The organism is Nonomuraea sp. NPDC049637, assembly GCF_040675235.1.
Taxonomy (GTDB): domain Bacteria; phylum Actinomycetota; class Actinomycetes; order Streptosporangiales; family Streptosporangiaceae; genus Nonomuraea.
Map to the genome: position 1 here is coordinate 281326 of NZ_JBFAOM010000004.1, position 56915 is coordinate 338240.

Consider the following 56915-nt stretch of genomic DNA (forward strand, 5'->3'; position numbering starts at 1 on the left):
CCGCATCGACGTGCCCACCACGCTCGCGTCGTTGGCGTGATGTGCCAGCAGCGACACGTCGACCAGGGCCCGCCGCCCGTCCGGGTACAGCAGCAGCCCGCCGGCCTCGGCGTCGACCCCGCTGGGCGCCAGCGAGCCCGCCATGCGCAGCTCCGCGGGCATGCCGAGCAGCAGCTGGGCCAGCCCGAACGGGTAGATCCCCAGGTCGAGCAGGGCCCCGCCGCCCAGCTCCGGCGCCCACAGCCGGTGGGCGGGGTCGTAGGGCAGCGCGAAGCCGAACGAGGCCCGCACCGACCGGATCTCACCGAAGCGCGGGTCGGCCGCCACCTGCTGGATGAGCGGGTTGAAGCGCATCCACATGGCCTCCATGAGGAAGACCCCGGCCGCGCGGGCCAGCGCCACCATGCGCTCGGCGTCGGCCACGTCGGCCGCCAGCGGCTTCTCGCACAGCACCGACTTGCCCGCCGCGATGGCCGCCTCGGCCACCTCCAGGTGCTGGGCGTGCGGCGTGGCGACGTAGATCGCGTCTACGGCCGGATCGGCGCACAGGGCCTCGTAGGAGCCGTAGGCCGACTCCGCGCCCAGCTCGTCGGCCAGCGCCCGCGCCCTGAGCGGGCTCCGCGAGCCGACGGCGCCCACCCGCATGCCGGGCTCGGCCACGATGGCCGCCCCCACGGTACGCGCGATGCCGCCGGTCGCCGCTATTCCCCAGGTGAAATCTCGCACGACCGAGATCGTAGAGCGCTCAGGTCAGGTTGAACGAGTCGGGGTCGGGCCCGATCCGCCGCCCCGCGTTCATCGCCCCGATGGCCGCCATGTCCTCGGTGTCGAGGATGAAGTCGAACACGTCGATGTTCTCCTCGATCCGCGACGGCGTGACCGACTTGGGGATCACCACGTTGCCGAGCTGCAGGTGCCAGCGGAGCACGATCTGGGCGGGCGTCTTGCCGTACTTCTCCGACAGCACGCGCAGCGCCGGGTCGGCCAGCAGCCCCTTGCCCTGCCCGAGCGGGCTCCACGCCTCGGTCAGGATGCCGTTGGCCTCGTGGAAGGCCCGCATCTCGCGCTGCTGGAAGTACGGGTGGAGCTCGATCTGGTTGATCGACGGCGTGATGTCGGTCTCCTCCATCAGCCGGGTCAGCGTGGCGACCGTGAAGTTGGAGACCCCGATGGCCTTGGCCCGGCCGTCCCGGTAGATCTTCTCCAGCGCCCGCCAGGCCTGCATGTACCTGTCCTGCTGCGGGACCGGCCAGTGGATCAGGAAAAGATCTACGTAGTCGAGGCCCAGGCGGGCCAGGCTCTCGTCGAAGGCCTGCTCGGCGCGCTCGTGGTCGCCGTTCCACAGCTTGGTGGTGACGAACACCTTCTCCCGTGGCACCCCGGCGGCGCGCACGGCCCGGCCGACGCCCTCCTCGTTCTCGTAGGCGGCGGCGGTGTCGACGTGCCGGTATCCGGCGCGCAGCGCGGTCGTCACCGCGTGCTCGGCGTCGTCGGCAGAGACCTGCCAGACGCCGAAGCCGAGCTGTGGTATCTGCACACCGTCGGTGTTGAGCATCAGCGAGTTCATACCCTCCATTGTTCACGTGTCGTTTCTTGCGGCTTAAGCAGGCCGGGCTACCTTGAGGCGGGTCGTGCAAGGCCATCCACCGGCTGGGGGAAACAGAGTGGTCAGACAGGCGTCGGCCTGGGTGGAGTCTCCGCTCCAGATGCTGTGCGCCGTCGAGGCCCACCACGCCGGGCTGCTCGGCCCGGACACCGTGGTCGTGCCGCGCGCCGGCCTGCGCCCGCTGCGCGCCACCCGCAAGGAGCTGCGCCGCCTCGACCTGCCCGCCGGCCTGCTGCTGGACGAGCCGCGCGAGCGCATGCCGCGCCGCGTCCAGGCCGTGGGCGACGCGTTCTCCGGCAAGGTCCAGATGCGCTGGCTGACCTCCGACCCCGGCCGCATCGTCGTCGTGGACGACGGCCTGGCCACGCTCAGGCTGCTCGAACTGCTGGCCGCCGGGCCGTTCCGGCCGCTGCTGCGGGCGCGGGCGACCCCCTCGCGGGCGCGCGCCCTGCTGGGCCTGGCCGCCGCGCTGCGGCTGCGGATGAGCCGGGTGTCGGTCTTCACCGCCCTGCCCGTCCCCGACGAGCTGGCCGCGGCCGTCCGGGAGGCGGGCGTCGACCTCGTCCGCCACGACTTCGCCTGGCTGCGCGCCCAGCCGCCGAGCGCCCAGGGGCCCGCCGAGCGCACGGTCGTCCTCGGCACCTCCCTGGTCCGCAACGGCCTGGTCCACCGCGACCACTACCTGCGCTGGCTGACCGACCTGGCCGGGCGCGAGCCGCTGGCCTACTACCCGCACCGCCGCGAGGACCCCGTGGACCTGGCGCTGATCGGCGAACGTCCCGGCATCACCGTGCACGACGCGGGCGTGCCGGCCGAGCTGACGCTGCGCGGCCTCGACGCCGGCCAGCGGGTGCTCAGCCTGCCCTCGACCGCGATCACCTCGCTGCGGGTGCTGCTCGGCCCGCGCGGCGTCGAGGTCGAGCCGGTGGACGTTCCCGACGACTGGTGGACGAGCAGGGCGGCCCCCGGCCTGCGATCGCATTTGACAGGAGCTTCCAGGTGAGGGTGCTGGCGGTAGCCGACTCCGACTCGTATCTGAAGTGGGCGGCCTGCCTGCTCTCCGACCTGCCCGCGGGCTGCGAGAGCGAGCTGGTGGTGGTGCGCACCCCGATCGCGCCCTCGCCGGAGCAGATCGCGGCGGCGGTGGGCGGGCGCGCGGCGCCGCCGGTGTTGTCGGCGCGTTCGCTGCGCCGCCTGGCCGAGCGCACCCGCCCCGACGCGATCCTGGTGGGCTGCACGGGCCCGGTGGTGGACGTCCTGGTGGCCGACGTGCTGGCCGGGCTGCGGCCGGCGGGCCGGGCACGGCCGGTGTTCGTCAGCGGGCTGCCCGGCATCTCGGTCCCGGCCACGGAGAAGGCGTGGCTGTTCCGCAGCGGCTGCGACCTGTTCGTGGTGCACAGCGAGCGCGAGGTGGCCGAGTTCTCCGGGATCGCCGGCCGGCTCGGCGGGGGAGGGGCGGTCGGGCTGGCCCGGCTGCCGTTCCTGCGGCCCGGCGCGGCGTCCGGCGGCGGCGATCGGGTCGTGTTCGCCACCCAGGCCAAGGTGCCGCGGGCGCGCGAGGAGCGCGAGCGGGTGCTGCTGGCGCTGGCCGAGCTGGCCGGACGCCGCCCCGGCCTGGAGGTCGTGGTCAAGCTGCGCGCCCTGGAGCACGAACGCCAGACCCACAACGAACGCCACCACTACCAGCGGCTGTGGCGTGAGATGGGCGAGCCGGGCAGGCTGACGTTCGCGGCCGGGTCGATGCACGAGCAGTTGTCGCGGGCGGCCGGGTTCGTCACGGTCAGCTCGACGGCCGCGCTGGAGGCCGTCGCCATGGGCGTGCCGTCGCTGGTGCTGAGCGACTTCGGGGTCAGCGCCGAGATGATCAACCTGGTGTTCGAGGGCAGCGGCCTGCTCGGCACGCTCGACGACCTGGCCCTGGGCGACTTCCGCACGGCCGAGCCGCGCTGGTGCGAGGCCAACTACTTCCACCCGGCCGGCCGTGACGACTGGGCGGCCCTGCTGACCGGCCTGGCCGCGGACGGGGCGCGCCCGCCCGCCCGCTCGCTGCTGGACGGCCCCGAGCACGCCGCGGCCCGCCGCCGGGCCAGGTTGCGGGTGGAGGTGCCACCCACGATGTTGCGGGCGGGCTACCGGGCCAAGCGGCGGGTGCGCCGCTACCTCAGATCGCTGACCTGATCTTCCTGCGCAGCCTGGACAGCGCCGAGGGCGGCTCGGCCAGCCCCAGCGTCTCCAGGCGCTTGCGCTTGAAGTAGCGCCCGTCGAACGTGACGCCCGACGGGCGCAGCTCGGGATAGGCGTCGGCCTGCATGCAGTAGCCCACCGCGCGCACCAGCGCGGGCAGGTCCGTGCGCGGCGGCTCGTCGATCACGCCGTCGGCGTTCAACCGTGGCAGCAGCGCGTCCACGATCGTGGCCGGCACCCTGTTGCTGTTCTCGTACGGCGTGAGCCGGTCCAGCACCAGGCCGGTGCCGAAGGAGGCGACCGGCAGGCCGAAGTAGCGCCGGGCGGTCACCAGGCCGGTGGAGAAGCAGCCCACGACCAGCTCGGGGCGCTGCGCGGCGAAGCACACCTCGGCCGGCACGCTCTCCCCGGCCACGGTCAGCCGCACCCCCAGCGGCCCGGCCGCCGCGCGCAGCAGTTGCGCGTGCCGGCGGCCGGCGGCCGGGTGCGGCTTGAACACCACGTCGGTGCAGCCGCGGGCGGCCAGCGCGCGCAGCATCGAGGCGTGCAGCCCGGCCTCCTCCTCCGGCGTGACGATCTCCAGCGCCGACAGGTACTGGCCCAGGACGACCGCCTGCCCACCGGGCATGTCCGGCGCGGTGGCGGCCACCTCGTCCACGACCGCGAGGAAACGCTTCTCGGGCAGCATGACGGACGGCACGCCGTACTCGCTGAGCAGCAGCGGGGTCAGGCCGGGCACCAGGTCGAGGTGGAGCAGCCGCTCGATGCGGCGGGAGATCTCCGCGGGCAGCGGGTCGCGGGTCGGCCCGTAGCTCATCAGGCCGTCGGAGTAGACGGTGATCGGGCAGTCGCGCACCAGGCCGGCGATCGTGCGCGCGGGCGGCACCGCGATCGACTCCAGCACCAGCTCCTCGACGTCGTCCAGCGCCAGGTGGGAGCGGATCAGCCGCTCGAACATCGGCACCTCGATGACCCGCGCCCGCCAGTCGGAGGGGTGCAGCGGGGCGATCAGCTCGTTCCAGGAGTGCACCTCATCGAAGCGCGAGCGCAGGGCGGCGAAGCCGGGCGTGGCGTCGAGCGGCACCGACACCTCGGGGATCGCCGCGTTGTTCGACACGATCAGCACGCGCCGGCCCGCGCCGAAGCGGCCGTCGTCGATGGCCGCGGCCAGCGACATCGCGCCGAACAGCGTCGAGGCGTAGAAGACCTTCATCAGGAATCCTCCCGATCCCGGCGGATCCGGACGTGGGGGCTGGGGGCAATGTCGGGAACCAGGGCGCGCAGCACGGCCTCCCGCTCGACGGCCATCCGCGACACGGCGTCGGCCACCAGGTCGGGCGGCAGGCCGCGGACCATCTGCGCGCCCCGCTCCTCGAACCGGGCGCGCAACGCCGGCGTGAACCGGCCCGCGAGCTCCAGGTGGTGGGCCAGCAGCGCGCAGAAGTTGCGCGCCGCCTTGGGCAGGAACTCCGGCTCCAGGTCCTTGAGGACCAGCTCGAAGGCGTCGAAGAAGTGCAGCTGCCGCTCGTCGCCGACCTGCGTCAGCGACCCGGACACCAGCCGCCGGTAGAAGACCCCGGCCATCGGCACCACCGCGAACGTGGCCGCCTCCCGGTGCAGCCGCCAGATCCACGGCCGGTCCTCGGCGGTGTGCAGCGAGCCGGGGAAGTGCAGCAGGTCCCGCAGCGAACGCCGGTAGACGCCGGCCCACGCGTACGGGTAGTCCACCATGGTCCGCTCCCCGGCCGGCAGGATCGCCGAGCGGGGGTCGAGCACCACGCCGCGGCGCGACAGCGGGGCCCGGTGCACCACCCGCCTGCGCCCCTCCACCTGGACGTGGTCGACGCGCACGAAGTCGCAGCCGAGCCCGTCGATGGCCGCCACCAGCCCGGCCAGGTAGCCGGGCGCCAGCCAGTCGTCGCCGTCCATGAACGTGACGAACCGCCCCGAGGCGGCCGACAGCCCGGTGTTGCGGGCGTCGGCCAGCCCCACGGGGGCGGGGTTGCGCAGCACGGCCAGGCCGGGCAGGTCGCGGGCGAAGTCGGCGATGATGTCCGGGGTGGCGTCCACGGAGCCGTCGTCCACGACGATGAACTCGAAGTCGGGCCGGGCGTTGCGGGCGAGCGAGGTGAGCGCGTCGGCGATGAAGCGCTCACCGTCACGCACCGGCACGACGACGGAGAGAGTGGTCGGCGTCATGACTCAGACGGTCACCCGGCGCAGCCGGGCCTTGGGCGCCTCCTCGCCGGGGAAGACGCGCTTGACGCCGTCGCCCATGGCCTGCTCGATGATGCGGATGTCGCGGACGAGGTGCTCCAGCCCCGACGGCTCCAGCGAGGCGGCGTGGTCGGAGCCCCACATGGTGCGGTCGAGCGTGATGTGCCGCTCGACGCAGACCGCGCCCAAGGTGACCGCGGCCAGGGAGATCTGCAGGCCGCGCTCGTGCCCGGAGTAGCCGACCGGCACGCCGTAGCGCTCCTTGAGCGTGGTGATCGTGCGCAGGTTGGCCTCCTCCGGCGGCAGCGGGTACGTGGAGGTGGCGTGCATCATGATCAGCCGGTCGGTGCCGAGGATCTCGACCGCCTGGTCGATCTCCGGCAGCGTGGACATGCCGGTGGACAGGATGAGCGGCTTGCCGGTGGCGGCCAGGGCGCGCAGCAGCTCGTGGTCGGCGACGCTGGCCGAGGCGATCTTGTGCGTCAGCACGTCCATGTCTTCCAGGAACTCCACGGACGGCACGTCCCACGGCGAGGCGAACCAGTGCAGGCCGCGCTCGTCGCAGTACTTCGCGATCTGCCGGTACTCGTCGTGGCCGAACTCGGTGCGCTCCTTGTACTCCAGGTACGTCATCTCGCCCCACGGCGTCTGCCTGATCTGGCCCTTCTGCTCCTCGGGCACGCAGATCGCGGGGGTGCGCTTCTGGAACTTGACCGCCTGGCAGCCCGCGTCGGCCGCCACGTCGATGAGCCGGCGGGCGAGGTCGAGGTCGCCGTTGTGGTTGATGCCGATCTCGCCGATCACGTACACCGGCTCGCCGTCGCCGACCAGCACGTCACCGATCGCGACCGGGCCGAGCCGCGGCCGGGCCTTGGCCTCGGCGACGGGCGGCTCGGGCCGGGCGGCCACCACCAGGTCGCACAGCTCGCGCACCGCGCCGGAGCCGCCGGGCCTGGTGAGCACCACGCGGGCGGCGGCGCGCACGCGCGGGTGCGCGTCGGGGGTGGCGATCGGCCAGCCCACCTCGGCCATCGGGCCCAGGTCGTTGACGTCGTTGCCGACGTAGGCCACCCGCGCCGGGTCCAGGCCCTCGATGGCCAGCCAGTCGCGCAGCACGATGCGCTTCTCGGCCAGGCCCTGCAGCACGGGCACGCCCAGCTTGCGGGCGCGGGCGGCCACGACCGGGTTCTGCTCGGTGGACATCACCAGCACCTTGACCCCGGAGCGGCGCAGCAGCGCGACGCCCATCCCGTCCGAGCGGCTGACCAGGACCATCTCCCGGCCGTCGGAGTCGATGTAGGCGCGGTCGTCGGTGTGCACGCCGTCGAAGTCGGTGATGACCGCGTCCACGTCGATCGGCTCGGGCTTGTCGATGAACGGCGCCAGGGCGCGCACCAGCTCCAGGTCCTCGGGGTCGTCGACCTCGATGGCGTGCTGCGGCGGCACCGGCTGCACGGCGACCTCGCCGAAGAAGCGGTGGCCGTGCTCGCGCAGGCCGGCGGTGCGCATGACGTAGAAGGCGCCGTTCTCGCGGAACTGCGGCTCGCGGTCCTGCCTGCGCTGCCGTACGGCGGGGTCGTGGTTGACGCCCGCGCCCGCGGCCGTCCACAGGAACTCGTGCGTCGGCAGCCCGGACACGACCGAGTCGGCCTCGCCGTCCAGGACCTTGCGCACGGCCGCCGACAGGTCCTCGGGGTCGATGAACGCGCTGGTGCACTGCACCAGGACGACCACGTCCGGGTCCGCGCCGAGCGCGTCCAGGGCGTGCAGCACGGCCGACTCGCTGGAGGCGGTCGCGCCGCTCAGCTCCGCGGGCCGCTCCACCACGGTCGCCCCCGCCGCGCGGGCGGTCTCGGCGATCTGCGGGTGGTCGGTGCTGACCACGACCTGGTCGACGAGCTCGGCCCGCAGGCACGCCCGTACCGCGCGGGTGACCAGCGGGACGCCCCCGACCAGGGCGAGGTTCTTCAGGGGAACGCCCGCCGAACCTCCGCGGGCGGGAACAACGGCCAGGACTCGCAAGTGACTTCTCCTCAGTGCATCGGATCGCACCCAGAAGCTAAGGGCCCGGATTGAACGGGCAGCGTCACCGCCATTAACTTTCCATGGGGATCCGGTAGAGCAACTCTGGCCGGCCCACCCCGCCGTACTGCGGCACGCGCACCGCCGTCCCCAGCTCGACCAGGTGTTCCAGGTAGCGGCGGGCGGTCACCCGCGACACCCCGACGGCCTGCGCCACGCTCTGCGCGGTGCTGCCGCCGGGCCGCTCGCGCAGCCGCGCCGACACGGCGTCGAGGGTGTCGCGGGCCAGCCCTTTGGGCAGCTCGGAGCTGCCGCGCAGGGTGCCGAGCACCCGGTCGACGTCGCCCTGCGCGACGATCACGCCGGTGTCCTGCCTGAACCGGGCGTAACGCGCCAGCTTCTCGGCCAGGGTCGCGTAGGTGAACGGCTTGAGAAGGTACTGGGAGACGCCCAGCGACACGGCCGAGCGCACCGTCGGCAGGTCGCGCGCCGAGGTGACGGCGATGACGTCGCACAGCAGCCCGCCGGCCCGCACCGCGCGGCACACCTCCAGGCCGTGCATGTCGGGCAGGTACAGGTCGAGCAGGATGAGGTCGACCGGCCGGCCGCGCAGGAACCGCAGCGCCTCGCCGCCCGAACGCGCCACCCCGGCCACCTCGAAGCCGGCCACCCGCTCGACGTAGACCCGGTTGGCCTCGGCGGTGATCTCCTCGTCCTCCACGATCAGCACGGAGACCGGCACGTCCGGCCGGCTCGCCGCGCCCGCCCCGGCACCGGTGTCCGGCCGGCTCATCGGACCCGCTCCGGGGCCGGCAGCCGCACCGTGAAGGCCGACCCGGCCACCTCGATCGTGCCGCCGAGCCGCCGCACCGCCTGCCCGACCAGCGCCAGCCCGAGCCCGTGGCCGTCGCCCTTGGTGGTCCAGCCCTTCGCGAACGCCTCCGGCGCGGTCAGCCCCGGCCCGTCGTCGGTCACCCTGATCACGATCCCGTCCCGGTCCGCGCCCAGGTGCACCTCGACCCGGGTGGCCGCGTCGAGGGCGTTGTCGACCAGGTTGCCGACGATCGTCACCAGGTCGCGCGGGTCCAGGCCCAGGTCGTCGAGGTCGCTGTCGGGCGTGAGCAGCAGCTCGCCGCCGCGTTCGGCCGCCTCGGCGCTCTTGCCGAGCAGCAGCGCGGCCAGCACCGGCTCGCGTACCGCGCCCACCACCCGGTCGGTCAGCTCCTGCGCCGCGCGCAGCTCGGCCGTGCCCAGCGCGACGGCCTGCTCGGTGCGTCCCAGCTCGACCAGCGTGATCACGGTGTGCAGCCGGTTGGCGGCCTCGTGCGCGGCCGAGCGCAGCGAGTCGGCGAAGCCGCGTTCGGCGTCGAGCTGCCCGGCCAGCGCCTGCAGCTCGGTGTGGTCGCGTACGGTCACCACCGTGCCGAGCCTGCTGGCCGCGCCGTTGACGGCCAGCACCCGGTCGCCGGCCAGGTGCACGCGTTCCTCGTGGCCCTCCAGCAGCGCGGGCAGGCCCAGCTCGGCCAGGTGCCGGCCCTCGGCGTCCGGCGGCAGGTCCAGGAGCTGCCTGGCGGCGTCGTTGCAGAGCGTCAGCGTGCCGTCGCCGCCGACCAGCAGCAGGCCCTCCCGCACGGCGTGCAGGACGGCGTCGTGGTGGTCGTGGATGCGGCCCAGCTCGACCGGGCCGAGCCCGTGGGTCTGGCGGCGCAGCCGTACGGTGACCAGCCACGTCCCGGCCGCGCCGAGGCCGAGGGCGAGGGCGGCGACCAGGCCGCTCCAGGCGACCTGGTCGCGCAGCCGGGCGCTGATCCGGTCGATGGTGATGCCGGCGCTGACCAGGGCCCGGACCCGGCCGCCGGACCACACGGGCGTCACGGCCCGCTCGGAGGGGCCGAGCGTGCCGGTGTAGGTCTCGACGAACGTCTGCCCGGCCAGGGCCCGACCGGTGTGGCCGAGGAAGCGCCGGCCGATCTCGGCCGGGTTCGGGTGGGTGTAGCGGGTGCCGTCCGGCTTCATGATCGTGACGAAGTCGACGCCGGTCTCCTTGCGGACCCGTTCGGCGTACGGCTGCAGGGCCAGGGTCGGCTCGGGGCCGTCGAGGGCGGCGGCCACGCCCGGCGCGGCGGCCACGCTGACCGCCACGGCCCTGGCCGTGGCGCCCGCCTCCTCGGTGAGCAGGCGGTGGGCCTGCACCAGCGCGAGCACCGCGCAGCCCGTCACGGCGACCGCGACCACCAGCAACTGCAGGACCAGCATCTGGCCCGCCAGGCTCCAGCGGCGCATGAGCCCCCCTTGCGTGAACGAAACTTACTCAATCGTGACGTGGGTCACAGCGAGCCGCATAGTCGCACGACCAGCCCCTTTTTCAAAGCGGTGGAGACCCCTCATGCGTGATCGCACTCGTTACCTGTACCTGGCCGTCATCGTGGCGGTCCTGCTCGGCATCCTGGTCGGATTCGTCTGGCCGGAGGCGGGCAAGGAGCTCAAACCCCTCGGCACCGGGTTCGTGGCGCTGATCAAGATGCTGATCAGCCCCATCATCTTCTGCACGATCGTGCTCGGCATCGGCTCGGTACGCCAGGCCGCCAAGGTCGGCAAGGTGGGCGGCCTCGCGCTCGGCTACTTCCTGGTGATGTCCACCGTGGCCCTGGTCATCGGCCTGCTGGTCGGCAACGTCATCGACCCCGGCTCCGGGCTGCACCTGACCGACGCCGCCCGGCAGGCCGCCGAGGCCGAGGCGGCCAAGGGCGAGGCCACCGGCGGGGTGGACTTCCTGCTCGGCATCATCCCCGTCACGCTGGTGTCGGCCTTCACCGAGGGCTCGGTCCTGCAGACGCTGCTGGTGGCGCTGCTGGCCGGGTTCGCGCTGCAGGCCATGGGCGAGCGCGGCGCGCCGATCCTGCGCGGCGTGGAGCACGTCCAGCGGCTGGTGTTCCGCATCCTGGCCATGGTCATGTGGGCCGCGCCGGTCGGCGCGTTCGGGGCCATCGCGGCCGTGGTCGGGGCCACCGGGATCGAGGCGCTCAAGAGCCTGGCCATCATCATGGTCGCCTTCTACGTCACCTGCCTGCTGTTCGTCGGCGTGGTGCTGGGCGCGCTGCTGTGGCTGGTGGCCCGGGTCAACCTGTGGTCGCTGCTGCGCTACCTCGGCCGGGAGTTCCTGCTGATCCTGTCCACGTCGTCGTCGGAGACGGCGCTGCCGCGGCTGATCGCGAAGATGGAGCACCTCGGCGTGAGCCGGACGGTGGCCGGCATCACCGTGCCGACCGGCTACTCCTTCAACCTCGACGGCACCGCCATCTACCTCACCATGGCCACGCTGTTCATCGCCTCGGCCACCGGCGCGCCGCTGCAGGTCGGCGAGCAGGTCTCGCTGCTGCTGTTCATGATGGTCGCCTCCAAGGGCGCCGCGGGCGTGACCGGGGCGGGCCTGGCCACGCTCGCCGGCGGCCTGCAGTCGCACCGCCCCGAGCTGGTGGACGGCGTCGGCCTCATCGTCGGCATCGACCGGTTCATGTCCGAGGCCAGGGCGCTGACCAACTTCGCGGGCAACGCCGTGGCCACCGTCGTGGTGGGCACCTGGACCGGCGACTTCGACCGGGAGCGGGCCGCCGAGGTGCTGGCCGGACGGGCGCCGTTCGACGAGTCCACGCTGATCGACGAGGAGGACGACCGCCCCGAGCCCGAACCCGGACGGCAGGCCGCGCGCGTCTAGGGTGGCCGGCTCTCGGCGCTCGCAGCTCTAGGGTTTGCGGCCGATGCCCGCGTACCCCATGCGGGCGAAGTCGTCGTCGTAGAAGGGCGGGCTCTCGGGGTCGGTGAACGGGAAACCGAGCTCCGGCCCCTTGCCCGTGGCCAGACCGGGCGGGATCAGCTCGAAGTCGCCGAAGAAGGCGGCGATCTCCTTGCCGGGCCGCGGGCAGAACGGCGCGTTGGCCCGCCGGTAGAAGTGGCTGACGCGGGCCAGGCGCTCGGGCGCGTGGTCGGTGCCGACGTGCGACAGGGCCAGGTAGCTGCCGGGCGCGAGCGCGTCGCGGTAGGCGGCCACGAAGCCCTGCGGGTCGTCGGTGTCGGGGATCAGGTGCAGCAGGAACATCATGAGCACGGCGACGGGTCTGCCGAAGTCCAGCAGGCCGCGCACCTCGGGGCTGTCCAGCACCTCCTGCGGGCGCCGGACGTCGCCGTGCAGCATGGCCACCTGCTCGGGGCCGGCCAGCAGGGCCCGTCCGTGGGCGGCCACCACCGGGTCGCTGTCCACGTAGACCACGCGGGCCTGCGGGGCGTACCGCAGCGCCACCTCGTGCACGTTCTCGGCGGCCGGCAGGCCGGAGCCCAGGTCGAGGAACTGGGTGACGCCCTGCTCGCACAGGTACCGCACCACCCGGCCGATCAGCAGCCGGTTCTCCCGCGTGCCGTCCCTGACCTCCGGCATCGCGCTCAGCACCAGCTCGGCCAGCTCGCGGTCGGCCGGGAAATTGTTCTTTCCGCCCAGGAAGTAGTCGTACATGCGCGCGGTGTTGGGGATGTGAGGATCCACGCCCTGGGGGACTTCTTGCGTCATGAGGGCATGATCCACTAACCGGCTGCCGGAAATCTACGCTTTCGACATCAGATGGCCGGAAGCCGCAGGACGAACCGCGCCCCGCCCGGACGGTCCTCCACCCGCACGCTGCCCCGGTGGGCCATCGCCACGTCCCTGGCGATGGCCAGGCCGAGTCCGGTGCCGCCGGAGTCGCGGCTGCGGGCGGCGTCGAGGCGGGTGAACCGCTCGAAGATGCGCTCGCGGTCGGCCTCGCGGATCTCCTGCCCGTCGTTCTCCACCGCCAGCACGGCGGTGCCGCCCCTGGCCGGGCCCGCCTCCCTGGTGACCACGACCCGCACCATGGTCTCGGCGTGCCGCTGGGCGTTGTCCAGCAGGTTCGTCAGCACCCTGGCCAGTTGCAGGCGCACACCCTCGACGACCACGCCCTCGGTCAGCTCCAGCCGCGTGGGCAGCTTGTCGCTGCGCACGGCCAGCTCCTGCCGGACGAGCTCGGCCAGGTCCACCGGCTCCCTGGCCACGTCCACCCGGGAGCCGATCCTGGCCAGCAGGAGCAGGTCGGTGATGATCGCCTCCAGCCGGTCGGTGTCCCGCAGGGCGCTGTCCACCAGCGCCTCGATGTCGGTGTCGTCCGGGTAGAGCTGGGCGCTCTCCAGCTGGGCGCGCAGCCCGGCGATCGGGGTGCGCAGCTCGTGGGAGGCGTCGGAGGCGAACTGGCGCTGCTGCAGCGCGGAACGTTCCAACCGGGCCAGCGTGTTGTTGACGGCCTTGGCCAGCATGGCGACCTCGTCCTCGCCGCCCGGCTGGGTGACCCGGTGGCTCAGGTCGCCGGCGCTGACCGCGTCCAGCTCGGCGCGCATGGTCGCCACCGGGCGCAGCGCGCGGCCGGTGACCAGCCAGGTCGCCCAGGCCGTGAGCGCGATCAGCACCGCCACCTGGGAGAACACGATCACCTCCAGCGTCTGCGAGGCCAGCACCTCCGGGGTGCTGCGGCCGGCGTAGACGATGGGGGAGTCCTCCGACATGCCGGCCTTGACCGCCGACAGGTGCACGCACTCGGTCGGCAGGCAGTTGGTGGTGTTGACCACCCGGCTCTCGGCGGTGGGCCGCACGTCGCTGAGCGGCGGCAGGTTCCTGGCCGCGTCGCTGCTGGCCAGGACGCGGCCGTCGGTGCCGACGATCTGGATCAGGTCGATGGACGGGTTGGGCACCGGGATCGTGGCGCCCTGCGGCAGCCCGCCCGCGCGCATCTCCGAGGCCACCCGCTCGGCGGTGTCCCGCGTGTCCCGGTAGACGCCGGCCGTCACCAGCGAACGCGAGACGATGCACCCGGCGATGCCCACGGGGATCAGCACGAGGGCGGCTACGGCCGTCGCGATGAGGGTGACGCGTCCGCGCAGGGAGCGGGCCCACAGGGGTGGCACTCCCCGAGACTACTAACCGTCATTGCCGCCAAATGCCGCGTCAAGGGAAAGGTTCCCCCAACCTCACCGCTGGATCCACACGGTGGTGTCCGGCGGGACCGAGCCGTCGGCCGTCAGCGGGCCGCTGGCCAGCAGCACCGTGCCGGGCACGACCGGCGCGACCGGGCGCTCGCCGGTGTTCAGCATCACGACCAGGCCCGGGTCGCGCTGGACGGCCAGCACGTCCTCGGGGGTCTCCAGCCAGCGCAGCGTGCCGCCGCCGAGCGCCGGGTGCTGCTTGCGCAGCCGGAGCGCGGCCCGGTAGAGGTTCAGCGTGGAGTCCGGGTCGTGCTCCTGGGCCTCGGCCGACAGCTGCGTCCACGACGGCGGGATCGGCAGCCACGGGTCGCGCCAGCCGCAGCCCGGCTCGCTCGTCCACGGGATCGGCACCCGGCAGCCGTCGCGGCTCTCGCCGGTGCGCCGGAACGCCGGGTCCTGGCGCAGCTCGTCGGGCAGGTCGAGGACCTCGGGCAGGCCCAGCTCCTCGCCGTTGTAGAGGTAGGCCGAGCCGGGCAGGGCCAGCATGAGCAGCGTCGCCGCGCGGGCGCGGGCCAGGCCGCCGTGCCGGGTGACGTGGCGCGGCTTGTCGTGGTTGGACAGCACCCAGGTGGTGGGCGCGCCGACCAGCTCGGCCTCGGCCAGCGACTTCTCGATCACCGTACGGAACGACTTGGCGTGGAAGTCGGCCATCATGAACTCGAAGTTGAACGCCTGGTGCAGCTCGTCCGGCCCGACGTAGCGGGCCAGCCGCTCGGGCGAGGACACCCACGCCTCGGCGACGGCCATCCGCCCGCCGGGGTAGGAGTCGAGGATCGGCCGCCACTCCCGGTAGATGTCGTGCACGCCGTCCTGGTCGAAGTAGGGCACCTGCTCGTCGCCCAGCATCTCGGCCTGGCGGCCCTCCTTCGGGCCCACGTCGGGCAGCCCCTCGGCCTTGACCATGCCGTGGGCGACGTCCACGCGGAAGCCGTCCACGCCCCGGTCCAGCCAGAAGCGCAGGACGTCGCGGAACTCGGCGCGCACCTCGGGGTTGTCCCAGTTGAGGTCGGGCTGCTCGGGCGCGAACAGGTGCAGGTACCACTGGCCGTCCTCGACCTGGGTCCAGGCCGGGCCGCCGAAGATCGACTCCCAGTCGTTGGGCCGGTCGCGGAAGATGTAACGGTCGCGCAGCCCGGCCTGGAACCAGGGGTGCCGGTCCGAGGAGTGGTTGGGGACCAGGTCCACGATCACCCGGATGCCGCGGTCGTGGGCCTCGGCGACCAGGGCGTCGAAGTCGGCCAGCGTGCCGAACATCGGGTCCACGTCCCGGTAGTCGGCCACGTCGTAGCCGCCGTCGGCCATGGGCGAGGTGTAGAAGGGGCTCAGCCAGATCGCGTCCACGCCCAGCCGCGCGAGGTGGCCCAGGCGTTCCCGCACGCCCTTCAGGTCGCCGGTGCCGTCGCCGTCGGCGTCGGCGAAGCTCCGGGGGTAGACCTGGTACACGACGGCGTCCCGCCACCAGTCGTCGTTGCCGATCATGGCTTTCCTTCCCCCGATGTCCGTGATGTCTGGTGCAGGATGTCGCGCGTCCTTGCGACAGGTCAAGTGCAAGTTTCGGAAAGTTGCAGATTCCCGGTACGCCCCTTATCGGAGGTGCGGCGAGGTCAGCGCGTCGCCGGTCGGATGTGGTTCCGGTAACGCTCTTTCGCAAGTTCTTCCAATTCTTGCAAAGAGCCGCTAACGTCCCGGAAACGTAAGCCGTGAACAGCGGCGGAAAACGATCTTCGGCGGCGGCGCACGCAGGCGTCGCCGCTCCTCCATGACCTCGGGAGGTCTCATGCGTGTACGGGTCCTGGGAGTGGCCGCCCTCTCCACCCTCGCGTTCGCCGCTACGGCTTGTGGTGACTCCGGCTCGACCGCCCCGTCGGCGCAGCCCAGCGGCTCGGCCTCGGCCTCGGCGTCGGCCTCGGCTCCGGCCCCGGCGGCGGGCGGCACGCTGGTCATCTGGGCCGACCCGAGCCGGGTCAAGCCGCTCAAGCCCTTCGCCGACCGGTTCGGCGCCGAGAACGGCGTGACCGTCGAGGTGAAGGAGATCAGCAAGGACAACCAGATGACCTTCCTGACCGCCTCCCAGCAGGGCAGCGGCCCGGACATCATGATCGGCGCGCACGACTGGATCGGCAACCTCGTCCAGAACGGCGCCATCGACCCCGTCACGCTGACCGACGAGCAGAAGGCGGCCTTCTCGGAGATCGCCATGAAGGCGGTCACCTTCAACGGCCAGGTGTACGGCGCCCCGTACGCGGTGGAGAACATCGCCCTGATCCGCAACACCAAGCTCGCCCCCGACGCCCCCGCCACGCTCGACGAGATGATCGCCAAGGGCAAGGAGCTGAAGAAGGCCGGCAAGGTCAAGGAGGTGCTCTGCCTGCCCGTCGGCGTCAAGGGCGACGCCTTCCACGCCTACCCGCTGTTCGCCTCCGCGGGCGGCGCGCTGTTCGGCCAGACCGCCTCCGGCGACCCCGACCCCAAGCAGGTGCTGCTCGGCTCCGAGGGCTCGGTCAAGGCGTTCGGCAAGCTGAAGGAGCTCGGCGAGAAGGGTGACGGCGCCCTGAAGACGTCCGTCACCAACGAGAACTACATCGTCAACTTCGCCGCCGGCAAGTGCGCCTACCTGGTCTCCGGCCCGTGGGCCATGAGCGAGGTCAAGAAGGGCGGCATCTCCTACGACATCACGCCCGTCCCGGCGTTCAAGGACGGCAAGCCGGCCACGCCGTTCGTCGGCGTCCAGTCGTTCTTCGTGGCCGCCAAGGGCAAGAGCAAGGCCCTGGCCCAGGAGTTCGTCGCCAACTACGTCACCAACAAGGACGTCGCCAAGGCCCTGTACGAGGCCGACCCGCGGCCCCCGGCGCTGACCGCCGCCCTCCAGGAGGTCCAGGCCGCCGACCCCGACGCCGCCAAGTTCATGGACGCCGGCAAGAGCGGCATGCCGATGCCCGCCATCCCCGAGATGGCCGCGATCTGGGAGCCGTTCGGCATCGCGGAGACCGCCGTGGTCAAGGGCGGCGACGCGGCCAAGGCCGCCGCGGCCGCGCAGAAGGCCATCGACGGCGCGCTCAAGAACTGACATGGCCCAGGACGTGCACGAGGCCGTGGGGACCACCGTGTCCCCGCGGCCTCGCCGGGAGCTCACCACGGCGTTCGTGGTGAGCAGGATCGCGGTGCTGGCCGTGGCCGCGGCGATCCTGCTCTACGCCGTGCCGCCGCTGGTCGCCGCGCAGTCGTGGGTCTCGCTCACGCTGCTGGGGCTGGCCGCCGCGGCCATCTCCTACCTGTACCTGACCCGCCGTTTCATCCCGGCCAAGTACCTCGTCCCCGGCACCGTCTTCCTGATCGCCTTCCAGGTGCTGCCCGTGCTCTACACGGTGACCACGGCGTTCACGAACTTCGGCGACGGGCACCGCGGCGACAAGGCCGACGCCGTCACCGCCATCGAGACCGGCTCGGTGCGCCAGGCCCCCGGCTCGCCCGAGTACGGCCTGACCGCCGCCCTGCGCGGCGACGAGCTGGTGTTCCTGCTGGTCGACCCCAAGACCAAGCAGGTGCGGCTGGGCACCGCCGAAGGGCTGACCCCGCTCGCCGGCGCCCAGGTCGGCCTCACCGGCAAGGTGCTGTCGGCGCCCGGCGTGACCGTGCTGAAGGCGCCCGAGGCGGCCGCCCGCGGCCAGGAGATCTCGGCGCTGTCCGTGCCGACGCCGGGCGGCGCGATCAAGGCCAACGGCCTGAGCCGGGCCGTGGAGGGCAAGGCCGCGCTGATCTACGACGCCGCCTGCGACTGCGTCAGGGGCAACGGCGACACCTGGACGGCCGACGAGGCCCAGGGCTACTTCGTCAACGCCAAGGGCGAGCACCTGGCCCAGGGCTGGCAGGCGAACGTCGGCCTGGACAACTTCGCACGTGTGCTGACCAACCCCACCATCTCCGGCTACTTCGTCGGCGTGCTGGGCTGGAACCTGGTGTTCGCGCTGGCCTCGGTGGCCGGCACGTTCGGGCTCGGCATGGCCGTGGCGCTGGCGCTGCACCACCCGCGCATGCGCGGCACGAAGATCTACCGGATCGCGCTGATCCTGCCCTACGCCATGCCGGCCTTCGCCATGCTGCTGGTCTGGCGCGACATGTTCAACCGCGACTTCGGCCTGATCAACCAGTTCTTCGGGCTGAGCGTCGACTGGCTCGGCGAGCCCGTCACCGCCCGCTTCGCGGTCATCCTGGTCAACCTGTGGCTCGGCTTCCCGTACATGTTCCTGGTCACCACCGGCGCGCTCCAGGCGATCCCGCGCGAGCTGACCGAGGCGGCCTCCATCGACGGCGCCACGCCGTGGAAGGCGTTCCGCCGGGTGACGCTGCCGCTGCTGCTGGTCGCGCTGACGCCGCTGCTGATCTCGTCGTTCGCGTTCAACTTCAACAACTTCAACGCCATCGCGCTCACCACCGACGGCGGGCCGTTCCCGGCCGAGAGCCCGCAGGTGGGGGCCACCGACCTGCTGATCACCTACACCTTCCGGCTGGCGTTCGGCGCGGGCGGGGCGCAGTTCGGGTTCGCGGCGGCGATCTCGGTGTTCATCTTCGCGATCGTGGCGGTCATCTCGGCCGTGGCCTTCCGCCGTACCCGCAAGCAGGAGGAGGTCTACGCATGAGGATCGCGCTCAGGCACGTGTTCGTGCTGGCGGTGTGCGCGTTCGCGCTGTTCCCGATCCTGTTCGTGGTCTCGGCCGCGATCAACCCGATGGGCACGCTGGCCTCCACCGACCTGGTGCCGTCGGGGGCGAGCCTGAACAACTTCGTCGACCTGCTCACCTCCGACGACTATCCGTTCGGCCGGTGGTTCTTCAACTCGGTGTTCATCGCGCTGGTCTCGTCGTTCGCGAGCCTGCTGCTGTCGATGCTGGCCGCCTACGCCTTCAGCCGCATGCGCTTCACCGGCCGCCGGGTCGGGCTGCTGGCGCTGCTGCTCATCCAGATGTTCCCGCAGTTCCTGGCCATCGTGACGATCTTCATGATCTTCACCAGGGTGACCGAGCTGTACCCGGCGTTCGGCTTCAACACCGTCTGGGGCCTGCTGCTGCTCTACCTGGGCGGCGCGCTGGGCGTGAACACCTGGCTGATGAAGGGCTTCCTCGACACCGTTCCCAAGGAGCTCGACGAGGCCGCCACCGTGGACGGCGCCACCCACGCGCAGATCTTCTGGCGGATCATCATGCCGCTGGTCACGCCGATCCTCGCGGTCACCGCGCTGCTGGCCTTCATCGGCATCATGAGCGAGTTCCTCATGGCCAACGTGTTCCTGCGCGACCCCGAGAGCAAGACCCTGGCCGTCGGCATGTACGGCATGATCGCCGGGGACCACCGCAACGCCAACTTCGGCATGTTCGCCGCCGCGACGTTGCTCACCGCCGTACCCACGGTGAGCGTGTTCCTATGGCTGCAGAAGTACATCGTCTCCGGCCTGACGGCCGGGGCTGTCAAGGGATAGGTCCATTGCGTCATGTCGGCGAGCCGCACCACGACGGCTCAGCTCTCTACGTCTCCATCCGGGAACCGGCGCTCGGCTCGCGGGTGACCCTCTGGCTGCGCGCCCCGCGCGCCGCCGGGATCACCGGGGTGCACGTGCGCACCGTCTGCGACGGCGAGCCCCGCTACGCCGAGGCCCGCGTCGACGAGTCCAGGACCGGCACGCCGGTCGCCGGCTACGGCGCGGACGACGTGTGGTGGCAGGCGGAGGTCACCGCCGTCAACCCGGTCACCCCGTACCGCTTCCTGCTGCACACCCGCCGCGGCCAGCTGTGGCTGACCGCGGCCGGCCCGGTCGGCCACGACGTGACCGACGCGAGCGACTTCCGCCTGGTCTGCCACCAGGCGCCGCCCTCGTGGATGTCGGACGCGATCGTCTACCAGATCTTCCCCGACCGCTTCGACCGCTCCGGCCCGATGCCGGACCTGCCCGACTGGGCGCTGCCGCGCGACTGGGACCGCGACCCGGTGATCCCCAGCGGCCCCGGCACCGCCCAGCAGTTCTACGGCGGCGACCTCGACGGCATCACCCGGCGCCTGGACCACATCCAGAGCCTCGGCGCCGACACCGTCTACCTGACGCCGATCTTCCCCGCCCGCTCCAACCACCGCTACGACGCCGCGAGCTTCGAGCACGTCGACCCGCTGCTCGGCGGCGACGAGGCCCTGCACCGGCTGTCCGGCGCGCTGCACGCCCGCGGCATGCGCCTGCTCGGCGACATCACCACCAACCACTGCGGCGACGCCCACGAATGGTTCACCGCCGCCGTCTCCGATGTGAACGCCCTCGAACGGGAGATGTTCTACTTCGACCCCGATACCGGCGACTACGAGTCGTGGTGGGGCGTCAAGTCGCTGCCCAAGCTCAACTGGGGCAGCGAGCTGGTGCGCTCCAGCATGCGCGCGGTGCTGAAGAAGTGGCTCGGCCCCCTGGACGGCTGGCGCGTGGACGTCGCCAACATGACCGCCAGGCTCGGCGCCGACGACCGCAACCACGAGGTCGCCGCCATGCTGCGCCGGCAGCTCGGTCCCGAGGCCGCCTTCATCGCCGAGCACAACCACGACGCCTCGCTCGACCTCGACCGCGACGGCTGGCACGGCACCATGAACTACGGCGGCTTCACCCGCCCGGTCTGGGCCTGGCTGCGCGGCCCCGACCTGGACCTGCCGCACTTCCTCGGCGTGCCGGGCGGCGTGCCCGAGCGCGACGGCACCGACACCGTGGCCACCTTCAGGTCCTTCGCCTCGCACATGTCCTGGCGCTCGCTCACGCACTCCTGGCAGCTCCTGGACTCCCACGACTCGCCGCGCATCCGCACGGTGACCGGCTCGCGCGAACGCCACCTGCTGGCCCTCGGCCTGCAGGCCACGCTGCCCGGCACGCCTATGGTCTTCGCCGGCAGCGAGTTCGGCCTGACCGGGATCAACGGGGAGCACTCGCGCACCCCCATGCCCTGGAACCGGCCGCACGACCAGGACCCGGCGACCCTGTCGGCCTACCGCGAGCTGCTCGGGCTGCGCCGCGCCGAGCCCGCGCTGCGTCACGGAGGGTTGCGCTGGCTGCATTCCGACGCCGACTGCCTGGTCTTCGCGCGCGAGACCTTCGAGGAGTCGCTGCTGGTGGCCGTCCGCCGGGCACCCGGGGCCGCGCTGCCCATCGGGGCGCAGGCCCAGGGCGTCCACAATGCCCAGGACGGAGACGTGATCCCGGGGGACGGTCCTTCGGTGAGTGTGTGGCGCATCACACGCTGATCACGCTACGGTATGGCCTGGCCCCGTACCGTCTTCAACTGGATAGTGGTGTGCCCGCATGAGGTTGCTCTCCGTAGCCGTCGCAGCATCGCTCCTTACCGCCGTACCGACCGCCGCGGAAGCAAGGGCGGCCACCACCTACTACGTCGACTCCAGGGCCGGCGACGACTCCGCCGCCGGCACCAGCCCCGACAAGCCGTGGAAGTCGCTGGAGAAGGTCAGCTCCACCGACCTCAAGCCGGGTGACGTCGTCAGCCTCAAGCGGGGCGGCAGCTTCACCGGCCCGCTCCGGCTCACCGCGAGCGGCACCGCCGCCCGGCCCATCGTCATCCGCTCCCACGGCACCGGCGCCCTGCCCCGCATCAGCGGCGACGAGCGCGACTGCGTGGTCGTCAAGGGCGCCTACTGGCAGATCAGCGGCCTGCGCGCCACCGGTTGCCGGTTCGCCGGGTTCCAGCTCGGCGGCCACCACATCGAGCTGAGCGGCGTCGCGGCCGACGGCAACGTCGCGGGCGTTTGGGTCACGCCGTCCGGCTCGCACAACACCGTCCGCGACAGCACGCTCACCGCCAACAACCGCATGAGCGTCGACGACGAGGGCGGCGACAACGACTCCGGCGCCTTCGGCGTGCTGCTCAACGGCGACGACAACCTGGTGACCCGCAACACCATCACCGGCAGCTACGCCAGGAGCCACGACTACGGCACCGACGGCTCCGCCGTCGAGATCTTCAACGGCGACCGCAACCGCATCACCTACAACCACGCGCGCGACAACGAGACCTTCACCGAGCTCGGCGCGCAGAAGGGCAAGACCGCCACCGGCAACGTCTTCGCCTTCAACGTCGTCACCTCCGGCCGCAGCCGCGGCTCCTTCCTCATCACCCGCGGGCCCGGCCACGTCGTGGGCCCGGTCAAGGGCACGATCGCCGTCCAGAACTCGGTCTACCTGCCGGCCAAGGACACCATCGGCTGGTCCTGCCACGACGGCTGCGGCCCCTCCATCCTCCGGCTGCGCAACAACGTGATCGCGGTCGGCGGCGAGGCCGGCTGGGCCGACGGCAAGGGCGTCGACGACGGCGGCAGCGTCTACTACGGCCGCAAGCTCACCTTCAAGCTCGGGCCGAAGTCGGTCAGGGCCGACCCGCTGTTCCTCTCCCGCACCGACCTTCGCCTGCGTCCGGGCTCCCCGGCGCTGGGCCGCGGCCTGCCGCTGTCGCCCGCCTGGTACGGCGGCACCGCCCTCGGCAAGGACATGCTGGGCCGGCCGCTGTCCGCCGCACCTGACGCCGGTGCCTACCAGCGGTAGCGGTGTAGCCTACGGGGCATGGTCCCGGATCTTCGCCTGCCGCTGGTCAAGCAGCTCGCCGAGGCCGACGCGCCCCACCGCTTCTGGCACACCGCCGACCCGGGCGGGCGCGTCTGGCTGTTCGAGAGCGTCGAGGGCGACGGCGAACACTGGGCGATCAGGCAGATCGAGGTCGGCGCCGACCGGGTCGCCCACCGCTACTGGTGGGGCCGGCTCCAGGACGATCACGGCTTCCTCACCGACCAGCCGCTGGAGATCTGGGAGCTGACCGAGATCACCCAGGCGGCGTTCGAGGCCGTCTGGGCCGCCGCCTGAGCCTCAGCCCGCGTTCTCCAGAACGAGCGCGTTGGCCAGGCCGCCCGCCTCGCACATGGTCTGCAGGGCGTAGCGGGCGCCGCGCGTGCGCATGGCGTGCACGAGCGTGGTGGTGATGCGCGCGCCGCTGGCGCCGAGCGGGTGACCGAGGGCGATGGCGCCGCCGTTGACGTTGACCTTCGCCGGGTCGGCCCCCGTCTCCTGCAGCCAGGCCAGCACGACGCTGGCGAAGGCCTCGTTGACTTCGAACAGGTCGATGTCGGACAGCGCGAGCCCGGCTCGGCGCAGCACCTTCTCCGTGGCCGGGATCACGCCGGTGAGCATGAGCAGCGGGTCGGAGCCCGTGACGGCGAAGCTGTGCAGCCGGGCCAGCGGGCGCAGGCCGAGCCGCGCGGCGGTCTCGGAGCTGGTGATCAGGACGGCCGCCGCGCCGTCGTTGATCGGGCTGGCGTTGCCCGCGGTGACCGACCAGGAGATCTGCGGGAAACGCCCGGCGTAGCCTGGGTCGGCGTAGGCGGGCCGTAGCCCGGCCAGGATCTCAGGCGTGGTGGCGGGCCGGATCGACTCGTCGCGGTCCAGGCCGGCGATCGGGACGAGCTCGGCGCCGAAGTCGGCGGCGGCGGCCTTGGCGTGGGAGGCGGCGGCGAAGACGTCCATCTGCTCGCGGCTCAGCGACCACTTGGCGGCGATCAGCTCGGCGCTGATGCCCTGCGGGACCAGCCCCCCGGGGAAACGCGCGGCCACCGAGGGCCCGAACGGGTCGGCGCCCGGCGGCACGTTCGACCACATGGGCACCCGGCTCATCGACTCCACGCCGCAGGCCACGACCAGGTCGTACGCGCCGGACATGACGCCCTGCGCGGCGAAGTGCACGGCCTGCTGGGACGAGCCGCACTGCCGGTCGACCGTGACCGCGGGCACCGAGTCGGGGAAGCCGGCGGCCAGCCAGGCGTAGCGGGTGGTGTTCATGGCCTGCTCGCCCACCTGGTCGACGCAGCCGCCGATCACGTCGTCGACCAGTGACGGGTCCACGCCGCTGCGCTCGATCAGCGCGCGCAGGGCGTGGGCGAGCAGGTCGACGGGGTGCGTCCCGTGCAGCCCGCCGCCGGGTTTGCCCTTGCCGATCGGGGTGCGTACGGCTTGCACGATGACGGCGTCGCGCATCGCGGCCTCCTGTCCGTTGGAAATTCCAACTCACTCTAACGCGAGCGGGTTGGACTTTCCAACGCAGGCGTCATCGTGCGGCCAGGCCGTTGATGATCATGTGCAGGGCGACGTCGAAGCTGCGCTCGACCTCCTCCGGCTCGCCGCTCAGGTGCCCCTGCGTCTCGGCGAAGACGAACCCCGAGACGAACGCGTGCAGCACCTCGCTCGTCCGCCGCAGCTCCTCCTCGGGCACCCCGGAGGCGCGCAGGATGCGGTAGAGCGCCTGCCACAGCGGCAGCCGCCGGTCCTCGCTGAACTCGGGATGGTTGTGCAGGTAGGACCACATGGCCGGATGTTGCCGGGCGTGCCGGTGGTAGGCCAGGGCCAGGGCACGGAGCTGGTCCTGCCAGGGGGTGCCGTCGTCGGGCGGCAGCGGCAGCCGGGAGCTGACCGTCTCGCAGATGCGGGCCAGCAGCGCCTCCTTGCTCGCGACGTGGTGGTAGACCGACATGGGGTTGACGTCGAGCTCGGCGGCCAGTTTCCGCATCGACAACCCCTCGACGCCGGCCTCGTCGATCAGGCGAAGCGCCGTGGAACAGATCTCGTCAAGGCTCAGGGGAGCTCCCCTGCGTGCGCTCACTGCCATACAGCGTATGGTAGCGTCAGCCATACGGTGTATGGCTACCCGAAGGGAGCACTCATGAGGCGTATCCCCGCCCCGCAGGGCCTGCCGATCCTGGGCAACACGCTGCAGATCCCGGCCGACTCGCCGGTGGAGCACTTCGTCAAGGTCGCCGAGCGGTACGAGGAGGGCATCTTCCGGCTGGAGGTCGCCGGCCGCACGATCGTGCTGGTCTACGACCCCGACCTGGTCGCGGAGGTGTGCGACGAGAGCAGGTTCGTCAAGCGCATCAAGCCGCCGCTGTCGATCGTGCGCGACTTCGGCGGCGACGGCCTGTTCACCGCCGAGCCGGACGAGCCGGTGTGGGGGCAGGCGCACCGCATCCTGCTGCCCGCCTTCAGCCAGCGTTCGATGAAGGCGTACTACCCGCAGATGCTGGAGGTCGCCGAGCAGCTCGTCGCCTCGTGGGCCGGCCGCCAGGGGCAGGACCTGCCCGTGGCCGACGACATGACCCGGCTCACGCTGGACACGATCTCGCTGACCGGCTTCGGCTTCCGGTTCGACTCCTTCGCCTCGCCCGAGCTGCACCCGTTCCTGAAGGCCATGGGCGGCGCGCTGACCGAGGCCATGCTGCGCAACCAGCAGCTCCCGCTCGTCACCAAGCTCAAGCGCGGCCACGAGGACGCCTACCGCCGCGACATCGAGACCATGCGCGCCCTGGTGGACGACGTGATCAAGCAGCGCCGCGCCGAGGGAACGGGCGACGCCAAGGACCTGCTCGGCCTCATGCTGGCGGCCGCCGACCCGCAGACCGGCGGCCGCCTGTCCGACGAGAACATCCGCAACCAGGTGCTCACCTTCCTCATCGCCGGGCACGAGACCACCAGCGGCCTGCTCTCCTTCGCCCTGTACAACCTGCTGCGCGACCCGCACACCCTGGCCAGGGCCTACGACGAGGTCGACCGCCTGCTGCCCGGCGACGAGCCGCCCAGCTACGAGACGATCATGAAGCTCGACGTCATCCCCCGGATCCTGGAGGAGACGCTGCGGATCTGGTCGCCGATCCCCGCCTTCGCCGTCAGCGCCGTCGAGGCCACCACCATCGGCGGGTACGAGATCGAGGCCGACCAGAGCGTCGCCGTGCTGCTGCCGTCGCTGCACCGCCACCCCAAGGCGTGGGAGCGGCCGGCGGAGTTCGACATCGACCGCTGGCTGCCGGAGAACAAGAAGGCCCACCACCCGGCGGCGTACAAGCCGTTCGGCAACGGCGAGCGGGCCTGCATCGGCCGCCAGTTCGCGCTGACCGAGGCCCGGCTCGCCCTGGCCATGATCCTGCGCCGCTTCGCCGTCTCCGACCCCGACGCCTACCGGATGAAGATCAAGCAGACGCTGACCATCAAGCCCGACGGGTTCACCCTGCGGGTGCGCGAGCGCCGCGCCCACGAGCGCACCGCGCCCGCCGCCGACGTGCAGGCCGCCGGGGAGAGCGAGCGGCACGACCTCGCGGTCACCGGCGTGCCGCTCACCGTCGCCTACGGCTCCAACCTGGGCACCGCCGCCGACATCGCCGAGCGGCTGGCCGAGCGGGCCGGCCGGTCCGGCTTCGCCACCACCCTGACCACCCTGGACGACCTGACGCCGCCGTCGCAGGGGCTGCTCGTCGTGGTCGCCTCCTCCTACAACGGCAAGGCGCCCGACAACGCGCAGCGCTTCGACGCCCTGGAGGAGCTGCCCGACCTGTCGGGCGTGCGCCTGGCGGTGCTCGGCTGCGGCAACTCCCAGTGGCCGACGTACCAGGCCTTCCCGCGCCGGGCCGGCGAGAAGCTGACCGCCGCCGGGGCGGTGCCGCTCGTCGAGCGCGGCGAGGCCGACGCCGACGGCGACTTCGACGGCGACGTCTCGGCGTGGACGGCCCGGCTGTGGGCGGCGCTGGCCGAGGAGTACAGCGCCCCGGCGGGCGCGGCCGGCCCGCGCTACGAGATGGAGGTGCTCGGCGAGAGCGAGGTGAGGCCGGCCGTCGTCTCCGAGCGGGCCGTGCCGATGACCGTCGTGTCCAACGAGGAGCTGACCGGCGACCCCACCGGGCTGTGGGACTTCTCCGCCGAGGCCCCGAGGCCCGGCGTGCACTCCATCGTGGCCCGCCTGCCCGAGGGCGTCACCTACACGGCGGGCGACCATGTCGCCGTCTTCGCCAAGAACGACCCCGAGCTGGTCGAGTGGGCCCTGCGCTGCCTGCGGGTGCCGCGCGAGCAGGTGGTGCGGCTGCGCGCCGCCGGCGCCACCCACCTGCCCGTGGACACGCCGGTGACGGCCGGCCTGCTGCTGACCGAGTTCGCCGAGCTGCAGGAGGTGGCCACCAGGGCCGACCTGGAGGCCCTGGCCGCGCACACCGGCTGCCCCTGGACGCGCGGCCAGCTCGCCGAGCTGACCGCGAACTACGCCGACGAGATCCTGGCCAAGCGGGTCTCGCCGCTGGCCCTGCTGGAGCGTTTCCCGGCCGTCGAACTGCCGCTGCCGGTGTTCCTGGAGATGGCCGGGCCGATCCGGCCGCGCTACTACTCGGTCTCCTCCTCGCCGCTGGCCGATCCGGGCCTGGTGCGGCTCACCGTCGGGCTGGTCGAGGGGCCCGCCTGGTCCGGCAGCGGCACCTACCAGGGCATGTGCTCGGCGTACCTGGCCGGGCTGCGGCCCGGTGAGGTGTTCTACGGGTACGTACGCGTGCCCGCGCCGCCGTTCCGGCTGCCCGCCGATCCGGCCACACCGGTGATCCTGGTCGGCCCCGGCACGGGGTTCGCGCCCCTGCGCGGCTTCCTGGAGGAGCGGGCGCTGAGCGGAGCGGGCGGCCGGGCCGAGGTGTTCACCGGCTGCCGCCACCCCGACCACGACTGGCTGTACCGGGACGAGGTGACCGCCTGGGCCGCCCGCGAGGAGGTGAACGTGCACACCGCGTTCTCGGCCGTGGCCGGGCACCCGTACCGGTACGTCCAGGACGCCGTGGCCGATCACGCGGAGGAGGTGTGGGCGCTGCTGGAGCAGGGCGCGTACGTGTACGTCTGCGGCGACGGCCTGCGCATGGCCCCGGCGGTGCGCCAGGCGCTGCTGGACGTGCACCGGCGGCACACCGGCGGGGACGGCGGGGACGGCGCGGCCTGGCTGGCCGCCCTGGAGGCGGACGGCCGCTACCAGCAGGACGTGTTCGCCTGATCCGCCCTGCCTGCTTCCCGCCTGATCCCCGCCTGATCCCCACGTGCGGGGATCGGTCTGCCTGATCCTTGAACGATCCTTGGTCGTTTTTGGGAAAACACCTGCTCAAACCGCCATCCAGGTTCGACAATCCGGACTTACCGCCGGATCCTGGGATATAAGCGCAGCATGCGCGACATATCCGTGGAACGTGCGCGAAACCTGTCTACGGCACTGTGAGAGCCTCTGGGAAGGGGGCGGCCAATGCTGCTGCGACTGAGGGTGTCCCTGCCGGACCGGCCGGGCGGCCTTGGCCAGGTCGCGAAGGCGCTGGGGACGCTCGGCGCCGACATCCTGCAGGTCACCGTGCTGGAACGGGAGACCGGCCGGGCGGTGGACGACTTCATCGTGTCCTGGCCGGGCCCGGTCAGCGCGACGGAGGTCTGCGAGCGGCTCTCGGCGACGCCGGGCGTACGCGTCGAGGGCGTCTGGCCCACCCGTGACGTGCCCGGCTCCGCCCCCGACTACGACCTGCTCATGCACGTGGCGACCGAGCCGGCCCGCGGGCTGGCCACGCTGGTGGACGCCCTGCCCGCGCTGTGCGGCGCCGAGTGGTCGGTCGCGGTCGAGGACGGAGCCGTGCGGCACGCCTCGATGGCCGCGCCCGAGGTGGTGAACCTGCCCGACCCGCCGCCGCGCGCGATCACCCTGGACTCGGCGGACCTGCGGCTGATGTTGCTGCCCCTCGTCCCGCAGGGCATGCACGTCGTCGTCGCGCGGGCCGGCGGCCCGGTCTTCCACCGGGCCGAGCTGGAACGCGCGGTCCGCATCGTGGACGTCGTCGCCAAGCTGGCCGCCGGCGCCCCCGGACGATTGACCGGCCAAACATCAGACGAATAACGTGAGCCTCGACCGTCCCTCCCGCGCAGAGGACCTGAGGCCATGGATTTCGAGCTGACCGACGAGCAGAAGGCCTTCCGCGAGACCCTGCGCGCCTTCGTGGAGAAGGAGATCCTGCCCGTGGCCACCGAGTGGGAGCACTCGGGCCGCTACCCCACCGAGATCGTCGAGAAGATGAAGCAGATGGGGCTGTTCGGGCTGACCGTCCCCGAGGAGTACGGCGGCCTCGGCGCCGACATGGTCTCCTTCGCGCTGGTCTTCGAGGAGATCGCGCGCGGCTGGATGGGCGTGGCGGGCACGATCGGCTCCCACTCGCTGGCCTGCTGGATGATCGCCAAACACGGCACCGACGAGCAGAAACGCCTCCACCTCGCCGACCTGGCCGCGGGCGTCCGGCGTACCGCCATCGCGCTCACCGAGCCCGGCGCCGGCACCGACCTGCAGGGCATCCAGACCCGCGCGGTGCGCGACGGCGACCACTACGTGGTGACCGGCACCAAGACGTGGATCACCAACGCCCGGCACGCCGACCCGCTGCCCGTCCTGGTCAAGACCTCGGTCACCGAGCCCGCCCACAAGGGCATGTCGGTGCTGCTCGTCGATCCGGCCGCGCCCGGCTTCGGCGTCAGCCGCGACCTGCCCAAGCTCGGCTACAAGGGCACTGAGACCTGCGAGGTCGTGCTCGACGAGGTGCGCGTGCCGGTCTCGGCGCTGCTCGGGGGCGTCGAAGGACGCGGCATGCAGCAGGTGCTGGGCGGGCTGGAGATCGGCCGGGTCAACATCGCCGCCCGCGCGGTCGGCGTCGCGCAGGCGGCCTACGACGCCGCCCTGGAGTACGCGCGCGAGCGCACCGCGTTCGGGCAGCCCATCGCCGACTTCCAGGCCATCCAGCTCAAGCTCGCCGACCTGGCCACCGAGATCCAGGCCGCCCGGCTGCTCACGTACTGGGCCGCCGCCCAGGCGGACGGCGGCAAGCGGGTGGACATGGAGGCGGGCATGGCCAAGTACTTCGCCTCCGAGGTGGCGCTCAAGGCGTCGCTGGAGGCGATGCGCATCCACGGCGGCTACGGCTACTCCCAGGAGTTCGTGGTCGAACGGCTCTACCGGGACGCGCCGCTGATGGCGATCGGCGAGGGCACCAACGACGTGCAGCGGCTGGTGATCGCCCGCGCCCTCGTCTCCGGCAAGGGCCGGGTGGGCTGGTAGCTAGTCGTGCCGGGGCAGCCCCGAGACCTCGTGGTCGGCATGGGACAGCGCCTCGGCGATGAGCGCCCGCACGTGCCCGTCGCGGGCGCGGTAGAGCACCCGGCGGCCGTCCCTGCGGGTGTCCACCAGGCCGGCCAGCCGGAGCTTGGCCAGGTGCTGCGAGACCGACGGGCGCGCCGCGCCGACCGCCTCGGCCAGGGAGTTGACGTCCAGCTCGCCGGCTGACAGTTCCCACATCAGCCGGAGCCGGGTGGCGTCGCCGAGCATGCGGAAGGCGTCCACGGCGGCGTTGACCTGGGCGGGAGTGGGTTGCTCCTGCGAGTGGTCCGCACCTGAGACGTTGTCGCGTGCGTACATGACTACATATCCTGGCCGGAGCGGACGAGCTGCGCAAGCGAAGGGGTGCTCATGTCTGACTCCGATACCCATCCGCACGGCCACGGCCACGGCCACGGCCACGGCCACCGTCACGGTCACGGGAATGGTCACGGCCACGGGCACGGGCACGGTCACGGGCCGGGGGAGCGGCGGGGGGTCAGGGCGCTGGCCGCCAAGGTCGCGCACGTGTTAACGCCGCACAGCCACGACAGCGCCGCCAGGACCGACAGCGCCCTGGAGTCCAGCAGCCGGGGCATGCGCGTGCTGGCCGTGTCCTTCGCCGTCCTCATGCTCACCGCCGTGGTCCAGGCGGTGATCGTCGTGGCGTCGGGATCGGTCGCGCTGCTCGGCGACACCCTGCACAACCTGGCCGACGCGCTGACCGCCGTCCCGCTGGCCATCGCGTTCTCGCTCGGCCGCCGCGCCGCCACCCGCCGCTTCACCTACGGCTACGGCAGGGCCGAGGACCTCGCGGGCATCGCCATCGTCGTGCTCATCGCCGCCTCGGCCGCGCTCGCCGGGTACGAGGCCGTCCGGCGGCTGGTCGAGCCCCAGGACGTCCGGGCGCTCGGCTGGGTCGCCGCCGCCGCGCTGGCCGGGTTCGTCGGCAACGAGTGGGTGGCGCGCTACCGCATCACCGTGGGCCGCCAGATCGGCTCGGCCGCGCTCGTGGCCGACGGCCTGCACGCCAGGACCGACGGCTTCACCTCCCTCGCCGTGCTCCTCGGCGCGGGCGGCGCGGCACTCGGGTTCCCGATCGCCGACCCGGTCGTGGGCCTGCTGATCACGGTCGCCATCTGCTTCGTCCTGCGCGACGCCGCCCGCGAGATCTACCACCGCCTCATGGACGCCGTCGACCCCGCCCTGGTGGACGAGGCCGAGCGCATCCTGGCCGGCGTCCCCGGCGTCGAGCGCGTCGGCTCTGTGCGCCTGCGCTGGCTCGGCCACGCCCTGCACGCCGAGGTCGAGATCCTGGTCGACCACGCCATGTCGGTCGTGGACGCGCACGCCGTGGCGGTCGAGGCCGAGCACCGCCTCATCCACGACCTGCCGCGCCTGCGCGCCGCCACCGTCCACACCGACCCCTGCGGCCCCGACGGGGCCGACCACCACGCGTCCCTGGCGACCCACCGCATCACCTAGCCCGCTGCGGGTAAGTTGGGGCGGGTGCCGACCGCCGCGTCCTCCCACCCGACCACGCCAGGCGCGCCGTCCTGGCTCGCCTGGCTCGACGCGCTGCGCGGCATCGGCGCGCTCGCGGTGGTCGCCGAGCACCTGCTGCCGTGGTTCCTGCCCGCGCTGCGGCCCTACTGGTTCAGCCTCGGCGTCTACGGCATCCTGGTGTTCTTCCTGGTCAGCGGGTACATCATCCCGACTTCGCTGGAACGGCACGGCGACGTGCGGGCCTTCTGGGCCAGCCGCGCCTTCCGCCTCTACCCCCTCTACCTGGCCGTGATCGCGCTGGTGCTGGCCGCGTCCTGGTGGGTGCCGGTGCGCGAGGGCGTGCCGCGCGACGGCAGCGCGGTCGCGGCCCACGCGACCATGCTGCTCGACGTCGTGAGCGTGGGCGGCGTGGCCGACACGATGTGGACGCTGTCGTACGAGATGGTGTTCTACCTGCTGGTCACGGCGCTGTTCCTGGTCAGGGCGCACGAGCGCAGCGGGCTGGTGTCCGTCCTGTTCGCCGGGGCGTCCGTGGCGGTGGGGCTGGTGGTGTCGGGGGCGGTCCTGCGCGGCGGATGGCCGGCGTACGTGTCGTGCGCGGTGTTCGGCGCCGGGCTCGCCTGCGTGGTCGGCGGCTGGTTCCGCCGGACCGCCGCGTGCGTGCTCGGGCTGATGGCGCTGGCGTTGCTGCTGCTGAGCAGCCGGGTGCCGTGGCTGGGCGCGGCCGTGGTCGCGGTCATGTTCGCCGGCACGGCGATCCACCGGTGGGAGCGCGGGCGCGGCGGCCTGTGGCCGGTCGCGGTGACGGCGGCGCTGGTCGCCGTGGCTCCGGTGTGGGCGATCGAGAGCGGCTGGTGGTGGGTCGAGGCCGACGTGTGGCTGACCACGATCGCGCTGGCGGCGGCCACCTTCGCGGGCGCGATGGCGCTGCGCGGGCGGCGGCTGCCCGCCGCGCTCACCTGGCTCGGGCTGATCAGCTACTCGCTCTACCTGGTGCACCATCCGCTGCTGAAGTACTTCGTGGAGGTCACCGGCGACCTGCGCCGGGCGCCGCTGCCGTACCAGCTCGCGATGGCCGGGCTGGCCCTGGTGCTGATCCTGGCCGTCAGCGCGCTCTCCTACCGCTACGTCGAGCGCCCCATGCAGGCGCTGGGCCGGCGGCTCTCCCGGCGGTCCGCCGCCGCGGGCGCCGCGCCGCGCGCGATCCCCGTCACGGGCGCCCCGGCCGCGGGCGGCCAGGGCGACGGCTCGGGGCGCACCGCGTAGGCCGGCACGATCCGGTCGCCGGGCTCGTGCCGCCGGCTCGTGGAGGGCAAGATGGGGTGCGGGTCATCGGCGCGGACCCTGCCGGGCCGTCGCGCGGCCTCCTCGGCGCTCTCGCCGGGCCCGGGGCCGGTCAGGGCGCATGCCGGGGCCCCCGCGGTCGCCGGCGGGTGGGAGAGGGGCCGAGGTCATGCCGGGTTCACTGGTGCTCATGGGGTCGGGGGAGACGAGCCCGACCATGGTCGAGGTCCACCGGGCGGTGGCCCGCGGGCTGCGCGCGGGAGCCCGTGCCGTGCTGCTCGACACGCCCTACGCCTTCCAGGAGAACGCCGCCGACATCTCCGCCCGCGCCCGCCGCTACTTCGCCCGCAGCGTCGGGCTGGAGGTCGAGCCGGCCACCGGGATCGTGGGCGCGGACTGGGTGTTCTCGGGGCCGGGCAGCCCCACGTACGCGCTCGACCGGTGGGCCGCCTCCGGCGTGGCCGGCGACCTGCGCGCCCGGGTGCGCTCCCGGCAGGGGGTGACCGTGCTCGCCTCGGCCGCCGCCTGCACCGCGGGCCTGGCCACCGTGCCCGTCTACGAGATCTACAAGGTGGGCGCCGACCCTCACTGGCGCGAGGGCATCGGCCTGCTGGCGCCGCTGGGCCTGCGGGCCGTGCTGATCCCGCACTTCGACAACGCCGAGGGCGGCAGCCACGACACCCGCTACTGCTACCTGGGCGAGCGGCGGCTGTCGCGGATGGAGCGGGAGCTGCCGCCGGAGACCGCCGTCCTGGGGCTCGACGAGCACACGGCGCTGATCATCAACCTGGAGTCGGAGGCGGTGGAGGTGGCGGGGCGCGGCGGCCTGACCGTACGGCGTCCGGGGGCGGTGACCGTCCTGCCGGCCGGGACCCGTACGAGCCTGGCCGTCATCCGCGACCTGGCGGCGGGCGCCACGACCGGGACGGTCCCGCCGCCCCGGCCCGCCCCCGCCGTGGGCCCTGCCGTCACGCTGGAGGAGACGATCCGCTCCTGCGAGCGGCTGTTCGAGGACGCGGTCGGCAGGCCGGACCTGGTGGCGGCGGCGCGGCTCGTGCTCGACCTGGAGGCGGAGATCGTCACCTGGGCGGCCGACACCGAGGAGGACGCCGGCGGGGTCGACCAGGCCCGGGAGCTCATGCGGCTGCTGATCGCCCGGCTGGGCGAGGTCGCCGCGACCGCCGGCCTGCGCGCCCTGGTCGAACCCCTGCTCGAGCTGCGCGCGCAGCTGCGGCGGGAGGGGCGGTACGAGATCGCGGACGCGCTGCGCGCGGCGATGGCGCGCGGCGGCGTGACCGTGGAGGACACCCCGGCCGGTCCGCGCTGGAGCCCGGCGACGGTCTAGAACGTCATGGCGACGCGTTGGGCGGCGGTCTGGAAGGTCCTGCCGACGCGGCGGGCGGCGGTCTGGAAGGTTCGGGCGACGCGGCGGGCGGCGGTCTAGAAGGTCCGGGCGACGCGCCGGGCGTGTTCGTCGGCCTGCTTGCGTTCGGCGTCGTAGGAGCCGGTGAGCGTGGGGTGGTGGCGGATCTCCTGGACGTCGGCGATGCCCGTCCAGCGCAGCCAGTCGCCGAAGAACGTGGACTGGAAGTCGGCGCCGAACTCCGGGCCGAGCCCCGGCCCCCACACCGCGCTGGTGTAGACGACGGCCGCGCGCTTGCCGGTCAGCAGCGCGCGGTACCCCGTCTCCGGGTGCACGTCGAAGATCATCGCGGGCTGGCTGACCACGTCGATGAACTGCTTGAGCTTGTACGGCACGCCCGCGTTCCACATCGGCACGCTGAACAGGTAGCGGTCGTAGGCGTCGAAGCGCTCGAACGTCCTGACCGCCGCGGCCCAGGCCTCGGCCTCCTCGCCCGCGGGGGTGCCGCCGCCGAACACCGTCATCTTGGCGCGGGCGGCGGCGGGGCCGAACTCGGGCAGGGTGCCGTCCCAGAGGTCGAACCGGTCCACGGTGTGGCCGGGGTGGGTGGCGAGGTACTCCTGGACGAACGTCTCGGCGATGGCGGCGGAGATCGACTCCGTGCCGCGGGGCGAGGCGGAGATGTGCAGCAACCTGGACATGGCGAACACCTTTCTGGACTATGGTCCGCTTAGTGCCGCCAACAATACGGACCGAAGTCCGCTTGGTCAAGGCTCGATCAGGCACGGCCGACGTGCCCGCTTCTGCGTGGGCCTTCGTCGTCGTCGTGGCGGGCACGTGGGGCGCATCGAGGCGTTGACGTCCTGCGCCGCAGGTCAGCGCGACGTAAGCCCTTCGCGCCCCTGTCCCTCCGCTGGGTCCCCCGCCGCGCCTGGACGGGCGCGAGCGGCTGGGAGGGAACCCCCGCATTCCGAGGGCGTGTTCATCCCGTGGCAGGCGCGGCTGTGGCTCGCGCCGGAGGGCCCGACCGTGATCATGCTGATCGACGGCACGAAGAGCATCCGCCGCATGGTCCCGCTCTCGGGCGCGCACTGCTCGATCGTGCCGGCTGTCCAAGCGCGAAAGTCCGATGTCGCACCACGAAGCGTCCACACAGCCGCTGCGTCTGTCCGGTTTCGGCGGCGACATTGGAGCGCCGTACTGCGATCTGATTTCGGCGGCGGCACGAGCCAGAAGGTGCGGCAACTGGGTGGCATTCGACCGCCGCCCTCGGGGGCCTGACTCAGGACGCATACCAGCGTGAGGGCCGCTCGGCCTGCGGCCGGGTGCCCCTCACGCTGTGGCAGGGGTTTCAGTCCTTCTGCCTCTTCTTCTTCGCCCCGAGAACGGCGCCGCGGATTCCCCCGGCGATCCCGCCGAGATGGGCACCGACCGCCATGCCCGTCAGGCCGCCGTCGGCGCCGGCCAAGCCGCCGAGGATGATGCCGGCGGTGGCCCCCCTGTCCGCCCCCTTCACGGCGCCCTTCAGCCCGCCGTCTGGCGTGTCGCGGATGATCTGTTCTTCGACCTTATCGATCGCCCTCTCGATGCTGCCCTTCTTGGCCATGAGCCCTCCCGTGTCGCGGAGCCAAGCTCTCCCTACAAGCAGTAGGCGGCCCGTCGGCCCGGAAGTCAACGCGGGCGGGTCGGTGTCCTGCGCTGGGCCCGGCGTGGCCGGAGCGCCTCGTGATCGTGCGCCCAGGCACTACCGTCGCTTGTACTGCCAGACCTGGTTGACACGGTTGTTGGCCCATTGGGTGGGACTGAAGCAGTCCCATATCTGTAGAGGCGCATTAGGCGGCGGCCAGTTGGGATACGACCCGTTTTCGACGTCGAGGCATCTTCCGCTGCTGACGCTTACCAGGCGTCTGAAACCCTTGTGGGGGCCGCTGTAGAATTCATCGGTCACCCACTGCTGATTGGGGCCTCCGTGACAGCCCCAGAGGACGACGGGTGTGCCGTTGCCTGTACCGCCGTTCGCGACGTCCAGACATTTCGTGCCGTTCTGGCCGGTCCATTTGATGAGGTCGGCGTTGGCTCCGCTGGGCGGGGACTCGAAGAAGAAGGCGTGGTAGTTTCCGCCGACCTTGGCGCCCAGTCGTATGCGTGAGCCGAGGGTGCATTCAGGGTTCTCAAGGTTGTAGTGACAGGTGTTCGGTATGTCGACGAAGAGCTGCCCTTCTGTGATCGGGTTGGTGATCCAGGTGTCGGGACCTCGAACACGATGGCTGTCCGTGTTCGCGGACGCGGGCGGCAGCACGGCGAGAAGCAGGAATGATGCGGTGATCGCGTGTAGACAGGTCTTGGGTTTCGGCATGGCGATTCCCCCTGGCGCTCTTGTCGCAGAGGCGAGCTCTGAATACGGGAGCGCAAATAAGCCTATCGCGGGATCCTTCGGGCTCTGCCAAGGCGTATTCAACGTCTCGCCAATTACCTTGTTCGGGAGAAGTGGGCAGTTTGAGTCTCAGCCGCTTCGCTTCGTCGACTTCAGCTTTACGTGGCGCGGCCGAAAGGAAGTTCCTTTGCTGGCACGGCACGCATCTGTCGCTTGTGCCCATCTGACTCCGCGCCATTGGACAACGTCGACATTGACATTGCGGAGCAGTTCGGAACGGGCGCCTGGAAATTCCCGCCCGGCGTCGCTGAGGTGTTCGACGACCACGTACCCGCCAGCATGCCCCACTACGACGCGATCCAGGCCCTCGTGGCCGGGATGACCGACTGGCTTGTCCCGGCCACCGGTCTGGTTGCACCGGCCGCGCCGACGTTCGCCCAGCTCGGCCTGTTCGCCGCGACGACATGACCGCCCGGCTCCGGTTGCTGTCACACGGGCGCGACCGCGAGCAGCGAACCGGCCGGCACCTGCATGCCGTCGCCGGGCCAAAGGGTATCCATGTGCCTGCGCTCGACCGGCCTGCCGGCGAGCACAGCCAGGCGTCCGGTTGCGCCCACCGGTCGCGGGCGACGGTGGGCGAGGCGTCAGGAGTGGTTTCGCGGCGAGCCTGGAGGTGCGCGCCAGGGGTCAGCGGCGGGGCGGGTCGATGCGGGCGCCGTCCAGAGTGAAGATCATGAGACGGGACAGATCCACCGCGACCTTCGCCGCGTCCCCCGCCCGCCACATCGGCCGGTTGCCCAGCCGGACGATCAGGTCGGAGCGGCGGTGGAAGCCGCTGCCCACGTTCTGGCCGACCTGCTCCTGCTCCTCGTGCTCCTGCGCGCGCTGCGAGAAGAGCCGCCGCACCATCCCCGTCAGCCCGCCCGCGCCGCTGCGCTCGCCGTTGAGGCGGGCGCGCGGGTCCGGCGGCTCGGGCACCGGCACGGCCGGCATGCCGCACTCCAAGTACGCCAGCCACTCGTGCCCGTGGTACTCCAGCGCCCGCACCCGCCCGTAGAAGGACGGCCCGTCGTAGGACTCCGGCACCGGCGCCAGCCCGTCAGGACGCATGCCGACCAGCACCTGCCCGCCCGTGTGCTGAGAGATCGCGTACGCCCTGGGATCGCTCCAGGGCATCGTGAGCCGGTGCGGGCCGAAGTCGAGCATGACATACTGGTTCTGCGGCGTTCTGACACCGGCCGCCAACAGGTTCAACTGCTGAGAGTTGAGGAAGGCCGCCACGAACGCCGTCGCTGGATCGTTGTAAATCTGGGCCGGAGTGCCGACGTCCTGCAGGACACCGCGATTCAGGATCGCGATCCGGTCGGCCAGGGTGAGCGCCTCGACCTGGTCGTGCGTGACGTAGATCGTGGTGACCCCGAGCGACCTGACCAGCGCGGAGATCTCCATCCGCAGTTCGGTGCGCATGCCGGCGTCGAGGTTCGACAGCGGCTCGTCCATGAGGAACAACTTCGGCTGCCGGACGATCGCCCGGCCCATCGCCACGCGCTGCCGCTGGCCGCCCGACAGGGTGCCGGGGCGGCGGTCGAGCGTCTCGTCGATGTGCAGCGCCTTCGACAGCTCGGTGACGCGGTCGCGCACCATCGCCGGGTCCGACTTGGCGATCTCCAGGGGGAAGGCGATGTTCCCGCGCACGGTCCGGTGGGGGTAGAGGGCGCCGTTCTGGAACACCATGGCCACGTCGCGGTCGCGCGGGGGCAGGTGGTTGGCGAGCTGGCCGTCCAGCCAGAGATCGCCTTCCGTGATCTCCTCCAGGCCGGCGATCATCCGCAACAGCGTGGACTTGCCGCAACCGGAAGGGCCGAGGAGGACGAGGAACTCGCCATCCTCGGCCTGCAGGCTCAGCCGGTCGACTGCCAGGTAGTCGCCCGGATACACCTTGGTCACTTTGTCGAGAACGACCGAGCTCATGGGCCCACACCTTGCGCGCGTGTCACCTGTGACGAGGCTGATTGAAGAGGTAGTACATCGCGCCTTAACACTGGATGTCCACCCTTGACATAAAGAATCTCATCCGCAGTGGTTTCGGCCAGGGGTTTTAGGCGTCCGTATACCCATAAATCCGGATGCGAGGTGCATGGAAGGGCTTGCGTAAACTTGCGGCAAGGGCTTTCATGGTGCGGGCAACCCGGGGGGAGATCCATGAGCATGTGGTGGCGTGACGCCGTGATCTACCAGGTCTACGTGCGCAGTTTCGCCGACGGCAACGGCGACGGCGTCGGTGACCTGATCGGCGTGCGCGATCGCCTGCCGTACCTGGTCGAGCTGGGCGTGGACGCAATCTGGCTGACGCCCTTCTACACCTCGCCGATGGCCGACTTCGGCTACGACGTGGCCGACTACCGGGACGTCGACCCGCTGTTCGGCTCCCTGGCCGACGCCAAGGCGCTCATCGACGAGGCCCACGGCCACGGCCTGCGCGTCATCGTGGACGTCGTACCGAACCACACCTCCTCGGCGCACGCCTGGTTCCAGGCCGCGCTGCGCGGCGAGCGACGCGATCGGTACATCTTCCGCGACCAGCCCAACGACTGGGAGTCGATCTTCGGCGGCCCCGCCTGGACCCAGGTCGAGGACGGCCAGTGGTACCTGCACCTGTTCGACCCCGCCCAGCCCGACCTCAACTGGGACGACGACGAGGTGCGCGGCGAGTTCGAGTCGATCCTGCGCTTCTGGCTCGACCTGGGCGTGGACGGCTTCCGCGTGGACGTGGCGCACGGCATGGTCAAACCGGCCGGCCTGCCCGACATCGGCCACGCGAACCAGACCAGGATGATCGGCCGCGAGCCGGTGCCGTACTTCGACAACGACGGCGTGCACGAGATCCACCGGGCCTGGCGGCGCGTGCTCGACTCCTACCCCGGCGAGCGCATCGGCGTCGCCGAGGCGTGGGCGCCCACCGCCGAACGCCTGGCCATGTACGTCCGGCCCGACGAGCTCCACCAGGCCTTCAACTTCCACTACCTGTTCACCCCGTGGGACGCCGCCGAACTGCGCGCGGTGATCGACTCCTCGCTCGCCACGGCCGGCTCCGTGGGCGCGCCCACCACCTGGGTGTTGTCGAACCACGATGTCAAGCGGCACGTCACCCGCTACGGCAGCCTGGCCAGAGCCCGCGCCGCGGCGCTGCTGACCCTCGCGCTGCCCGGCTCGGCCTACGTCTACCAGGGCGAGGAGCTGGGCCTTCCCGAGGTGCTCGACCTGCCGGAGGAGGTGTGCCAGGACCCGCAGCGGCTGCGCGACCCCGACAGCGGGCGGGACGGCTGCCGCGTGCCGCTGCCGTGGACCCGCGAGCTCGGCTGGCGCGACCCGTGGCTGCCGATCCCGGCCGACTGGGCCGACCTCAGCGTCCAGGCCCAGGACGGCGTCACGGGCTCCACCCTGGAGCTCTACCGCGCCGCGCTGCGCCTGCGCCGCTCCCTGGACGGCGACCTGGTCTGGCACGACTCGCCCGAGGGCACACTGGTCTTCTCCCGCGGCGACGTGCTGTGCACCGTCAACCTGACCGGCGCGCCCGTCGACTTCGGCGTCGAGGGAGAGCTGCTGCTCGCCTCCGATGTCCCGGGAGCAGCCGATTCGGCCGCCTGGTGGAAAGTAAAGTGTGTTCCATGAACGGTCACGCTCGCCTAGCCGACATCGCCGCCCAGGCCGGGGTGAGTGAGGCCACGGTCAGCCGGGTGCTCAACGGCAAGCCCGGCGTCTCGGCAGGCACCCGGCAGGCGGTGATGACGGCCCTCGACCTGATGGGTTACGAGCGGCCGCCCCGGCTCAGGCAGCGCAGCAACGGGCTCATCGGGCTCGTCACGCCCGAGCTGGACAACCCGATCTTCCCGGCGTTCGCGCAGGCCATCGAGAAGGCCCTGACCCAGCACGGCTACACGCCCGTGCTGTGCACCCAGCTGCCCGGCGGCGCCCCCGAGGACGAGTTCACCGAGCTGCTGGTCGACCGCGGTGTCAGCGGCATCGTCTTCGTCTCCGGCCTGCACGCCGACACCACCGCCCGGATGGACCGCTACACCCGCCTGATCGACCGCGGCCTGCCGATCGTGCTGGTCGACGGCTACAGCGAGCACATCGACGCGCCCTTCATCTCGCCCGACGACCGCCTCGCTGCCCGGCTGGCCGTCCAGCACCTGGTCGACCTCGGCCACGAACGCGTCGGGCTCGCGCTCGGGCCGCGCCGGTTCGTCCCGGTGATCAGGAAGATCGAGGGTTACAAGCAGGCGATGGCCCACCTGCTCGGCGCCACCGATGTCGACGACCTGATCTCCCACTCGCTGTTCTCGGTCGAGGGCGGGCAGGCCGCCGCCGCGCAGCTGCTGGCCCGCGGGTGCACCGGCATCGTGTGCGCGAGCGACCTGATGGCGCTCGGCGCGATCCGCGCCTGCCGGCAGAAGGGGCTGGCGGTGCCGGGCGACGTGTCGGTGGTCGGGTTCGACGACTCGCCGCTGATCGCGTTCACCGACCCGCCGCTCACCACCGTCCGCAAGCCGATCGGGGCGATGGCCTCGGCCGCCGTGCAGACACTGCTGGAGGAGGTCAGCGGCGCGCCGGCCAAGCACGTCGAGCTGATCTTCCAGCCGGAGCTGGTCGTGCGCGGCTCCACCGGTTCCGGTCCGCTGGTCAACCGCTGACCCCGGACGCCTACTGTGAAAGGTCGGCCCACCGTTGACGCCTGACGTGCTGGTCCTCGGCGGCGCCGGGGTGGACACCACGGTCTACGTGCCCGCGCTGCCTCTGCCGTACCAGGACACCTACCACGTGCCGCCCGTCGTCGACCGCGTCGGGAACACCGGGGCCGGGGTCGCCCTCGGCTGCCACGCGCTCGGGCTCGGCGTCGCCTTCGCCGACCTCATCGGCGACGACCCGCAGGGCGCGCTGATCAGGCACGCCCTGCGCGACATCGACTGCAGATGGGGAGTGGCGCGGGCGGGCACCCGGCGCAGCGTGCTGCTCGTCGGTCCCGACGGGCGGCGCACCTCCCTGCACGACCCCAAGGTCACGCCGGGGGAGCGGCTGCCCCGCGAGCTGTACGCCGGTCCGCGCCCCCGGCACGCGCACATCTCGATCATGGACTTCTGCCGCCACGTCTACCCCGACCTCGACGGCGTCCCCATCTCCACCGACCTGCACGACTGGGACGGCGTCGCCGACTACCAGAAGGACTTCGCCTACAACTCCGACCTGGTGTTCCTGTCGGCCACCGCCCTGACCGACCCGGCGGCCACGATGCGCGACATCCTCGCCGGGGGCCGCGCCCACACCGTCGTCTGCACGCGGGGCGCGGACGGCTGCCTCGTCCTGACCCGCGACTCGGCCACCGTACGCGCCTTTCCCGCCGCGCCCCTGCCCGGCCCGGTGGCCGACAGCAACGGCGCGGGCGACGCCTTCGTCTCCGGCTTCCTGTACGGCCTCCTGAACGGCCGGACGATTCCCGAGTGCGTCGGACTGGGCGCGATCGCCGGTGCCCACGCGTGCACGGTCGAAGGCACCCACGAATCCCCGATCACCGAGAAACTGCTGCTCGGCAGGGCGTCCCAGCTCTGAGTGAGCGTGGCCGCCACGAAGGTTCGGTAGATTCGGGGCGACAAGCCATGGATTGTGAGGCAAGAGTGTCGGACGAACGCGGCCCGCAGCAGACCAGCCGGGGAAGGCGGCCTCGCGCATGGATGATCGTGCTGGCCGCTGTGGTGCTCCTGGTCGATCAGGGGTCCAAGTTCTGGGCGCTGTCGGCGTTGTCCGGCGGCGCCGAGATCACGGTGATCCCGCGGCTGCTCTCGTTGCGGCTGCTGCTCAACCCCGGCGCAGCGTTCTCCCTGGGTGAGGGCGTGACCTGGGTGTTCACGCTGGCCGCCGCCGGGGCGGTCGCCGGCATCCTGTACGCGTCCCGGCGGCTGCGCTCGCCGGCCTGGGGTGTGGTGCTGGGCGCGCTGCTCGGCGGGGCCACCTCGCACCTGCTCGACCGCCTTTTCCGCCCGCCGGCGTTCGCGCAGGGGCACGTGGTGGACTTCATCGACTACGGCGGGTTGTTCGTCGGCAACGTCGCCGACATCGCTTTGACGGGCGGGTGCGCGCTGCTGTTCCTGCTCAGCGTCAGAGGGATCCCACTGGGGGACGCTCCCGGCGAGGAACGTTCGCCTGCGACGCCTTCGACGTCCTCGACGTCGCCAGCGTCTTCGACGTCTTCGGCGTCGCCGACGTCTTCGACCTCCTTGAAGCCCTCGACATCCTCAGCGCCTTCGGCAGAGGATCCCGCCTGATCGGCCTGCCTGATTGGGCCGATCTGATTGAGCCTGCGTGATTGGGCCTGCCTGAGTGGGGCTGTCTGATTAGGCCTGCCCGAGCGGCTCTGCCTGAGCGGCTCTGCCTGAGCGGCTCTGCCTGATTGGGCCTGCCTGAGCGGCCCCGCTCATCGCACCTGCCTGATCGGACGGCCAGGGGCCGGGTGGTGGTGAGCCTCCGCCCGGCCTCCGGTGCGGGTCAGTTCCAGGAGCAGGGGTTTTGGCAGGCGGTGTAGGTCACCGTTCAGTCGGACGAGAAGAAGATGCGCCTGTCGTAGCTGCCGCCACAGTGGTCGCACCAGGTCTGGTAGGTGCAACCGGCGTCGGCGGTCGTCATCAGCGACGACGCCGGTGACGCTCGCAGAGCGACGGAGCTCTTCACGGAAGTCGGCCTCAGAACGAGGTGCCGGCAACGCGCCCTCCTTCCCCCGGCGTGAACCCACCCCCTCCTGTCTTCCGATCTGGCCTGGCCTGAGGTCAGGATCGGGGCGTGATGTGCCAGATCGCGTTTCCTGCGTCGTCTGCTACCAGTAGGCGGCCGTTCTTACCCGTGATCACGCCGACTGGTCGGCCGTACGTGGTGCTCTCGTCCCGGGATGGCTTGAAGCCGGTCAGGAAGTCCTGGGGCTTGGCACTGGGCATGCCGTTCTTGAAGGGGACGTACACGACCTTGTAGCCGACAGGATCGCCGCGGTTCCAGGAGCCGTGTTCGGTGATGAAGGCGCCGCCGCGGTAGGCCTCGGGGAACGTGGGACTCTCGGAGAACGCCAAACCGAGGGGAGCCGTGTGAGCGCCAAGGGCGTAGTCGGGGCGGAGCGCGCGAGCCACCATCTCGGGACGCCGTGGCTGGACCCGCTCGTCTACGTGCTGCCCCCAATAGCTCCACGGCCAGCCGTAGAAGTCGCCAGGGCGTACACGTGTGAAGTAGTCAGGCGCGGCATCGTCGCCCAGGAGGTCGCGTTCGTTCACGACTGTCCAGAGTGTCCTGGACTGCGGTTCGAGGGCCAGGCCATTGGGGTTTCTGAGGCCGGAGGCCAGGATGCGCTCGCCACTGCCGTCAGGGTTGATCTCCAGGATGGCGGCGCGCCGTCGCTCGGCGTCCAGGCCGTGTTCGCCCGCGTTGCTGGACGAGCCGACCGTCACGTAGAGCTTGGTGCCGTCAGGGGCGGCGAAAAGGTTACGGGTCCAGTGGTTGTTGTAGCCGCCGGCCGGCAGGTCGAGGATCTTCTTTCCCAGGGCGGTGACACGGGTCTCACCCAGCTTGTAGGGAAAGCGCCAAACGCCGTCCGTGTCCGCGACGTAGAAGGCCGCCTGGGTGCCGTTGGTGGCCGCCGGACCGAGCGAGTACGGCGCGGACGCGGCCAGCAGCGCCATCCCGAACGGCTGGTTGAGGTTCTCCAGGAACACACTGCGGAAGTCGGCCACGCCGTCGCCGTCGGTGTCGCGCAGCAGCGTGATCCGGTTGGCGCTGCGTTCGGAGGTCGAGCCGTCGTTGCGGCGCAGCCAGTAGAACAGCCCCATGATCGGGGACTCCGGGTCCTTGGGCAGGGTAGCCGACTCCGCCACGAGCACATCGCCGTTGGGCAACTCGTAGAGCCAGCGGGGATGCTCCAACTCGCCCGCGAACCTGGTGACCACGAACCCGGCCGGCGCCTTGGGCGCTCTGCCGGAGGGCCAGCCGACCACGTCAGGGGCGTTGACCTTGGGGATGGGGAACGTCTCGCGTTCTCCGAGTTGGGGGTCTGAGCCCAAGTGGGCGGCTGTCTGAGGGGCTCCGCCCCGGTTCACCGCGTAGGCCGCGCCGGCCACTGCGAGGACCATGAGCAGGAGCAGCACAAGCAGGGCTCGAAGCAGGATTCGGCGTCTGGGGCGGCGCGGGGCCGTCACCGGCGCTGTCACTTCGGAGGTCGTGGACACGGCTGTGTCTCCCGGTGAGCGGCTGATCGTTGATGGATGACTGGACGGCACGTAAGAACGGCAGCCAAGGATCCTCTCCCCTCGGATAAGCTGTCCGGAGTTAACGGCCGTTAGATTTCTAACATGTGTTAAGCGCGAGGTCAATTCTGATGCTCACCCGTCACAAGATCCTGGAAGCCGGCCTGGAGGTCCTCGAGGCCGACGGCGCCCACGGCATCAGCATGCGTAAGCTGGCCAAACGTCTCGATGTGACGGCGACGGCGATCTATCACTACTTCGACGGGCGGGAGTCGCTGCTGGAGGCCATCGTGGACGAGGTGTGCAGCAAGATCGTCTCTGAAGCCCCTCGTGAAGGGGGATGGAAGGACCAGCTGCGTGGCCTCATGGCCTCGATGGTCAGGCAGTCGCTGGAGCATCCCAGGGCCTCGGTCTGGTCCATCACCACGTATGCCCGGCGTGCGCCCGTGATGAGCCTTCACGAGGCCATCTTCGGAATCCTCCTGGATGCGGGCTTCCCTCCTGACCAGGCGGATCACGTGAAAGGGGCGGTGCTGCGCGTGTGCGTCGGGCATCTCGTCCTGCACGAGGCCGCCGCGAGGGACTGGACCGAACTGCCCGCCGACCGGTATCCGCACTATCACGCGGTCGAGGCTGCCCGGCTGCGGGCCGACCAGGTCGAACACTTCAAGTTCGCGCTCGACGCCGTCCTCGCCGGGTTGCCCGACCCCAGCAATGAAGGTGATTCCCCTGCTTGACCGCCTTCGAGCCACGATGTGGCGGCCCGGTGAAGCCGGTGGCCGGGTAAGTTAACGAGTGTTAGAGTTCGGCTCGGCTCCGCATCCAGCCGGGTGGAGTCAGGGCGAGGGCGTTCCGATGAGTGGAGGCGTGACCATGGCCGGACGATCGCGCTGTCGGCGTGACGTGCGCGGCAGCGGTGGAACTCGTCGCGATCCCGTTCTTCGGGCACCTGAGCGATCGTGTCGCCCGCCGGCTCGTCCACGCGACCGGCGCAGCGCTGCCGGCGGTGGTGGCGTTCCCGTACTTCGTGCTGCTCAACACCGGTGTCGTGCTGGTCGTCTTCCTCACAGTCATGATCACGCAGATCCAGCACGCCATGGAGTACGGCCCGCAGGCCTCGCTCATCGCCGAGAGCTTCCCGGCCAGCCTCGGGTACGGCGGTGCGGGTCTCGGCTATCAGCTCGCCTCGATCATCGGCGGCCCGGCGCCGCTGATCGCGACATGGTTGTTGCACAACTACGGCTGGCAGGCGATAGCGATCTTCATGATCGTCGCTGCGGTGGTGGGGTTCGCCGCCGCGCTGGCTCTGCCCGACCGATCCAGGATCGACATCTGCCAGCCCTCCGCCTACAAGACGACCTGATCGATCCTTCTCTTGTCTCTCATGACGTGATAGCACCGTTGACGGATCCGGAACGACAGGAGATGGGCAAGTCATGAGCGTCGTGGTGTGCGGTGAGGCCATGCTCCTGATGCTGGCCGAGCCCGGCATCCCCTTGGAACGTGCCACGGTCTTCCGTCGCTCCCTCGCGGGCGCGGAGTCGAACGTGGCCGCGGGGCTCGCCAGGCTGGGCCATGACGTGCGCTGGCTCGGCCGGGTCGGCGCTGACCCGGCGGGCCGGGCGGTCCTGTCCATGCTCCGAGCCGAGAATGTCGACACCCGGCACGCGGTCATCGACCCCGGTGCGCCGACCGGTCTGCTGGTCCGCGACAGCCATCCCTCCCGGGCCATCGACGTGCAGTACTACCGTTCCGGGACCGCCGCGTCCAGGCTGAGGCCGGACGAGCTGACGCCGGAGATGGTGAGCGGTGCGAAGGTCGTCCACATCACGGGCATCACTCCGATGTTGTCGGATTCCGCGCACCTGGCCACCCTGCGGCTGCTGGAGCTGGCCGGGCAGGCCGGAGCGCTCGTCTCCATCGACCCGAACATCCGCTACAAGCTGGGCGAACCCGCGGCATGGCGGGAGCGGGTGGCGCCGCTCCTGGCCAGGGCGGACGTGGTGCTGGCCGGCGAGGACGAACTCGAACTGCTCCACGTCGACCCGGCGACGCTGCCCGGCCTCACGGTGGTCAAGCACCGGGACAAGTCCGCAACGTGCGCAGGGCTGCGGCAGAAGGCGTTCTCGGTGCCGGTGACCGACCCCGCGGGAGCAGGGGACGGCTTCGCCGCCGGGTTCCTGTCGGGGATGTTGCACGGTGAGTCGTACGAGGTGTGCCTGCGCGAGGCGGCGGCGGTGGCGGCGCTCGTCGTCCAGTGCGCCGCCGACACCGACGGCCTTCCGGACCGGCCGGGCCTGGATCGTGCCTTGGCCGCCTTCACCGGGCACACCGAAACGGTCCACCGATAGCTGCCAACCAGCCGATGATTCTCCGCCGCCAAGAGTGCGATCGCCGCCGAAGAACAGCCGCTGCTGATCACTGATTCGTCGAAGTCATTCGCTACCAAGCACGAGCCTGTCGAAGGCGATCGAGTACGAAGTTTGCGCCCGTCCATGAGCTGACGAGGCCAGGGCGAAGGCGGTTCGTGGGAGGCGGCCAGGGCGTGGGGTGGGCAGGGCGTTGGGTGGGCAGGCGGGGATCGTGCGTCACCACGGCGGGCGGCTCGCCGTGGCCGTTCGTCGGTGAGGAGACCGAAGGAAGGAAGTCATGTACCGCTGGGAGATCGTCCAGGCTGTCACGGAGCAACGCGTGTTCGGCATCGTCAGGGCCGCCACGCCCGAGGCGGCCCTGACGTCGGCCGAGGTCGTGCTGGATGCCGGGTTGCGTGCCGTCGAGATCGCGCTCACCACGCCCCGCGCCCTCAGCGCCGTGGCAAGGCTCACCGAACAGCGGCCCGACGCGCTGGTCGGGGCAGGGACCGTCCTCGACGCGGCCGCCGCCAGAGCCGCCGTGGAGGCCGGCGCGCGCTTCCTGGTCTCGCCCAGCCTGCACCCTGAGGTGATCCGCACCGGGCACCGCTACGGCGTGCCGGTCTTCCCGGGCGTGGCCACCCCGACCGAGATCGTTCGTGCCCTGGAAGAGGGGGCGGACGCGGTCAAGATCTTCCCGGCGACGGGCGTTTCACCGGCCTGGCTGCGGGATGTGCGGGCCGCCCTTCCGCAGGCGCCCGCGATCCCCACCGGCGGCGTGACCTTGGACGATGCGCCCGAGTGGATCGCGGCCGGCGCCGTGGCCTGCGGCATGGGCTCGGCGCTGACTTCGGGCGGTCGGGGCGCCGTGGCTGCACGGGTTGCGGCGCTGCTCGCCGGGCTGGCGGGGGCCCGGTGAGCGTGGAGACACTGCGGGGCCTGCACGGGCAGGTGCTCGACGGGGTCGGCCGGTCACTGGCGGGCGGGGAGATCGTGCGTGGCAGGTGCTGCGTCTGGAGCGTGCGGGGCAGATTCTGCGTCTGGAGGACGTCCAGGAGCGATACGGGGTGCCCCGGACCGTCGCGCGAGGCCGTCCGCGTGCTGGAGTCGAAGCGCGTGGTCACCAGCCGGCCTCGTGCCGGGGTCACCGCACGGCCGATGAGTGCCTGGAACCTTTATGATCCCCAGGTGATCCGCTGGCGGCCGGCCTCGCCGGGGCGTGAGGCGCAGCTGCGTGAGCTGGCCGAGCTGCGCGCCGCGGTCGAGCCTGCCGCCGCCGCGCTGACCGCGTCCAGGCACGACCCCCGCGTGCGGGACGAGCTCACCACCCACGCCCGCGCCATGGACACCGCCGCTCGCGAAGGTGACGGCCAGGCCTACGTGACGGCGGACGCCGCCTTCCACCGGGTGTTGCTGACCGAGTCGGGCAACGGCATGTTCGCCCAGCTCGCCGAGGTGACCGAGGTGCTGCTCGAAGCCAGGCGCGAGCTGCTGCTCCTGCCCGTACGTCTGGAGACGACCGCCATCGGACTCCGCCACGAGTTCGCCGAAGCGGTCGTCGCCGGACGGGCTGCCGGGGCGGCGCAGGCCGCTGCGGCCATCGTTGGGCGGGCCCGCGCCGAGGTCGAGCAGATCCTGGCAGACAGTCGAGAGTACGTCACGGAGGTTCCCCGATGAGTGTCGCCGTCCACGTCGGCCCTGAGCCGGTCCCCATGTTGGTCGACGCCGTACGGCGGTCGGGCGGCAGCGTCGTGCCGCTGGAGGAGGCCGAGGCGATCGTCTACTACGGCCGCGGCGGCCCCGAGGAGCTGCGGCCCATGATTCATGACGGCATCCGGTGGGTGCAGCTTCCTGCGGCGGGGGTCGAGCGGTACGCCGAGGCCGGAGTGATCACTGATGAGCCCGTCTTCACCGCCGCCACCGGCTCCTACGGCGTGCCCGTCGCCGAGCACGCGCTCGCGCTCATGCTGGCCGCGGCCCGCAACCTGCCCCGGCTGGCCAGGGCCACCGAGTGGGGGAGGAACGAGTCGAGGGAGTTCGCCGGCTCGACCGTCGCGATCATCGGTTGTGGCGGCATCGGGCGGGCGCTCATCAGGATGCTGGAGCCGTTCGGCTGTCCGGTGATCGCGGTCACCGACAGCGGCCGGGCGCCCGGTGCGCACCGGATCCTGCCTCGTGACCGGTATCGGGAGGCGTTGCCGGAGGCCGCGTACGTCGTCCTCGCCGCTGCGACGACGCCGAGCACCAAGGGCATGATCGGTGCTTCCGAGCTTGACCTGATGCGTACGGACGCCTGGCTGGTCAACATCGCCCGGGGCGCGCTCGTCGTGACCGACGACCTGGTGACGGCGCTGCGCGAGAGGCGGATCGGTGGTGCCGCGCTGGACGTCACCGACCCCGAGCCGCTGCCGTCCGGGCACCCGTTGTGGCACATGGAGAACGTGCTGATCACGCCGCACACGGCGAATCCGTCGTCGTCCTACTGGCGCGGCCTGGCCGAGCGAGTGGCCGCGAACGTGCGCCACTTCGCCGACGGGGCCCCGATGGAAGGGGTGGTGTCGCCGGAGCAGGGGTTCTGAGGGGGGGCAGGGCCGTGGGCATCATCGGAACTGGGAAGTGCCCTTGTCGCGAGTCGTGACTTCTTGTCCGGTGTCCTGCGTTCCCGACTGACGTCGCGATCACGCTGCCAATGGACCAAGGCCTGGTTGGAGAGGGCTCGGCGTGGGGCTGTTGGTCTGTGCGGGGTGGGGATGGGTGGCGGTCCAGAGGGCCGTTTTGTTGGGTGTGATGGCTGGTTGATGGGCAGCCCCAGGGCTACTTACGCCCCAGGGCTGCTTACGGCCTCAGGGCTACTTACGCTCCAGTGCTACTTATGCCTCAGGACTACTTATGCCCCAGGGCTCACCTGCGTTGCTGGCTGGTTCAGGGTTGCTTGTGTTCTGGCGCTGGAGGGCTGAGTCGCTGGCTGGCTCAGGGCTACTCCGGCTCTGCGGCTTATACCTGAGTCGCTGGTTGGCCCACGGTTGTTCCCGCTCGCAGGCCATGCCCGAGTTGTGGGCCGGCTTAGGGCTGCTTGTGTGCTGGCGTTCAGGTTTGAGTCGCTGGTCAGCTCAGGGTTATGCGGGCTCCGGCGCTCAGGCCAGAGTCGTGGACTTCGAGGCCCGCGGGCTCGGCGCTTTTCGGCAGGTCGAACACCAGTGTGCCGGTGAAGGACTGGCCGGGGGCGATGCGGACCGGGGTGATCTCGGCGCCGCTCTTGTCCAGGAGCTTGCTGCCGCCGTGCAGGGCCTCGTCCTCGTCGATCAGCTTCTGCTGGCCGGGGTAGAGTACGCGGGCGTCGGGGCCGACGTTGTTCACCTTCACCGTGACCTGGCAGGTGCGGCGGGAGGCGGACTTCGCGGGTTGGGGGCACTTTGTGCCGGTTACCGCGAACTTCAGCTTTCCGTCCTGTACCGGGCCTTCATCGCCTATGGCGGGGGAGCGGAAGATCCACGCCAGGGTGGCCAGGACCACCACGAACAGGACGATCACGATGACCAGCGCGGTCATGCAGCCGGTGAACACGCCGCGCTTGCGGCGCACAGGCGGGTACCCGGGCAACGGGCCCTGGCCCGTGGCGTGCGGCGGTAGCGGGCCCTGGCCGGTGGTGTGCGGCGGTAGCGGGCCCTGGCCGGTGGTCTGGTGGTGGGGGAGCGGGATGTTCCCGGTCCGGTCGACGGGGGGCGGCATCTGTGGCGTGCGAGGTCCCGGGTGCTCCGTGGGGGCGGGCATGGGCGGGCGAGGGCCCGTGCGTTCGGCCGGGGAGGGCATCTGCGGCGGACGCGGTCCGGTGCGCTCGGCCGGCGAGGGCATGGGCGGGCGGGGGCCGGTGCGTTCGGCGGGGGAAGGCACGTGCGGTGGGCGCATGCCGGTGTGCTCGGTCGCGGGAGGCATCTGGGCGGCGTGGGGTGCCGCGGGGTCGGCCGCGGACGGGGGCTGCGGTGTGCCTGACCCGGGGTGGTCTGCCGGGATGGGCATGGGCGGGCGAGGGCCCGTGCGTTCGGCCGGGGAGGGCATGTGCGGCGGACGCGGGCCCGTACGCTCGGCGGAAGGCGGCATCGCGGCGCCCGCCCCCGTGCGTTCGGCCGCGGGTGGCATCGGAGGGTGCGACCCCGTGCGTTCGGCCGCGGGCATCGGAACGGCGGATCCCGGGCGATCAGCTGCGGGTGGCATCGGAACGGGGGAGCCCGGGCGATCAGCCGCGGGGGGCATGGGGGAACGGGACCCCGTCCGGTCGGCGGACGGGGGCATCGGAGGGCGCGAGCCCGGCGCGGAGGGCATCGGAGGGCGAGGCCCCGTGCGTTCCGCAGGGGGAAGCAGGTGGGGGGAGCCCGTGCGCTCCGCAGGTGAGGGCGGGTGCGGAGGGCCCGTGCGTTCGGCAGGTGGGGGGAGGTGTGGATGGCCGGTGCGTTCGGCGGGTGGGGGGGTGTGGCCGATGGGGCGGAACTCTGAGGGGTTCCATGCGTTCGTCAGGTGTTCGGTGGCCGCCAGCTGGGCCGCGGGCTCGTCGGCCGCGCCCACCAGTTCCAGCAGGAGCTGCTTGGCCGCGGGCCGGCGCGCCGGGTCGGGGTGGATGGCCGCGGCGACCAGCCGGTCCAGGGGGGCGGGCAGGCCGCGCAGGTCCGGCGGCGCGGTACGGGCCCGCGCCGCCATCACGTACGCGTCCCCCTCGCCGAACGGATGCCCGCCGAGCCCCGCGTACGCGATCAGCGAGCCCCAGGCGAACACGTCGCCGGCCGGGCTGGTGTGGCCCTCGAAGACCTGCTCGGGAGCGATCCATCCGGGCGTGCCCATCACCATGCCGGCGTTCGTGTGCCGGGACGCGACGTGCGTGGAGCGCGCCAGGCCGAAGTCGATCACCCGCGGCCCGGCCAGGGTCAGCATGACGTTGGCCGGCTTGAGGTCGCGGTGGACGAGCCCCGCGGCGTGGATGGCGGTCAGCGCCGCCGCCACGCCCACGGCCGCCGAGTGCAGCACCGACGGCGGCAGCGCGCCGTGCTCGATCAGCTGGTCTTCCAGCGAGATGCCGTCGATGTACTCGGTGACCAGGTAGAGCACGCCACGGTCCTCGCCGTGGTCGAGCACCCGCGCGGTGCAGAACGAGGCCACCTTGCGCGCGTTGGACACCTCTTCGTGGAAACGCGCCCGGTAGACCGGGTCGGCCGTGTAGTCACGCCTGATGGCCTTGAGCGCCACCTTGACCCCGTCGGCGCCCCTGGCGAGATAGACGGTGCCCATGCCGCCCGAGCCGAGACGGCTCAACAGCTCGTAGGGGCCGATCGCCGGCGGATCCTCAGGCTTCAGCGGAGTGCCTGCCGAGCGCCCCACGGTCGCCGTCCTCTCGCCGTCGTCATCCCGTCGCAAACCGAACCGTTTCTTCCGCCGGTACGCCTTTTTCCACCCCAGACTCTAACGGAGAAGCCGCGGCCCGGTGGCGACGAAGCCCGGTCAGCTCTGGCCCGGACGCCGCTTCAGCGGGCGCATCGTCACCCGCAGGCGGGCGGCGTTGAGCGTCGGGGGCAGCGGGCGGTGCGGGGACAGCGGCCGGCCGGACGCCTTCGGGCGGGCCGAGGCCAGGATCCCGCCCAGGAAGGCCGTGCCGACGCCGAGCATCAGGTGCACGCCGTCGCAGCGTGGCAGGGCCCACCATTCGCCGGCGGCGGTGCCGTCGAGCCAGATCTCGGGGGCGAAGGAGTCGGCGTAGTGCAGGCGGGGGCTGCGCTGGTGGGGGGCGAACGGGAGGATCACGTGGGTGCCGGTGGGCACCGGGACGCCGTACCAGTCGGTCTCCTCGGTGGTGAGGCGGGACAGGGCCGGGACCGGCGGCCACAGGCGCAGGCCCTCGCGCAGGCAGGCGCGCAGGTAGTCGGGGTCGGCGCGGGCGCACTTGCGCTGGACGGGGTAGGTCGCCAGCAGCGCGAGGGTGCGCATGAGGCTGCCGGCGGTCACGCTGAAACCGAGCAGCCAGAACGCCGCCTGCCGCAGGCCGCGCGCCTCCGGGCCGCTGGTCTCGGCGAGCAGGCCGGCGAGGGTGCCGGGCTCGGCGCGGCGCAGGTGGTCGAGGATGCGGGCGTCGTAGCGGCCGGACAGGATCTCCTGGCGGCGTCTGGCACGTCCTCTGCCTGCCCGTCTGACCTGGGCGAGCAGGGCGCTCAGCTCCTCGTCGCCGGCCGCGCCGGCGCCGTAGACGCACCGCCGCGCCACCCGCTGCCAGCACGACTCCAGCCGGGCGTAGTCGATCACGCCGTCCGTCAGCGCGGCCGCCTCCTGCCGGGCCACCTCCGCGAACGCCGGCCGCAGCACGTCGTAGGGCAGGCCGGCGGCCCGTTCGCGCACGGTGGGGACGAAGGCGGGCTCGGACAACACACGTTCGGCGTCCCGCTGGGACAGCACCACCAGGGCCGTGCGGCGCGGGCCGCGCACGAGCACGGGACGGCCGCCGTACCGGACGTGCAGGCCGGTCAGCAGGGAGCGGGAGCGCAGCAGGTCGAGTCCGGCCGTCAGGTGCGGCGTGCCGGGTGGCAGGAGTGCGCCGGCCAGGCGCAGGCTCTCCAGCACGGTGGCCCTGTGCAGGCCTCTAGGCACGCGTGGCCTCCCCCTCGCCGGTCGGCCTCCGCGTGCGCGGGACGGTCCCGGCCTCCCCGTCTCCGGCCGGCGTCGGCTTGCCCTGGGGCGTCCGGTTCTTCCCGTCTCCGGTGGGCCTCCGCGTGTCCCGGGTCTTCTCGTCTCCGGTGGGCCTCTGTGTGCTCGGGGTCGTCCGGGGCTGAGATGGCCGGGCCGTGGGCGCCTCCTCGGGGGCCGGAACGGGAAGGAAGTTCATGGGGTCATGCGATCGCCCGTCCGCCAGGCGCGCAAGCGGGGGTCTCGCTGGGCGGAACGTTTTCGGGCCGCGCTCTGTGGAGCGTTCCAGGAGCCGGAACACCTCAGGCCACCACCAGTGCGGCCGAGATCGCCTGCGCCGCGCCGCGTACGGTGAGGCCCAGCCGGGCCAGCGGCGCGGACGGGCCGGGCGTCGCCACCCCCACCGACATGCAGACGCCGCCGCCCGGCCCGAACACCGGCGCGGCCACGCACGACACGCCCTCGGTGTACTCCTCCTGGGCGTAGGCCACGCCGTACCGGCGGACCTGGGCCAGCTCCCGCTCCAGCGTGGCCACGCCGGTGATCGTGCGGCTGGTCAGCCGCTCGAAGCCGCCCTGTCCGAGCACCTCCTCGCGCAGCCCGCTGTCGAAGGCCAGCAGCGCCTTGCCGGTCGCGGTGCAGTGCAGCGGCGCGAGGTCGGTGCCGTCGGAGCGGGACCGGACGCGGTCGTGGCCGTACAGGCGCTCGACGTAGCGGGCCTCCAGGCCGGCGGGCACGGCCAGGTTGACGGTCTGGCGGGTCGTCTCCTGCAGGCAGAGCAGGTACGGCAACACCACCCGCCGCGACCCGGGGATGCGGTTGCGGGCGATGCCGGCCATCGTCTCCAGCTGCAGGCCGGGCAGGTAGCCGGTGCCCACCCGCCGGGCCAGTTCGCGTGCGCACAACACGCCCAGGATCCGGTGGGCCGTGGACTTGGGCAGGCCCGTGCTCCGGCTGAGCTGGGCCAGGCTGATCGGCCGGGGGGCGGCGCTCAGCGCGAGGAGGATGTCGATGCCCCGCTCCAGGCTCCCGATCGGCGTCACCGGACGCGTGAGGTGTTCCTGGCGGACCGTTTGCAGCGGCATGGTGCTCCCTTTCGCTCTCCGAGGAGCGGATGGGGCTTCCCGGGGCTACGGCTTGGCATTCCTTGCCCTACCCCGCCGTCGCGGTCCGAATACCGGGTTCGGCGCAGGCTGATGATCTCGGCGTGCCCGGAAAGGGCCACTTCAGCGGGGGTTCTGGGATATTAGTCCAGACTTGCGGCATATGCGGCCAGGCCGCCGGGCGCGCGTCGGCGGCTTCGAGAGCATCGCGGGAGGACGTCAGGCTGACCTCGCCGGTCCTCGCCGGTCCTCGCCGTTGCGCGCCGCAGCACCCGCGCGGCCGCCGCCGGCCCTGCCGGAGGCCTTGCGCGGACACCTCCGCCGCCGAGCGAACCCCGAGCGGCCCCTGAGCGGATCCCGAGCGGACGCTGAGCGGGCCCCGAGCGGACGCTGAGCGGGCCCCCAGCAGCGCGAGCGGGGGCCGTCGTTCCGGGCAGCACACACCGCCGGGCGCTCGCACCGGCGAGCCGTCCCGCCGGCGAACCGGGCCTGCGTGCGACGAAGCGCGCCGTTCCCAAGACAGCCGCACGCGCGCCCGTCACCGAGCGCGCGCAGTCACGGCGAGGCCAAGGCCCCCACCGGTGAGAACCTACCGGGGCAGAGCCGCCGCGGCGGCGGCGAGCTTCTCCACGCGGGCCCAGTCGCCCGCGGCCAGCGCGTCGGCCGGGGTGAGCCAGCTTCCGCCCACGCAGCCCACGTTCGGCAGCCGCAGGTAGTCGGCCGCGCTCTCGGCCCGGATCCCGCCGGTCGGGCAGAACCGCACGTCCGGCAGCGGCCCGGCCAGCGACTTCAGGTACGCGACGCCGCCCGCCGCCTCGGCCGGGAAGAACTTCAGCTCCTTGATGCCGCGCTCGGCCAGCGCCATCACCTCCGAGACGGTGGCCGCGCCCGGCAGGTATGGCACGCCGCTGGACTCCAGCGCCTCCACCAGCGACAACGTCGTGCCCGGCGAGACCAGGAACCGGGAACCGGCCGCCACGGCCGCCGAGATGTCGGCGGTGGTGCGGATCGTGCCGGCGCCGACCGTCGCCCCCGGCACCTCGGCGGCGATCCGCTCGATCGCTCCGAGCGCGGCCGGCGTGCGCAGCGTCACCTCGATGACGGGCAGCCCGCCCGCCACGAGAGCCTCGGCCATCGGCACGGCGGTCGCCACGTCGTCGATCACCACGACGGGGATCACGGGGGCGAGGTCGAGCAAGCTCATCAGAGTCTTCTCCTCATCGGCCGGGGTCACGGCCGTCTAGTGGTGATCAGGGTGGGCCTCAGCCCACGAGTTCGGTGGTGGCCCGCCCGCGCAGCCAGGCGGCCGCGCCGGTGAGCGCCGGCTGGGGCGCGACGATCAGCGTGGTGGAGATCGCCTCCAGGTATCCGGGCATGTCGGGATTGCCGACGAACCGGGCACGGAAGCCGCTGGTCCGCACCCGTTCCACGATACGGGGCAGCACCCCGCCGCCCAGGTAGACCCCGCCCCTGGCGCCCAGGGTGAGCGCCACGTTCCCGGCGAAGCTGCCCAGCATCTCGCAGAACACCTCGACGGTCTCCGCGCAGAGCGAGTCGTCGAGCCGGGCCACGATGTCGGAGGCGTTCAGGTCGGGCGCGGTCACGCCGTTGACCTTGGCCAGCGCCCGGTGCAGGCGTACCAGGCCGGGGCCGGACAGCAGGTGCTCGGCCACGACGTGCGGCAGCCCCTCGGCCTGCAGCACCCGGACGATCTCCAGCTCGCGCCGGTCGATCACCGGCACCGTGACGTGCCCGCCCTCGCCCGGGACGGGCGTCCAGCCCCGGTCGGTGGGCACGAGCCCGCCGACGCCGAGCCCGGTCCCGGGGCCCAGCACGGCCTTGACGCCGTGGGAGGGCTCGGGCCCGCCCAGGGACACCAGGTCGGGGCCCTCCAGGTGGGGCAGCGACACGGCCAGCGCCTCGAAGTCGTTGAGCAGCACCGCGTAC

General features: G+C 72.0%; 49 protein-coding genes (2 of these 49 only partly in view). 26 read left to right on the forward strand and 23 right to left on the reverse strand.

Going from position 1 to position 56915, the window contains the following annotated elements:
- On the reverse strand, positions 1-726 hold the 5' portion of the coding sequence (locus AB0J71_RS08150) for a Gfo/Idh/MocA family oxidoreductase (RefSeq protein ID WP_364413366.1). Its footprint begins 228 nt before the window's first position; 726 of the gene's 954 nt are visible here — the first part of the coding sequence; it begins with the start codon at positions 724-726; its stop codon lies off the left edge, out of view.
- 19 nt (positions 727-745) lie between these two features.
- Positions 746-1567, reverse strand: a complete 822-nt coding sequence (locus tag AB0J71_RS08155) for an aldo/keto reductase (RefSeq protein ID WP_364413368.1) — start codon at positions 1565-1567, stop codon at positions 746-748.
- 97 nt (positions 1568-1664) lie between these two features.
- Here AB0J71_RS08155 and AB0J71_RS08160 point away from each other — a divergent pair, with 97 nt between their 5' ends.
- Both AB0J71_RS08160 and AB0J71_RS08165 read left to right on the forward strand, forming a co-directional pair.
- On the forward strand, positions 1665-2609 hold the full coding sequence (locus tag AB0J71_RS08160; protein WP_364413370.1) for a hypothetical protein: 945 nt from the start codon (positions 1665-1667) through the stop codon (positions 2607-2609).
- Entirely contained in the window at positions 2606-3784 is a 1179-nt protein-coding gene (locus AB0J71_RS08165; RefSeq protein WP_364413372.1) for a DUF6716 putative glycosyltransferase, read from the forward strand. Before AB0J71_RS08160 ends, AB0J71_RS08165 begins: the two co-directional genes overlap by 4 nt.
- Here AB0J71_RS08165 and AB0J71_RS08170 read toward each other — a convergent pair.
- The 5 genes from AB0J71_RS08170 to AB0J71_RS08190 form a co-directional block, all read right to left on the reverse strand.
- Positions 3768-5003 (reverse strand): polysialyltransferase family glycosyltransferase, encoded by a 1236-nt coding sequence (locus AB0J71_RS08170; protein WP_364389724.1) that lies wholly within the window; start codon positions 5001-5003, stop codon positions 3768-3770. The genes AB0J71_RS08165 and AB0J71_RS08170 overlap by 17 nt on opposite strands.
- Positions 5003-5989, reverse strand: a complete 987-nt coding sequence (locus AB0J71_RS08175; RefSeq protein ID WP_352329669.1) for a glycosyltransferase family 2 protein — start codon at positions 5987-5989, stop codon at positions 5003-5005. Before AB0J71_RS08175 ends, AB0J71_RS08170 begins: the two co-directional genes overlap by 1 nt.
- Before the next feature lie 3 nt (positions 5990-5992).
- Entirely contained in the window at positions 5993-8029 is a 2037-nt protein-coding gene (locus tag AB0J71_RS08180; RefSeq protein ID WP_352329671.1) for an N-acetylneuraminate synthase family protein, read from the reverse strand.
- A 73-nt stretch (positions 8030-8102) separates the two neighbouring features.
- A complete protein-coding gene (locus AB0J71_RS08185; protein ID WP_352329673.1) occupies positions 8103-8822 on the reverse strand; it encodes a response regulator in 720 nt (239 codons plus the stop codon).
- Entirely contained in the window at positions 8819-10312 is a 1494-nt protein-coding gene (locus tag AB0J71_RS08190) for an ATP-binding protein (RefSeq protein WP_364389726.1), read from the reverse strand. Before AB0J71_RS08190 ends, AB0J71_RS08185 begins: the two co-directional genes overlap by 4 nt.
- A gap of 103 nt (positions 10313-10415) precedes the next feature.
- Between AB0J71_RS08190 and AB0J71_RS08195 the strand changes: the two genes are divergently transcribed.
- Positions 10416-11744 (forward strand): cation:dicarboxylase symporter family transporter, encoded by a 1329-nt coding sequence (locus tag AB0J71_RS08195; protein WP_352327955.1) that lies wholly within the window; start codon positions 10416-10418, stop codon positions 11742-11744.
- A 27-nt stretch (positions 11745-11771) separates the two neighbouring features.
- Here the strand turns inward: AB0J71_RS08195 and AB0J71_RS08200 are convergent, their stop codons facing one another.
- The 3 genes from AB0J71_RS08200 to AB0J71_RS08210 form a co-directional block, all read right to left on the reverse strand.
- Positions 11772-12590 carry an SAM-dependent methyltransferase gene (locus AB0J71_RS08200; RefSeq protein ID WP_352327954.1) on the reverse strand — a complete coding sequence of 273 codons (819 nt, stop codon included), beginning with the start codon at positions 12588-12590 and terminating at the stop codon, positions 11772-11774.
- 47 nt (positions 12591-12637) lie between these two features.
- Complete coding sequence (locus AB0J71_RS08205) at positions 12638-13993, reverse strand: ATP-binding protein (RefSeq protein WP_352327953.1); 1356 nt, start codon at positions 13991-13993, stop codon at positions 12638-12640.
- 63 nt (positions 13994-14056) lie between these two features.
- The gene (locus tag AB0J71_RS08210) at positions 14057-15550 is read right to left on the reverse strand and encodes a glycoside hydrolase family 13 protein (RefSeq protein WP_364413374.1); all 1494 of its coding nucleotides are present in this window, start codon (positions 15548-15550) and stop codon (positions 14057-14059) included.
- Positions 15551-15848: 298 nt separating this feature from the next.
- On the opposite strand from AB0J71_RS08210, the gene AB0J71_RS08215 reads away from it, so the two are divergent.
- The 6 genes from AB0J71_RS08215 to AB0J71_RS08240 are packed head-to-tail and all read left to right on the forward strand — an operon-like array spanning position 15849 to position 22958.
- Positions 15849-17138 (forward strand): maltose ABC transporter substrate-binding protein, encoded by a 1290-nt coding sequence (locus AB0J71_RS08215; protein WP_352327951.1) that lies wholly within the window; start codon positions 15849-15851, stop codon positions 17136-17138.
- Between the two features lies 1 nt (position 17139).
- A complete protein-coding gene (locus AB0J71_RS08220) occupies positions 17140-18708 on the forward strand; it encodes an ABC transporter permease subunit (protein WP_352327950.1) in 1569 nt (522 codons plus the stop codon).
- Complete coding sequence (locus AB0J71_RS08225; RefSeq protein WP_364413376.1) at positions 18705-19544, forward strand: sugar ABC transporter permease; 840 nt, start codon at positions 18705-18707, stop codon at positions 19542-19544. Before AB0J71_RS08220 ends, AB0J71_RS08225 begins: the two co-directional genes overlap by 4 nt.
- A 5-nt stretch (positions 19545-19549) precedes the next feature.
- Positions 19550-21334: a glycoside hydrolase family 13 protein gene (locus AB0J71_RS08230; RefSeq protein ID WP_364413378.1), complete on the forward strand. Its 1785-nt coding sequence runs from the start codon at positions 19550-19552 to the stop codon at positions 21332-21334.
- 58 nt (positions 21335-21392) lie between these two features.
- The gene (locus AB0J71_RS08235; protein WP_364413380.1) at positions 21393-22643 is read left to right on the forward strand and encodes a right-handed parallel beta-helix repeat-containing protein; all 1251 of its coding nucleotides are present in this window, start codon (positions 21393-21395) and stop codon (positions 22641-22643) included.
- A gap of 18 nt (positions 22644-22661) precedes the next feature.
- Complete coding sequence (locus AB0J71_RS08240) at positions 22662-22958, forward strand: hypothetical protein (protein ID WP_352326743.1); 297 nt, start codon at positions 22662-22664, stop codon at positions 22956-22958.
- A 3-nt stretch (positions 22959-22961) separates the two neighbouring features.
- On the opposite strand, the gene AB0J71_RS08245 is transcribed toward AB0J71_RS08240, so the two are convergent.
- Both AB0J71_RS08245 and AB0J71_RS08250 read right to left on the reverse strand, forming a co-directional pair.
- Entirely contained in the window at positions 22962-24122 is a 1161-nt protein-coding gene (locus AB0J71_RS08245; protein WP_364413382.1) for a thiolase family protein, read from the reverse strand.
- Positions 24123-24192: 70 nt separating this feature from the next.
- Positions 24193-24750, reverse strand: coding sequence for a WHG domain-containing protein (locus AB0J71_RS08250; protein WP_352326747.1), 558 nt, complete (start codon positions 24748-24750; stop codon positions 24193-24195).
- Between the two features lie 54 nt (positions 24751-24804).
- On the opposite strand from AB0J71_RS08250, the gene AB0J71_RS08255 reads away from it, so the two are divergent.
- The 3 genes from AB0J71_RS08255 to AB0J71_RS08265 all read left to right on the forward strand — a co-directional run bounded on the left by AB0J71_RS08255 (position 24805) and on the right by AB0J71_RS08265 (position 30015).
- On the forward strand, positions 24805-27930 hold the full coding sequence (locus tag AB0J71_RS08255; RefSeq protein WP_364413384.1) for a cytochrome P450: 3126 nt from the start codon (positions 24805-24807) through the stop codon (positions 27928-27930).
- A gap of 243 nt (positions 27931-28173) precedes the next feature.
- Entirely contained in the window at positions 28174-28809 is a 636-nt protein-coding gene (locus AB0J71_RS08260) for an amino acid-binding protein (protein ID WP_352326751.1), read from the forward strand.
- A 42-nt stretch (positions 28810-28851) separates the two neighbouring features.
- Positions 28852-30015, forward strand: coding sequence for an acyl-CoA dehydrogenase family protein (locus AB0J71_RS08265; protein ID WP_352326753.1), 1164 nt, complete (start codon positions 28852-28854; stop codon positions 30013-30015).
- Here AB0J71_RS08265 and AB0J71_RS08270 read toward each other — a convergent pair whose 3' ends face one another.
- Complete coding sequence (locus tag AB0J71_RS08270; protein WP_352326755.1) at positions 30016-30372, reverse strand: metalloregulator ArsR/SmtB family transcription factor; 357 nt, start codon at positions 30370-30372, stop codon at positions 30016-30018.
- A 51-nt stretch (positions 30373-30423) separates the two neighbouring features.
- Between AB0J71_RS08270 and AB0J71_RS08275 the strand changes: the two genes are divergently transcribed.
- From AB0J71_RS08275 to AB0J71_RS08285, 3 genes are all read left to right on the forward strand, one after another.
- Positions 30424-31536 carry a cation diffusion facilitator family transporter gene (locus AB0J71_RS08275; protein WP_364413386.1) on the forward strand — a complete coding sequence of 371 codons (1113 nt, stop codon included), beginning with the start codon at positions 30424-30426 and terminating at the stop codon, positions 31534-31536.
- 24 nt (positions 31537-31560) lie between these two features.
- Positions 31561-32823, forward strand: a complete 1263-nt coding sequence (locus AB0J71_RS08280) for an acyltransferase (protein WP_364413388.1) — start codon at positions 31561-31563, stop codon at positions 32821-32823.
- Positions 32824-33010: 187 nt separating this feature from the next.
- Positions 33011-34186, forward strand: a complete 1176-nt coding sequence (locus tag AB0J71_RS08285) for a hypothetical protein (protein ID WP_364413390.1) — start codon at positions 33011-33013, stop codon at positions 34184-34186.
- 95 nt (positions 34187-34281) lie between these two features.
- Here the strand turns inward: AB0J71_RS08285 and AB0J71_RS08290 are convergent, their stop codons facing one another.
- The 3 genes from AB0J71_RS08290 to AB0J71_RS08300 form a co-directional block, all read right to left on the reverse strand.
- Positions 34282-34905, reverse strand: coding sequence for an NAD(P)H-dependent oxidoreductase (locus AB0J71_RS08290; protein WP_364389735.1), 624 nt, complete (start codon positions 34903-34905; stop codon positions 34282-34284).
- A gap of 650 nt (positions 34906-35555) precedes the next feature.
- The gene (locus tag AB0J71_RS08295; RefSeq protein ID WP_364413392.1) at positions 35556-35810 is read right to left on the reverse strand and encodes a hypothetical protein; all 255 of its coding nucleotides are present in this window, start codon (positions 35808-35810) and stop codon (positions 35556-35558) included.
- Between the two features lie 138 nt (positions 35811-35948).
- Positions 35949-36560: an RICIN domain-containing protein gene (locus tag AB0J71_RS08300; RefSeq protein WP_364413394.1), complete on the reverse strand. Its 612-nt coding sequence runs from the start codon at positions 36558-36560 to the stop codon at positions 35949-35951.
- Positions 36561-36815: 255 nt separating this feature from the next.
- Between AB0J71_RS08300 and AB0J71_RS08305 the strand changes: the two genes are divergently transcribed.
- A complete protein-coding gene (locus AB0J71_RS08305; protein ID WP_364413396.1) occupies positions 36816-37046 on the forward strand; it encodes a hypothetical protein in 231 nt (76 codons plus the stop codon).
- A gap of 219 nt (positions 37047-37265) precedes the next feature.
- On the opposite strand, the gene AB0J71_RS08310 is transcribed toward AB0J71_RS08305, so the two are convergent.
- Positions 37266-38549, reverse strand: coding sequence for an ATP-binding cassette domain-containing protein (locus AB0J71_RS08310; protein ID WP_352328471.1), 1284 nt, complete (start codon positions 38547-38549; stop codon positions 37266-37268).
- Positions 38550-38780: 231 nt separating this feature from the next.
- On the opposite strand from AB0J71_RS08310, the gene AB0J71_RS08315 reads away from it, so the two are divergent.
- The 4 genes from AB0J71_RS08315 to AB0J71_RS08330 all read left to right on the forward strand — a co-directional run bounded on the left by AB0J71_RS08315 (position 38781) and on the right by AB0J71_RS08330 (position 42898).
- Positions 38781-40250, forward strand: a complete 1470-nt coding sequence (locus AB0J71_RS08315; protein WP_364413398.1) for a glycoside hydrolase family 13 protein — start codon at positions 38781-38783, stop codon at positions 40248-40250.
- Entirely contained in the window at positions 40247-41272 is a 1026-nt protein-coding gene (locus tag AB0J71_RS08320) for a LacI family DNA-binding transcriptional regulator (RefSeq protein ID WP_352328468.1), read from the forward strand. Before AB0J71_RS08315 ends, AB0J71_RS08320 begins: the two co-directional genes overlap by 4 nt.
- Before the next feature lie 34 nt (positions 41273-41306).
- On the forward strand, positions 41307-42185 hold the full coding sequence (locus AB0J71_RS08325) for a PfkB family carbohydrate kinase (protein ID WP_352328466.1): 879 nt from the start codon (positions 41307-41309) through the stop codon (positions 42183-42185).
- A gap of 122 nt (positions 42186-42307) precedes the next feature.
- Positions 42308-42898: a signal peptidase II gene (locus AB0J71_RS08330; protein ID WP_364413400.1), complete on the forward strand. Its 591-nt coding sequence runs from the start codon at positions 42308-42310 to the stop codon at positions 42896-42898.
- A 498-nt stretch (positions 42899-43396) separates the two neighbouring features.
- Here the strand turns inward: AB0J71_RS08330 and AB0J71_RS08335 are convergent, their stop codons facing one another.
- Entirely contained in the window at positions 43397-44755 is a 1359-nt protein-coding gene (locus AB0J71_RS08335) for a sorbosone dehydrogenase family protein (RefSeq protein WP_364413402.1), read from the reverse strand.
- A gap of 230 nt (positions 44756-44985) precedes the next feature.
- Between AB0J71_RS08335 and AB0J71_RS08340 the strand changes: the two genes are divergently transcribed.
- From AB0J71_RS08340 to AB0J71_RS08365, 6 genes are all read left to right on the forward strand, one after another.
- Entirely contained in the window at positions 44986-45591 is a 606-nt protein-coding gene (locus tag AB0J71_RS08340) for a TetR/AcrR family transcriptional regulator (protein WP_352327636.1), read from the forward strand.
- Positions 45592-45752: 161 nt separating this feature from the next.
- Complete coding sequence (locus tag AB0J71_RS08345; protein ID WP_352327635.1) at positions 45753-46217, forward strand: MFS transporter; 465 nt, start codon at positions 45753-45755, stop codon at positions 46215-46217.
- Positions 46218-46290: 73 nt separating this feature from the next.
- A complete protein-coding gene (locus tag AB0J71_RS08350) occupies positions 46291-47205 on the forward strand; it encodes a sugar kinase (protein WP_364413404.1) in 915 nt (304 codons plus the stop codon).
- A gap of 298 nt (positions 47206-47503) precedes the next feature.
- The gene (locus tag AB0J71_RS08355; RefSeq protein WP_364413406.1) at positions 47504-48124 is read left to right on the forward strand and encodes a bifunctional 4-hydroxy-2-oxoglutarate aldolase/2-dehydro-3-deoxy-phosphogluconate aldolase; all 621 of its coding nucleotides are present in this window, start codon (positions 47504-47506) and stop codon (positions 48122-48124) included.
- 269 nt (positions 48125-48393) lie between these two features.
- Positions 48394-48882, forward strand: coding sequence for an FCD domain-containing protein (locus tag AB0J71_RS08360; protein ID WP_364413408.1), 489 nt, complete (start codon positions 48394-48396; stop codon positions 48880-48882).
- Complete coding sequence (locus AB0J71_RS08365) at positions 48879-49784, forward strand: D-isomer specific 2-hydroxyacid dehydrogenase family protein (protein ID WP_364413410.1); 906 nt, start codon at positions 48879-48881, stop codon at positions 49782-49784. Before AB0J71_RS08360 ends, AB0J71_RS08365 begins: the two co-directional genes overlap by 4 nt.
- Before the next feature lie 526 nt (positions 49785-50310).
- Here the strand turns inward: AB0J71_RS08365 and AB0J71_RS08370 are convergent.
- The 5 genes from AB0J71_RS08370 to glk form a co-directional block, all read right to left on the reverse strand.
- On the reverse strand, positions 50311-52572 hold the full coding sequence (locus tag AB0J71_RS08370) for a protein kinase (RefSeq protein WP_364413412.1): 2262 nt from the start codon (positions 52570-52572) through the stop codon (positions 50311-50313).
- Between the two features lie 120 nt (positions 52573-52692).
- Positions 52693-53829, reverse strand: a complete 1137-nt coding sequence (locus AB0J71_RS08375; protein ID WP_352327629.1) for a cytochrome P450 — start codon at positions 53827-53829, stop codon at positions 52693-52695.
- A gap of 338 nt (positions 53830-54167) precedes the next feature.
- On the reverse strand, positions 54168-54950 hold the full coding sequence (locus tag AB0J71_RS08380; protein WP_364413414.1) for an IclR family transcriptional regulator: 783 nt from the start codon (positions 54948-54950) through the stop codon (positions 54168-54170).
- A 607-nt stretch (positions 54951-55557) separates the two neighbouring features.
- A complete protein-coding gene (eda, locus tag AB0J71_RS08385; RefSeq protein WP_352351613.1) occupies positions 55558-56172 on the reverse strand; it encodes a bifunctional 4-hydroxy-2-oxoglutarate aldolase/2-dehydro-3-deoxy-phosphogluconate aldolase in 615 nt (204 codons plus the stop codon).
- 58 nt (positions 56173-56230) lie between these two features.
- On the reverse strand, positions 56231-56915 hold the 3' portion of the coding sequence (glk, locus tag AB0J71_RS08390; protein WP_352330445.1) for a glucokinase. The gene runs 281 nt beyond the window's last position; 685 of the gene's 966 nt are visible here — the last part of the coding sequence; its start codon lies off the right edge, out of view; its stop codon occupies positions 56231-56233.

Coding starts and splice junctions, on each gene's coding strand:
- AB0J71_RS08175 (WP_352329669.1), bottom strand. CDS start 5,989: ATGACGCCGACCACTCTCTCCGTCGTCGTGCCGGTGCGTGACGGTGAG.
- AB0J71_RS08290 (WP_364389735.1), bottom strand. CDS start 34,905: ATGTCCAGGTTGCTGCACATCTCCGCCTCGCCCCGCGGCACGGAGTCG.
- AB0J71_RS08215 (WP_352327951.1), top strand. CDS start 15,849: ATGCGTGTACGGGTCCTGGGAGTGGCCGCCCTCTCCACCCTCGCGTTC.
- AB0J71_RS08295 (WP_364413392.1), bottom strand. CDS start 35,810: ATGGCCAAGAAGGGCAGCATCGAGAGGGCGATCGATAAGGTCGAAGAA.
- AB0J71_RS08330 (WP_364413400.1), top strand. CDS start 42,308: ATGATCGTGCTGGCCGCTGTGGTGCTCCTGGTCGATCAGGGGTCCAAG.
- AB0J71_RS08340 (WP_352327636.1), top strand. CDS start 44,986: ATGCTCACCCGTCACAAGATCCTGGAAGCCGGCCTGGAGGTCCTCGAG.
- AB0J71_RS08195 (WP_352327955.1), top strand. CDS start 10,416: ATGCGTGATCGCACTCGTTACCTGTACCTGGCCGTCATCGTGGCGGTC.
- AB0J71_RS08220 (WP_352327950.1), top strand. CDS start 17,140: ATGGCCCAGGACGTGCACGAGGCCGTGGGGACCACCGTGTCCCCGCGG.
- AB0J71_RS08355 (WP_364413406.1), top strand. CDS start 47,504: ATGTACCGCTGGGAGATCGTCCAGGCTGTCACGGAGCAACGCGTGTTC.
- AB0J71_RS08240 (WP_352326743.1), top strand. CDS start 22,662: ATGGTCCCGGATCTTCGCCTGCCGCTGGTCAAGCAGCTCGCCGAGGCC.
- AB0J71_RS08300 (WP_364413394.1), bottom strand. CDS start 36,560: ATGCCGAAACCCAAGACCTGTCTACACGCGATCACCGCATCATTCCTG.
- AB0J71_RS08245 (WP_364413382.1), bottom strand. CDS start 24,122: ATGCGCGACGCCGTCATCGTGCAAGCCGTACGCACCCCGATCGGCAAG.
- AB0J71_RS08285 (WP_364413390.1), top strand. CDS start 33,011: ATGCCGGGTTCACTGGTGCTCATGGGGTCGGGGGAGACGAGCCCGACC.
- AB0J71_RS08185 (WP_352329673.1), bottom strand. CDS start 8,822: ATGAGCCGGCCGGACACCGGTGCCGGGGCGGGCGCGGCGAGCCGGCCG.
- AB0J71_RS08260 (WP_352326751.1), top strand. CDS start 28,174: ATGCTGCTGCGACTGAGGGTGTCCCTGCCGGACCGGCCGGGCGGCCTT.
- AB0J71_RS08250 (WP_352326747.1), bottom strand. CDS start 24,750: ATGGCAGTGAGCGCACGCAGGGGAGCTCCCCTGAGCCTTGACGAGATC.
- AB0J71_RS08170 (WP_364389724.1), bottom strand. CDS start 5,003: ATGAAGGTCTTCTACGCCTCGACGCTGTTCGGCGCGATGTCGCTGGCC.
- AB0J71_RS08270 (WP_352326755.1), bottom strand. CDS start 30,372: ATGTACGCACGCGACAACGTCTCAGGTGCGGACCACTCGCAGGAGCAA.
- AB0J71_RS08255 (WP_364413384.1), top strand. CDS start 24,805: ATGAGGCGTATCCCCGCCCCGCAGGGCCTGCCGATCCTGGGCAACACG.
- AB0J71_RS08190 (WP_364389726.1), bottom strand. CDS start 10,312: ATGCGCCGCTGGAGCCTGGCGGGCCAGATGCTGGTCCTGCAGTTGCTG.
- AB0J71_RS08275 (WP_364413386.1), top strand. CDS start 30,424: ATGTCTGACTCCGATACCCATCCGCACGGCCACGGCCACGGCCACGGC.
- AB0J71_RS08225 (WP_364413376.1), top strand. CDS start 18,705: ATGAGGATCGCGCTCAGGCACGTGTTCGTGCTGGCGGTGTGCGCGTTC.
- AB0J71_RS08210 (WP_364413374.1), bottom strand. CDS start 15,550: ATGATCGGCAACGACGACTGGTGGCGGGACGCCGTCGTGTACCAGGTC.
- AB0J71_RS08200 (WP_352327954.1), bottom strand. CDS start 12,590: ATGACGCAAGAAGTCCCCCAGGGCGTGGATCCTCACATCCCCAACACC.
- AB0J71_RS08350 (WP_364413404.1), top strand. CDS start 46,291: ATGAGCGTCGTGGTGTGCGGTGAGGCCATGCTCCTGATGCTGGCCGAG.
- AB0J71_RS08155 (WP_364413368.1), bottom strand. CDS start 1,567: ATGAACTCGCTGATGCTCAACACCGACGGTGTGCAGATACCACAGCTC.
- AB0J71_RS08320 (WP_352328468.1), top strand. CDS start 40,247: ATGAACGGTCACGCTCGCCTAGCCGACATCGCCGCCCAGGCCGGGGTG.
- eda (WP_352351613.1), bottom strand. CDS start 56,172: ATGAGCTTGCTCGACCTCGCCCCCGTGATCCCCGTCGTGGTGATCGAC.
- AB0J71_RS08310 (WP_352328471.1), bottom strand. CDS start 38,549: ATGAGCTCGGTCGTTCTCGACAAAGTGACCAAGGTGTATCCGGGCGAC.
- AB0J71_RS08315 (WP_364413398.1), top strand. CDS start 38,781: ATGAGCATGTGGTGGCGTGACGCCGTGATCTACCAGGTCTACGTGCGC.
- AB0J71_RS08235 (WP_364413380.1), top strand. CDS start 21,393: ATGAGGTTGCTCTCCGTAGCCGTCGCAGCATCGCTCCTTACCGCCGTA.
- AB0J71_RS08265 (WP_352326753.1), top strand. CDS start 28,852: ATGGATTTCGAGCTGACCGACGAGCAGAAGGCCTTCCGCGAGACCCTG.
- AB0J71_RS08365 (WP_364413410.1), top strand. CDS start 48,879: ATGAGTGTCGCCGTCCACGTCGGCCCTGAGCCGGTCCCCATGTTGGTC.
- AB0J71_RS08380 (WP_364413414.1), bottom strand. CDS start 54,950: ATGCCGCTGCAAACGGTCCGCCAGGAACACCTCACGCGTCCGGTGACG.